The following is a 57,671-nucleotide window of genomic DNA, read 5'->3' as shown; positions in this document are numbered from 1 at the left end:
TTCTTTTAATAAATTGTCATTTATCCTCACACAGATTGTAGTTTTTGACATATTTGTATAAATAACCCTTAGGTGGTAAATGGAGGGGGTTCTTGTTTTAGATCAATAAATTCCACCACATTTGATCAGATATTGTCTGCGTCAACATACAAATCTATAAATAGTGATGTCGCACTGTTGACTTTGAGTGTAGGAGAGTGAGTGTTTAAAAGTGTGAAGAAATCAGTAACGAGTACGATTGCAAAAGCGATGGTGCTCATTCTGTCGTTGTCGATAGCAACAACAAGCTTCGCTATCATCACTCTAGCATCGAGCCTAAATGATGCAGAGGCCGTGAATGTTGCGGGTTCGATGCGCATGCAGAGTTATCGTCTGGCACACGACATTCAGATCATGTCAGTGGATTATGCCGCGCACATTGACATGTTTGAGCGCTCGATTTATTCCCCCTCTATGAAAGCACTCCAAAGCTGGACAGTGCCGGAAGATATTACTCACGATTACTACAGGTTAATCATACGCTGGCATGAGTTAAAAGAAGTACTGAGTAGTCACGATAGAGAACGTTATCTCATTTTGGTTGCTGGATTCGTAAATCAAATTGATGAGTTTGTTTTTAAGTTGCAGAACTTCTCTGAGCAAAAGTTGATTAAACTGGCTTGGGCTGGGGGAATGGGCTTAGGCGGGATCCTGATCGTCAGTATTTTTGTTGTCCATTACATTCGTAAGCAGATCGTGAAGCCACTTAACGCTTTAGTGACTGCGAGTGAACAAATTCAGTCCCGTTCATTTGATGTCTCTCTGAATGTTTCGAGTGATAATGAAATGGGTATCCTCACCCGAACCTTTAATAACATGGCGGCCGATCTGGGTAAGTTATATCGGGGCTTGGAGCATGCTGTTAATGAAAAGACTCAAAAGCTTCAGCATGCTAATGACTCACTTGAAGTACTTTATAGCTCATCACAGGAGCTGACAGCTTCACGAATTACTCAAGAGAACTTTGAAGCTATATTGAAGCACCTAACAAGCCTTGAAGGTATTCGAGCTGTGCGCTTAGAAATCCGAGAAGCGGGTGAGAAAGCGTTGATTTTGAATGAAGGTGAAGAGTGTTCTGGGTGTGACTCGGAATGCCAGCAAAAGACGCTGTCTCTTGATGGGCAAGAACTAGGGACCCTGTATTGGAAAGTGGCACTACCTTGCCCAGACCCAGCTTTGATTGATAACTTTGTCCAGATCATTTCCCGAGCGATTTACTATAACCAAGCTCAGCGCCAGGCCGAGCAACTTCTATTAATGGAAGAACGGGCAACAATCGCACGTGAGCTTCATGATTCACTGGCTCAAGCGCTTTCGTATCTGAAGATTCAGGTCTCATTGCTCAAGCGAAGTATGGGTAAATTGCCAGAGTCACCACAGCTGGAAAAAACACAGCCAATTTTACTGGAACTCGATACAGGGCTTTCTTCGGCTTATACTCAGTTGAGAGAACTCTTAACAACTTTCAGGCTGACGATTAAAGAGGGTAGCTTTGGTGTAGCTTTGCAAGAAATGACCGAGCAACTTGGTGAACAGACAGAATCGGCTATTGTGTTGAGTAACGAGCTGTCTTCGATTGAGATGGATGCCAACCAACAAGTGCATTTATTACAGTTGATACGTGAAGCAACAATTAATGCTATTAAACATGCTAAAGCTTCCGAAATTGTAATCCGATGCTGTGAAAGTGCGACTACGGTGATTGTGTCGATCAAAGATGATGGCGTTGGGTTTGATAAATCGGTAGAGAAGGTCAACCATTATGGTTTGAGCATTATGCAAGAGCGTGCTTCACGCTTGAATGGCCAGCTTGAAATTATTACAGAAAATAACGCTGGCTGTGAAATTTTATTAGAATATCCAAAGACTAAGGAACAAAACATTGACAGAGTGTAGAGTATTGCTGGTGGATGACCACCCACTAATGAGACGAGGTATTCATCAGCTATTAAGCTTTGAAGATGAGTTCACTGTTGTTGCTGAAGCAAGTAACGGTACTGACGCAGTTGCGCAAAACCATGAGCACAAGCCGGACCTGATCCTATTGGATCTCAACATGAAAGGTATGTCTGGACTTGATACTCTTAATGCTCTGCGTGCGGATGACTGTGATGCCACAGTCGTGATTCTTACGGTCTCGGATAGTCCTGCAGATATTGAAGCGATTGTAAAGGCAGGGGCTGATGGCTATTTATTGAAAGATACAGAGCCGGATGAATTGGTGGAGTTACTTAAATATTCATTACAGGGTAACAAGGCCTACAGCAAAGAAGTAGCGAAGTACCTTGTTGATAGAGAAAACATGACGAATGTTTTTGATGAATTGACCGACCGAGAAATGCAAATCTTAAGAGAAGTAGCCAAGGGATATAGGAATAAACAAATCGCTGATAACCTATTTATCTCTGAGTCGACTGTAAAGGTACATATGAAGAGTTTACTCAAAAAGTTAAAAGTACCGTCCCGTACAGCGGCAACAGTATTGTATCTAGAACGTTATGGCGAGATTAAATAGTTAGTTCGAATTCAAATAAAAAGGGCGCTCATCGAGCGCCCTTACTTTTGGGTATATATTATGCGTTCATCGGAACCAATACAAGGGTACCGAGGATCACCGTAATAAGCCCACACAGAACGGGTACGGATGTACGCTTCACTACTTCAAACGGGCTTATTTTACCCATACCAGACGTCGCAACAACTACACCGGATACAGGTGAAACCGTGCGACCTAAGTTAGATGCTTGTAACATCGGGATAATTAAGAATGCTGGGTTTAATCCCATTTTTGCCGCTAATGCAGGCGCTAATTCAACAAAAGCATAGAAAGGAGCATTTCCTGAACCCGTTGCAATTGCGGCTGCAACTGTAAGACCAGTAAGAATCAACATCAATGCGATACCACCTGCACCTGCTGTTTCTGCAAGATGCAGTAGATTATCAATCGCGCCAATTGACATCAGACCTTGAGCAAAAACACCGGCCGCGACCAATAGCATTACTACGCCTTTAAACGCATCGGCCATGCCCTCATAACAGGATTCTAAGTCTTCCAGTGTTTCTTTACCTTTGAACCTTTTAGTCACAAAGTCGATAAGAGCACCAATGAAAATTGATAAAACCACAATGGTGTAGATATCCAGTTTTAAACCCGGAAGCGTTCGTCCATTGAAAAGAAACACACCAATGATAGGTAGAAATGGAAGCACTGCATAATATGCTGGAGCTTTCACCTCTATTTCAGATACGTCGACGCGTTCCATTGGTGAGTTATCTTTCTTATCTAAATACTTGTTCCAGAAAAACGCAGCCGCAGCCATAACAATAATGGCGCAAATAGAGACAGGTAAAACTGTTTGGACGGCGAAAACATCCAAATCTAACCCAGATTTTTCAGCCGCGATAACAACGTCACCTGATGTTGGAGAGAGAATGATTGCTGCTGGTGAGGCACACACGGCTACCGCTGCGGGTCTGGAGATCCCCATTGCAGTCATCATAGGGAAAAGCGTTGCCATTAGTAGTACGCCTAAACCGGTTGCAGAGCTAACGGCAAGTGACATCAAACATGCCACGATGTAGGCGGCCACGAGTAACACATAAGGTGACTTTATAACGGAAAGGGGTTTGGAAAACTGCTTAACGACGACATTGTTAGCACCGATATGGGTCATGTAGGAAGCAAAGCCACAAAGCAGCATGATTTGCATGCCTAAGCCACCACCACGGTATTGGAGCATGTATTTTACGTACTCAAGAGAGTCTGTAAACATATTACCCGTAGAGGCAATTTTTGATGGTAGTACCGTGTGGCCAATGAGGCCAGTTAGAATGAGTAACAAAATACCTGCAGTTAAAAGAACGCCTGCAGGCTTATATCCTTTAACAATGAAGTAGCCGACAGCAACAGTGACGACTAACCCTATTAAGAGTTCCAGCATAGATATCACCTTAAGATATGAAAATTATATAAAAACTGTTTCAAACTATGACAAAGAATGTACATAAAATGAGGTTGTAGCACGAGTGCTAGTTAAGCATCTGATGATCTAGAACAATAAATTGATTAACTTATTAAAAGTGGCAAATGATGTTGTAATGTCAGAGTGTTGTAGATGTTATTAATAGTTTGGAAGACAGATGAAGATGTTTGTAAATGATAAAAATGTTACATATGGCGTTTGACTTAGTCGGCACATCGGTTTAAGGAACACTTCAGGCTTGAGCCTTTATAAGCGGTGACTTTAAACATGTTTACCATGATGTTTGGCAGTTATTTAGAAACTTAAGTTCTGTCTTGAAAGTTTATCGGTGTGATTTCAAGATCTACTCGGTCTAACGTTCATCAAAGAAGTCTTTGTTACGAATATATTTGGTCATTAGATGATAGGAAAAAGGCCGAATTAGCCAAGATCCTATGGAGCGACCTAAGCGCATTAAAGTTGGGGTATTTTCGTATATTCTCCCATTATACAACCACAGCATTTTACCCACATGCCAGTAAAAAAGTGGTAAAGGGGGGAGGAAAGTCACTATGTCGAGATCGCAGCAAATACGATAGGTTTTATGTCCGAGTGTATAACGATTCTTGAACCCATACCCTCCGATTGAAGGTTGCCCAAATGTGACAACACGTTTGATTGATTTAGGAAATTGCTTTTCGAGTGCATCCGCGAGTACACAGCCAATAGCACCTCCTGAAGAGTGTCCTGTGAAAGTGATCTTTTTTCCTTGTTCTATTAAGGGGACGATGATTGAAGTTAGCTGTTCATAGACAGAGGCGCCGAGTCTGTCATTTTTATGCAAAGGGAGGCTTTCTTGAAAAATCAGGTAGTAGTAGCCCGCGTGAATAGCGTAGTTAAGGCCAAGCGCTTTACAATGTCGTTTCCACAGAGCCAGATTGAGTAGCCAGTCCCAAGGGTTATGGGATCCCTTGATAACGACAATCACTTCTTCATTGTCATTGGCCCAGAGCACACGAATCATGGGCTTTCCAAACCGATTCGCTATCACTCTTTGGCCATTAGGCGCGAATCCATATCGAGTTTGTTTGAGGACTCTGGAATACGCTAAGTTACATAGGACAGCATAACGCTCATATTGGTAACGTTTTAGTTTTTTCACGCTGAACTCATCAAAGGGTTAACTTTGTGAGTATGGCTGAATAACGTGAAAGTGCGATGACAAGGATAAAGTGAGTGTCTCACTAACTAAGTTGAACGACGGAGTAAAGCTGAATGTATTTGCGAACTAATTGCTTATCCGTCGAGCGTCTGAGTGGATGAGTGCATTTAACAAAGTAGGGGCTCAGGCCGAAGTGTTGCTCCAGCGAATTGGCTAATTGAGAGTCACTTTCAAACAGACTAATACCTTGTAGCTTGTATTGGTCGATTTCATCTGGCAGTTGACCTGTCCACCAATGGAGTAACTCCCTGCTTTGTTTATTTCGAGAAATCCAGTGATCGCTGAGTAGAAGTAATAAATCGTTGGGTTGAATCGCAAAGGCGTATTCTTCTTGCCATTGAGTAATCGCTTTAAACAACTTTTGCCGACAGTTGCTTCCTGCGCTGAATAAATGCGATGAGAGAATCCAAACAGTCCCCACATCCGAAGTGACTCGATAGTGATGAGGTTGTTCATTATTTGCATACGCTTCTAAAGCGACATATTCACAGTGATGGCCGAACTCAATTAATGTCCTTGATAAACGGCGAGAAAAGGCCAAGCTCAAGTGGTGCTCACTCATTCCCTTATTATGGATCGTCGGATAATGTTTTTCACACAGCTTCATACAATCTGCCTGAAATTCATTGACACTTTGAATTAGCACATCAAGTAACAAGACTTCTCTCCATGAGTCGATATTTACCCAAACAAGATTAGCATGTGATGGTTTTATTTAGTTACACTTACCAAGAAAAATATTGAGCAGAGTTAAGGGTTTATGTCTAAGATTGAATTCACGTCACAACAAAAACAAGCAATGTCATCTGCTTTATTGCGATATCTGGAAGATGAGCTAGATATAGAGATTGGTCAGTTTGATGCTGACTTTTTTATCGACTTTATAACAGAGACGTTTGGGCCCGCTTTTTATAATAAAGGTTTAGCCGATGCACAGGCGGTCATGCAGAAGAAAATGCTAGACATTGCTGATGCACTTTATGAGATAGAGCAGGTTAGCGATTTTTGATTAACCTATGAAGTAAAAAGTTCCTTCAAATTTTTTGAAAGACTTAATCAAATTCACTCCGTTTCCCGAATGTAAATAATAGTAAATAATCTGTTATAGAAACAAAGGAGGCGATAGTCTCAATGAAAAAGAGAACTATTCAATATTTGGATTGAGTGCAATGAAGTCACAAGTTAAAAACTATAACCCTATCGCTCGGGGTATTCACTGGGTATCAGCGATAGTCATCATTGGTATGTTTGCTGTAGGCCTATGGATGGTTGACCTAACGTATTACAGCGAATGGTATAAAACGGCACCTCACTGGCATAAATCGATAGGTATTTTGCTTGCCGGTCTAACACTATTTCGTTTTGTTTGGAAACACGCAACACCTTCTCCTGAAGTGGAAGGTAAAGCCTATGAAAGATTGGGCGCTAAATTGATTCATGCTGCAATGTACTTTGTGCTGCTTGTGCTTTTTGCTTCCGGATACCTTATTTCAACAGAAGATGGCAGAGGTATTGACGTCTTCAACTGGTTTACAGTCCCTGGGCTAGGCGCACTGTTTGAAAATCAAGCCGATCTTTCAGGCGAAATACATTTCTATGCAGCCTGGGCACTCATTCTAATGGCAGCGGCTCATGCACTCGCTGCTATAAAACACCACGTGATTAACAAAGACAACACGCTACGCAAGATGATAGGAGCTTCGAAATGAAAAAGATGTTATTTGCAACTGGATTGGCTATGACCATGGCATTGCCATTTGGTGCAAGCGCAGCGGACTACGTAATTGACAATAAAGGTGCTCACGCATCGGTTAACTTTAAAGTTAGCCACTTAGGCTACAGCTTTATCAAGGGGCGTTTTAACACATTTGAAGGTGACTTTTCTTACGACCCTGCAAATATTGATGCCTCAAAAGTATCGGTCATCGTTGATACAACAAGTTTAGACTCGAACCATGCAGAACGTGACAAGCACATTCGCAGCTCAGACTTCATTGATGCCTCTAAGTACTCCACCGCAACATTTGAAAGTACGAGTGTAAAGGACAAAGGTAACGGCAAACTTGAAGTGACGGGCAACCTTAACCTTCATGGCGTCACCAAAGAGATTACCATCGATGCTGAATTTGTTGGTGCGGGTAAAGATCCGTGGGGTGGTGAACGTGCGGGCTTTTATGGCACTACACGTCTCGAACTGGAGGATTTCGACATTCCTGTGATGGGAGCTTCAAGCTACGTCGACATGGAGTTGCATGTCGAAGGTATCAAGAAGTAAATACAGTCAAAGTAAAGCGTCCCCAACTAATGTTGGGGACTTTTTTGATCAAGCGACTTATTTCCTGACCAAAATTGGTTATGCAGTCTCTCGTTGATTTGCTTCTGTGACTAATGTGACGGTATCACTATAAATTGAACGCATAGCCCGCAGTACATCTTCTCTGGTTACCACGCCCACAAACTCACCTTTTTCCAGAACAGGCAATACGTGTGGTTTATGTACCTTGATACTCTTCGCTCGTTCTTCAAGAGAAAGAGAACTAAGCTGTGTTGCTATCCCCATACTGGTTGTCGGATAAAGCTGTTCTTTATCGATGCAGAGAAACTCAGCGACATCAACTAACGTATCTTGAGAGCTGATGGCAATGATATCCCTAGACATCAAATCCACCACTTTCTGTCCTTCAACTGGGATGTAATCCTGACACCATAAATCCACCATCACATCATGCACAGAGTAGAAACCAATTAATCGACCTTGAGAGTCAACAACAGGAGAGCTGACCAAATGGTGCTTTAGTAACGTATCTATTGCGCTAGCAGTAGGCATCTCAGGGCTCAGAGTAATGGGATTTGGGTTCATAAAGTCTTTTACGATGAGTGTGTTGTTCATGGTGTTTTCCTTGACTGACGTAATGTTAGTGGTTGTTGTAATACTTGAAATAGATGCGGCTTTAAGTTGAGGTCTGCGATATATACTCCAATTGGCAAGACCCACTAACACCGCTCCGCCAAGAATATTCCCTAAAGTGACAGGGATGAGGTTAGCGGTAATAAATTGATAAATATTAAGGTCGCTGTATTGAGCAGGGTTTGCGCTCACTTGGGTCCAAAAGGTTTCTGGTGCAAAACTTTGGATTACGATACCAAGCGGCACCATAAACATATTGGCAACGCAGTGCTCGAAGCCACTTGAAACAAACATGGCTACAGGCATGATGGTCATTGCTGCTTTTGTCATGGCATTTGCACTGCTAAATGTTAGCCAAATAGCAAGACACACCAATAGGTTACACAGTACCCCTAATGCGAATGCTTCTATTGTAGAGTGATGGAGTTTATGCTGTGCAATATTGAGTGCATTGAGGCCCCATTGACCGTTATCCATTTGATAGAGGCCAGCAGCAGTAACAATAATTAGCAGCAACATGGCTCCTAAAAAGTTACCCACATAAACTTTTCCCCATATAGACAACATTTTTCCAAGGCTAATTTGTTTATTGGCCCACGAAATGCTGGATAGAACGGAGCTGGTAAATAGCTCTCCGCCGCAAATAACAATCAGAATCAGCCCCATACTGAACGCTAGACCTCCAGCGAGTCGGCTGATCCCCCAACCTGATTCTGTGTTGCCAGTAGTGACGGTTATGTAGAACAGAAAAGCGAGCCCAATAAAAGCTCCTGCCATTACAGCGAGCCCTAACGTCATACTGCTGGTTTTTTTGGCCTTACTAAGGGCAAATTTTTCCGCCTCAGCCATCATCTCACTAGGAGAAAAGTAGAGATTATTCGCTTGAGCTTGTGTCATATCGGCTCCCGAATTGATTAGTCATGATTACCTCCTGTTAATGCAGTAAAAGCATCTCACTGCCAATTCAGGTTATGGTGTTCGGCAATACACGTAAAATTGATAATATTTAAAAACCTCATCAAAAATGTTGATATAGAAAGTGAGAAGGATAGAATGAAACAACTTGCTTATTTATAAGCAGTTGTGTACTCACACTCTCTAAGCAAAGGATCAAAGCTTAATGAGATACTCTCTTAAACAACTCGCCGTATTTGACGCAGTCGCAGATATGGGGAGTGTCAGCATGGCGGCTGATAAGCTAGCGTTAACTCAGTCTGCAACCAGCATGTCGCTCGCTCAACTCGAAAAAATGCTTGGCCGACCATTGTTTGAACGACAAGGTAAACAAATGGCACTGACCCATTGGGGGATGTGGCTCAGACCGAAAGCGAAGCGCTTATTACAAGATGCGCAGCAGATTGAAATGGGCTTTTACGAGCAACATTTGCTCAGTGGTCACATCAAATTAGGTGCGAGTCAAACACCTGCGGAACACTTGGTTCCGGACCTTATCAGTATTATTGATAACTCATTCCCAGAGATGCGAATCTCACTGAAAGTAAAAAGTACGGATAGCGTCATGCAGGGCGTTTTAGACTATAAGTACGATCTGGGTATCATTGAAGGGCGTTGTGATGATAACCGTCTCCACCAAGAGGTATGGTGTCGTGATCATTTGACCGTGGTCGCAGCTGCTCATCACCCATTTGCGAAACATAACACGGTTAGCTTGGCGCAGTTAGAGCAAGCTAGGTGGGTATTGAGGGAGCATGGTAGTGGTACTCGCAAAATATTTGATAGCTCCATTCATCATTTAATTGAAGATTTAGACGTTTGGCGTGAGTATGAGCATGTACCTGTCCTACGTAGCATGGTTGAAAATGGACAATACCTCACTTGCTTACCTTATTTGGATGTTGAGCGCTTTATTGAAAATGGTCAACTGGTGGCGTTGAATGTGCCGGAACTGAATATGGAGAGGACATTGTCTTTTATATGGCGTGCAGATATGTTGGAAAACCCACTTGTCGAGTGTATTAAGCGAGAAGGCTTACGGATGATGAAAGGTAAACCGTCAGTCCTTTGATATTTTCACTATCTGTTGAAATAGCGTTTGCGTCACAAAATATTTTTAATATTTCATTTTATTGCCTTTTTATTGTGATTTGGATCGTTTTGTTTCGCTTATTTAACCCTTAACATGCCGTCTTGTACTTTTGATGTGTGGAAAGCACACTTAGCGAGGCGGTATGAGCACACTTGTCGCGATTTCATTAACTACAGGTATTCTTTCTGGGCTTTGGGGGTGGATTGCTATCTCACTTGGCCTATTGTCATGGGCTGGTTTCTTAGGTTGTACCAGTTACTTTGCTTCTCCAACCAGTGGGCTTAAGGGCCTGGCTGAGAGCTTGGTGACCAACATGACAGGTGTATTTTGGGCAATGGTGATTATCCATGCTTCCCAGTATGCTTCGCTAGAAATTCTTGGTTATGTGATCACTGCTATCGTGGCATTCATGATGTGTATTCAAGCAAAGCAAAATTGGCTTGGGTATATACCAGGTACTTTTATCGGTTCTTGCGCAACTTTCGCAGCAGATGGTAACTGGCAGCTTGTTATTCCTTCGTTGATCTTAGGTGGAGTGTTTGGTTACTTAATGAAAGCAAGTGGCTTATGGCTGCATCAGAAGTCTTCTCAAACACAATCTGCCAGCGAGTTGCCAACTCGCTCATGATTGTGAACCCCCGATTGATTCGTATCGCTGATATTTGATACGCGGCCTTGGTTGCTGAAAGCAATCAGGGCCGCTTTTTTATGTGTTGCCGTTTGCCATGGTAACAACGCGTTTTAACGTCCACCTAAGCAGCAGTGGGATGCATTCCATGCCTTGACTCTCACAGTGAGAAACAATCGCAAGAGCAAGGTCAGGCTTCGCAAATTTCTTGAGTACTCTAGTGACTACTTTCTTGGCCGGAATTGGATGATCAAGGGGAATTCGGACCATACCTTTAAAGAAGGGTTCGAAGCCATTGTTATAGAGATAGTGCTCAATATCTCTATCTGGTAACTCTGTCAGACGATGACGTTCTTGATCGTTGCCTAATTGAGCCCGCACTGCGGCAGCATACTTTTTACCAGCTGCATCGCCGTCGGTGACAACATGCCAATCAATACCGAAAGCTTTGGCGATCTTGACTAAGGATTTTAGACCTGATTGAGCGAATTCTATGATTTGCACACCTTCAGCCGCCAAATTATAACCGCATTGGTTGGCTAATTCATTGAACAACCAGACTTCAGTTTCCCCTTCAACCAAAAGCCAACACCTCGCAAACAATGCGCCTGAGCGATGAAAACGAATATGGAAGCCGATGCGTCTGAGCTCATCTTTGCTAAAGCCTTGAGATGGTAGATAGGTGGTAATAGTGCGGTCTGACTGTCGAACCAAACGCCGGATACTGTAAAGTGGAACTTGCCCTAACAGATCCCCACTGTTTGTAGTGAGAATTTTTTGCATGGGAAGAAGTTGTAACAGACTCCAGGCTCTGGCTAAGTGGGTAGGGTGCAACCGACCTTCAGGATCTTCAAGAATTAACAATGGCCTTGCACAGCGCCGAAGCTTGTTCGGCCCTTTGGCTTGTAGGTAGGCATTGAGTAAGCCCATAAATAGAAGTCTGGTCTGTTTACTTTTTGTTTCTTCAACAACTTGTGAAATACTTTTATTGTTGGATGAACCACTAAAGAAAATACCGTCTCTTTGCTTACGTAGGTTCTTACGTGTACTGGATTTAAAGGAAAAGTAATGATCAACGAGAAGGCTCATTGAGCTTAGGCTGCTTTTCATTTCTCCTTTATTTACATGCCCGGGTATTGCCATAAGACGGCGGCATGTGTTGTTAATGCGTTTTTCTATTCGATCATTGGTATCACCCAAGTTACCTATTGGGCGTTCAAAGCGTCGGGAGTCTTTTAAACGAATGACGGGATGTAGTGTCATTAACTCCTGAGCTAGCTTTTCAGAGTGGTGAAGTGGGAGAGGGTTCCCCTCACGATCAAGAAAGGCATAGCGAGTAGTAACATCATACCCATCACGGCTAGCGCTTAACCGATAGATGATTTTATTCGCGCCTTGTGCATCTTGAATCCAAACGGGCTTGATTTTTCGATAACGGCCTGAGTTGATTTCATTTTTATCGTTGGATATTAGGCTAATAACAATTTGTAGATGTTGAGTTTGTGGGTGAGCAATCGAATAGTCGACGTGAAAATCCGTCATTTCGAATTGGTATGGCACGCCTTCAGGTGGCAACGCGACAGACAGGGCATCAAGTAATGAAGACTTACCCCAAGTATTTTCGCCAATAAGGGTCGTGAGTTCATCAAACGCAATAGATAGTCGTTTGATCCCACGAAAGCCAGAAATTTCAATCCGCTCTAGCAGCATGTACTGACTCCGTTTGAGCTACTGTTACTTAAAGCATAATAGAAAAACCTCGTATAAGCAGAAGCTTAACTCACAAAGTTTGTGCTTTCTTGGTGTAAAAGATGAATAGAGTTAGGCGATTAAACTCACTTTTATTTATGTATAGAGAATCAGGCATACAAGAAAAATGTGAAAGTTAATGAATTTGTCATAGAGGATGGGATACGATGTAGTGGATTATGAGAGAAGAAAATATGAAATATAAAAACAATAAAGCAACCAAGATAAGGCTTGCGCACATCAATGATACCCACTCGTACTTCGAACCAACGTCGTTGCAGTTAACGATCAATGTTGAAGGGGAAACCCTGACACCTTACGTTAGCGCAGGGGGCTTTGCTCGTATTGCAACACGTAAAAAGCAACTTGAAGAGTCTTTGTCAGATCAGCGTGAAATGCTATTCCTACACGCAGGAGACTGCTTTCAAGGGACATTATATTTCTCGCTATTTAAAGGGGAAGCGAATGCGACCATGCTCAATGCTCTAAATATTGATGCAATGGCGTTAGGTAATCATGAGCTGGATATGGGGAATTTACCGGTTGCCAAATTTGCTGAGCAAATTGAGTTTCCCCTACTTGCTGGCAATTGGGATCTGTCGAATGAACACTCACATAAAGAGTCGACGCTGAGAGACAAAGCATGGGTATATTCGTTCTTACCGGAAAGCCAATCAGCTCAATGGATTGTGAAAGAGGTAAATGGAGAGCCTATTGCTATTTTCTCCCTAGCTCTCGAAAAAATGGCAGACATTTCTAACCCTGATCCAGATACCCCATTTGTGAGCTCGATTGAAACCGCAAAGCGCACTGTTGAGGACATTCGAAATCATGGCATTAATAAGATCATCCTCTTAAGCCATATGGGTTATGAAGCTGATCAAGATATGGCAGAGCAGGTGGAAGGAATTAGCATTATTGTGGGGGGGCATAGTCATCGCTTACAAGGTGATTTCAGTTCACTCGGCCTGCAAAAAGATGATGAATACGGTATTAAAATTAACGGTACTCATGTTGTTCAAGCTGGCTACCACGCCCTCAGCATGGGGCACTGTGATATTGATTTTAATGAACACGGCGAGATCATCAGGTTTAAAGGGCAAAATGAGCTGTTACTAGGGCGTCGATTATTCCTTGATGCCAGTATGAATGAGTGCACCGAAGAATTGCCTTATAACCTTGCACGACGATTTATTGATGAGCACCCCAATGTATTGGTGTGCAAAAAAGATCAACAATTGCAGGGGTTGTTGAATGAAAAGTATGTGACTCGGGTTAGAGCGCTACAGCGCAATGTTATTGCTCATGCAGATAAACCACTACGTCATATCAGAATTCCTGATGAAGTAGGTGCGAGCGAGTTGGCACCTTTGGTCGCTGAGTCTTTTGTTCATTCTATGAACAAACTTGGACATAATGCAGAATTTGCTATTCACAATGCAGGTGGTGTTCGTAATTCGTTGAATGTTGGTAATGTGTCAGTCGCCGATATTGCTGGCAAGTTACTACCGTTTGCCGTACCAATTGGTGTCTATCGACTTAAAGGGAAGGACATTGCCGCAGCACTTGAAGGGGCAATCAATAATGCCACAAATAATGGTGTAGAAGGTACTGGCGACGGATCCTATCCATATACCTACAACCTGAACTTTCAATACCTTCCGGAAGCGGAAAAAGGAAACCGGATCGTTGGTCTAGAAATCTATAGTGATCAGCTAGGCTGGCAAAAGATTGAAGAAGAGCGGTACTACACCGGAACCTCTTCAGCCTATACGATGAAAGGTAAAGAAGGTTATGAAGCTTTGTTAAATATGCTTGATGACGGTGTGGTGACGACAAGCTCGATGGCGGACTGTTTTATTGAGTTGTTAACAGACTTTCCTGAAACACTGAATAGACCGCAAGAGAAAGTGCAAATATGGTGGCATAAAGGTTGCTAATTAATCCTTTGAGTTAATTGAGTAAGTAAATGTTACTCGGAGGAATCTATGTGGAGTAGAGACTGGATCGACGTAGCTGTCGTGGTTAGCTGGATAGGCGTTTGGTCTGCATTGGTATACTTTCTCCCTATTGGGGGAGTATAACTTAGCAAGAGTTACTGCGTAATGTAAAAAAGGAGTCAAATCGGCTCCTTTTTCGTTTCTAGCTATAGACGGAGCCTAAACGTCAGAATACAATCCGCACTGTTTGGGGAGTAGTCGCCTCTGGTTTACTTATCGTCATCTCGTTAGACGTCGTTCTATCCGGTAAGTATAAATGCCGCTCTATTCATTTAGTGCGCTTTTCGACGAGACCAACGCAATCAAGTATCCAATGTAGCCATACATTGGATTGGTTTTGTTTGCGGTGGGAGAGTCATGCACAATTCTGAACCCTCCGCTCTGGAGGTATAATGACCCTATCAATTTATCTTGGTTTTGGTTTGCTGACACTGTCGATGGTGGCATTGGATATTTGGCAGACTCGTGGCGGTAATATCAGTATTAAAAAAGCGGCTGTATGGAGCGTATTTTGGTTTCTGCTTGCGTTTGCCTTTGCCGTTAGTATTTATTTCTTCTGGGATATATACGCCCCGGGAAGCCAATATAGCGCAGAGAAAGCCACCATATCATTTATCACTGGTTATTTATTAGAGAAGTCTTTGAGTGTTGATAACCTGTTCGTTTTTGCCATTATTTTTCATCAGTACATGGTTCCGGAACATTTACGTCCAAGAGCACTGCTATGGGGGGTGATCGGGGCGCTTGTATTACGTGCCATTATGATTGCAGTTGGTGCACAATTGCTCGCACAGTACCATTGGGTCTTGTACATATTTGCGTTATTTCTGATTTGGACTGGTATTCAGCTTGCTAGGGATAAAGCTGAAGAGGGCATTAATCCCCTGCCTGAGAAGCTAATTAGAAAGTGGGCAAGTGTGACGCCGGATTTTCGTGGTAATGCATTGAGTGTTGTGGAGCAGGGTAAACGTGTATTGACGCCAATGGCGATTGTTATCGGCGTGATTGCGTTTATGGATGTGATGTTTGCACTTGATTCGATACCAGCCATTTTTGCAGTTACTCAGGAGCCTTTCTTAGTGCTAGCGGCCAATGTGTTTGCTTTGTTGGGGTTGCGTTCGCTGTATTTTGTACTGCAAGGGATGATGGATAAGTTTATCTACCTAAAACCTGCTCTGTCATTCATCATGATCTTCATCGGGGTCAAGATGATGTTGGTGGGTTCTCCGTGGGAAATTCCGACACCATTATCCTTAGCTGTATTATTGATCACCATGCTGGTGGCGATAGTTGCTTCTGTACATAAACAAAGAAAAACGGCTACCCCCCTCGAAATAAGTATTGATAAATAAACTAATTCAACGGAGACGAATTGCTCCTTTTTATACGTATTTCTTGTAAATTATTTGTGACTTAAAGCATGTTTATGATTGCTTTAAAAATAAAAAATGCAGATTTTTCGGATATAAATGCACTATTTAGATGTTGTTTTGCATTTTATTTGAATTTTTATGTTAAGAGGTTGTTTTATTAGAAAAACTAATCTCAAATAATAAAATTTGTCATTTTTTGAACAATAAATAATTGCTTAATATTCCCCCATCGAAACGAATTACACGATTTATAGAGAGGCAATCATGGCACAGGCAATGCACATCGGAACTATCGAAGCTCCAATCTCTATGGACAAAAAAACCTACTCGGTTACTTTCAAAGGATTGATTGCACACCTATTAGATATTCTTTTCACAGACGATACGCCACGCGCTTACTACGCGAGCGATATGTCTGGCCACATGCAAAAGGATATTGGTCTAACTCGTTAATTGACCAAGTCGTAAAACAAAAAAAGCGCTAGCAGAAATGCTAGCGCTTTTTTTGTTTTCCCTCATGAAATAGAGTGTCCGAAACATCGGTCATAGTCAGTAGAACAATAGAGGATCTGTCTATGAACCCATTACTAGCAATATCTTTTGTATCGAGTCTATCTAGTGGACAAATCTGGTCACACGAAGGTCAACCTGCGCAAGTAATAGAGTTATTTACATCTGAGGGCTGCTCCAGCTGCCCACCTGCGGACAAATACTTGTCGGAATTTGAAGAAGACGACCGTCTTTGGAAAGACATTATTCCCGTTGCTTATCACGTTGATTATTGGGATTACTTAGGTTGGCAAGATGATTTTGCTAAGCCTGAATATTCGCAATTGCAAAGGTTGTATCGAGCGTACGATGTGGTTGGCAGTGTTTACACGCCAGGCTTCATCGTTGATGGTAAAGAATGGCGTGGTTTTTTCAACTGGTTGAATCGAGAATTACCAGCACTAGAGCCAAGAAATGCTGAAAGGCTAACACTTAGCCGAAAGGGCAGTCAGTTTACTCTAAGCTTCGATAAGTCCGGTTACCTTGATGCGACCATCATCTTTTTAGCGAATAACAGAACAACGCTTGTGAAAGCCGGTGAGAATAAGGGTAAATCACTCGAGCATGACTTCATCGCTAAAGAGCGTCAGCAGAGTCGTTCAAATACAGGAATATGGCGCTTTGAGTTGACTAATGAATTACGTGATATTGATGCTGTTGTTGCATGGGTCACAAAACCAGGCAGCTTCGAGAGAATCCAGACTGTTGGGGGAGAAATAAAGTAGCGCGTATTTATATGTTACAGTGTCATGATTGAGGTATTGCTACTTTTGTACTAGAAGTATAAAGGTTGAGCTTATTAGTAGGACATTAATATGGGCGATTTTAGCCGTTTAGCAAAACTGCCACTTTTATTGTTACTGCTGGTCTCTTCTCTCCAAGAAGTTTACGCAAAAACAGTTACATTTGTTACTGATATTTGGCCCCCTTATGTACTTGACGCATCAAAGAACCAGGGAAAAGGCTTTTTTGTCGATCTAGTGATCGAGATGTGTGAAAGTGAAGGAACGAAAATAAACATAACTTATGTCCCTTGGCTAAGGGCAGAGACTATGGTCAAACATGGGTCAGCCTTTGCGGCATTCCCTTATGCAGTCACTCAAGCGAGAAAACAATTTGCAGATTTTTCGATTGCTTTAACTCAATCTGCAAACCCACCACGAATATTTTATTACCGGCCTTCTGTACCTCAGACTGAACCTATTAGCCTTGAGAAGTTAATGACCTATCGCATAGGTACTTATCTTGGTTATTACATAAAAGAACAGTTTGATGAACAGGGGCAGAAATACGTTTTAGCTCAAACGGAAGAGAGGGCGTTTAGATTGCTTCAAAAAGGTCGCATAGACTATTTGCCTGCTGATCCTGAATCTGGATGGAAGTGGATCGCGAAACTTTTCCCTGATTCGCAGCACCTCTTCGATGTCCTACCGGAACCTTTCCCTGGAACTTCACTCCATTTGATGGTTTCCCGCTCTTTTCCTAATGCCAAAGAAATCCTTGCACAATGTGAATCAGGGTTCCAGAAAATGATAGATTCCGGAAAGTATCACGAGATGTTAAAGCGTGAAGGCAAGTTAAACTATGCGATACCAAACTAAGCGGTGTCCTTAGTGATGCAGAGAGAGCATCTCAAACTGAGATGGACTAAAAAGGGCGCTGAATAGCGCCCCCGAGTAATCATGAAGTAACAATTACTTTTTACGGCAGTATTCAGCGATAACGTACATGGATTGGCCGCCGTTTGCCTTACCAGAAACTAGCTTAGGATCGTCGCCGATGCTGATACCTCGAATAACGGTACCTTGCTTGATGACTTGATTAGTGCCTTTAACAGGTAGGTCTTTGATAACCGTTACGTCGTCACCTTTTTTAAGCTCAACGCCGTTACAGTCAAGAGGCTTGTCATCGGCAGACATACCAATCATGGCCCAGTTCATTTGCTCTTCTTCCATGTACATCATATCTAGCGCATCTTGTGCCCAGCTTTCACTGTTCAAGCGCGTCAACTGACGCCATGCAGTGACTTGTACACCTAGAACTTGACTCCACATACTGTCATTCAAACAGCGCCAGTGGTTGATGTCTTTCGGGTCATCGATTTCGCCAAGACATTTCTCGCAAACCATAATGGCGTGATCCACAGTAACATGGCTATGTGGTGGTACAGCGTAGGCTGTCAGTGGAGAATCACCGCTGCACAATTCACATTTGGATTGACAACGCTCTAGCATGGTCGCTTCAGAAGACATATTGAACTCACATATTAATAAGGACTTAATTAAGGTCGCTATTATCCACTTTATCCATCGAAAATAAAGGGATATTGAACAGAGGAGTATAGAGAAGGTGTCATTGAGTTACTTTTTAATCTTAACTGAATGGCAGGTGTGACGGTGTCACTATTATCTGTGAGTTTTCTTTGCCATTTGTCTAACAATTGGCATAATTGGCGCCGCTTATATAACAAATTACTAGGACAAACATTGGAACTGCTTTCTATTGATTTTTTGGGAAAGCCTTTGCGCTTAGAAGGTTCCCTCGCTGGCTGGCAACAACTTTTTTGGGACAATCAATTGGTCTCTCAACTGGACGCAGATTCAGAGCGTGGTAAAAAGTCTGCACACGAGTTTAAATTGCTTAATGGTGAAGAAGAACTGATTTGTCGACTTGAAACCTCTTTGGAATGGCAACCGTTCCTGATCGAATATAAAGCGATATTGAATGACCAGCTTGTCGTTCAAGGAAGCCGAGATACGAAGGATATTGAAAAGCAGACACCATTCACTCCGCTACAACCAGAGAAAAAATGGAGCCTGTTGGGTCTATTGTCACTTGGTGTAAAAGCTTTTAAGAGCGCAAAACTCATTAAGGTAGCGCTTGCATCAGCCAGTCTCGCGGCATACTCATGGCTGTTTTCTTTCCAGTTTGCACTGGCGTTAATTGCTTGCTTGATTTTCCATGAATATGGGCACGTTAAAGCGATGAAATACTTTGGAATGAGGACTAAAGGTATCTATTTAGTTCCTTTTCTAGGAGGTTTGGCGCTCAGTGATGAGAAGATCAACACACGTTGGCAAGATGTAGTCATTTCAATAATGGGGCCTATGTTTGGCTTTGTTCTCTCGTTGATTCTGGTAGTACTATATTGGGTGACGGGAGAGATGTTCTTTGCCGGTTTAGCTGTATTTAACGCATTTCTAAACCTGTTTAACCTATTGCCAATATTACCTCTTGATGGTGGGCATATTTTAAAAAGCATTAGCTTTTCTATGAATAGCTTAATGGGGATTCTCCTCTGTACCGCTGCAGCACTGGGTGGGGTTGCACTGAGTTATTCACTAGGGCTGACATTGTTCGGCTTATTGCTTGCCTTAGGGACTTTTGAAATCGTGATTGAGTGGCGTAGTCGACATCACAGTCACTTGCTGCCGCTCGATCGTTATGGTCAAGTCGTCGCTGCGGTATGGTACTTGGCGTTAGTGACTGGATTGATTGGGATCATTTGGTATTTCGCGAGTACTGGTGACCAATTACTGCGCTTACCACTGATGATTCTTGGAACATAAGAATGGGGAGTACGAGCTCCCCATTACTTTAAGAACAATTCGGTTTTTTCACGTTGTAGTTTGGTAGTGTTTTTATTTTTTCTGACAAGTCGTGGATCCGAGTTCCATGTGAAGGGTGAGTAGACAATAACTCAGGTGGCTGACTTCCACCGGAAGCTTTCGCCATGTTCTGCCACAAACTGATGCTTTGGTTAGGGTCAAAACCTGCTTTAGCCATGATTTCCAACCCTACCAAGTCTGCTTCTGATTCTTGCGTTCGACCGTAAGGGAGTAACACTCCGTATTGCAGACCGAGCCCTAACGCTGCCATTGTTGCACTTTGGTATTGGGCATATTCGGATGAGCCCAAAGCTATACTGGTGATTTGTAATCCTGCATTTGCTAACTGAGATTGGGACAAACGCTCATTACTATGATCCGCGAGAACATGAGCGATTTCGTGACCAATCACAGTGGCAAGTTGGTCTTCATTTTTTGCCACTTTGAGTAAGCCAGTGTAGACGCCAATTTTGCCACCAGGAAGAGCGAAAGCATTGACTTGGTCACTGTCAAATACGACCACTTCCCACTCCTTAAACTCAGGTTGTTGCGGTACTTGCTTCGTGACGGCTTTAGCCACACATTGCACGTAGGCATTTATTTTTGAGTCTTGACTTATCTTCTGTTGCTGCTTCATTTGCTCGAAAGACTGGGTGCCCAACGTACTCATGTCATTATCAGAGAAGAGCAGTAACTGATTGCGCCCTGTGGGTGAAGAGGTACAAGCGGCCAATCCTATGATGGCGGCTAGGGTTGTGTGTTTCAACCATGTTTGCATGGATTACTCCGTTTCACTCTTATTATTTTGCTAATCATACCATTAGGTTACAATGCGTTGTAACGAATCATTACGAGAATCTATATGACTATCTGGAAACGACCCATTGATCTTGAGCGTCTCAATGCGACGTCTGAAAACACTTTGATAGATCACCTCAAGATTATTTATAGCAACGTTGGAAAAGATTTCATTGAAGCGACAATGCCTGTCTGTCACTTCACTCACCAGCCTTTAGGTATGCTTCACGGTGGGGCTTCAGTGGTTTTGGCGGAAACTCTGGGTTCTGTTGCTGCCAATTTCTGTGTTGATGAGGATGCGTATTGTGTTGGTTTGGATATTAATGCCAACCATATTCGATCGATGCGTGAAGGCTATGTGATTGGCCGGGCAGAGCCGATTCACCTCGGTGTATCGACGCAAGTTTGGCAAATTAACATTACTGATGACCGCCAAAGGCTTGTATGTACTAGCCGATTGACTATTGCGGTTAAGAAAAAACGCAACGCTAAGCAATCTCTTAAGGTAAACCAGTAATGGTCATTAAGTTTAAAAGCGGAAAAATCATCGTGACGGTGCATGAAATTGTTGTGAAGGTCGCTTCGGAACATATGATCACTCTTTCTGCCCAAATCGACGCGATTCAACTCATAGGCCGAGGTGTCAATGTTATTGCTGCAAATGGCTCGGAGACAAAGTGGTCTATTAAATTGGATAACGCACAACAACTGTCCGAAATCGCGAGTGAAATCGGGATCGACATTCAATAACACTAAAACTCACTTGCTTCTTTAAATTAAATAAGGAAACTTAACCCAGTTATAAATCTATGAGATTTCCTCTTTATGAGTAGCCCTAGACTGCGTGTTCAGTTCGAGACCTTGTTTGAGCATTACAATGGCAAAGATTGTGGTGTTCAACTTGAAGAAATTACCGAGATCCTTTTTTGTACCCGCCGTAATGCACGTATCGTGCTAAATAAAATGGAAGAAGAGGGCTGGATAGAATGGCACCCCTCACCAGGCCGCGGAAAACTTTCTCAGCTCAACTTCAAGCGAAGCCGAACCGATGTCAGTGAAAATCTTGCTCGTCGATATTTAGAGGAAGGTAAGATCGGTCAGGCGCTGAAAGTGCTTGACCAAGACTCAGCTAAACTTGCGCAGGTGGTTGAGAGCTATTTAGGTGTCCAGCAACTTGAAGGGCAGCAAGTTCTTCGTTTACCGTATTATCGTCCACTGTCAATGCTCAATCCTACCAAACCTGTCCGTCGTTCAGAACAGCACATTGCACGTCAGATATTTAGTGGCCTGACACGCTTAGATGAAAGCGAAAAACTTTGTCCAGACCTTGCCCACACATGGGAAATGCTGTCACCAAGGCATTGGCGCTTTTATCTGAGGCCGAATGTCCGTTTTCACAATGGCGATTTGCTTACCACCAATATTGTGGTGGACTCATTGTTGGAGCTTAAAGAGAAAAATCTGTATTCACATATCCATGACGTGGTAAGCCCAGGCCGTTTTGTGATTGACGTGTTATTAAGTAAAGATAACTATCATTTACCGCTATTATTGTCCGAATCGGATGCAAAAGTCTTGTTACCTAAAAAGTCTAGGGCTGAAGATTATGATTTAAACCCAATTGGGACAGGCCCTTATAAGGTAATTCAAAATGATGATAAACGCCTTGTTTTACAGGCTTTTGATGGTTATTTTGGCTTCAGACCTTTAATGGATCGTGTAGAAGTTTGGGTTATTGATGATATTCACTCGTCAATGGTGTTCCCAAGTATGACTAATCCGATTAAGCCAGAAACAGGGACCTACAGTGATGAGGTTGAATTGGACCCGGGGTGCACCTATTTGCTGTTGAATAGGCGCAGTGGCCTTGCGAAATCTGACGATTGGGCCAATTACTTTAGTCATAGGCTTGGTTCGCTAAATCTCTATCAGGAGCTTCCTCAAGAAAAGATTGTGGAGCTTGGTGTATTGCCTGCACATGGCCTAAAGCCGGGCTGGTATCACCACACTAGGCAAGGGCATTACACGTCACCACCTTCTTATCGAAAGGTGACCATTGCTTACCATGGTCAGCACCCTATGTTTCCAACCTTAGTGAAATGCATCGAATCATTGTTGAAGCAAGACAACCTTGAAGTTGAGCTAATTAAGTATGACATTTCTTTACCGGATGCTGATGATGTTGATATCTGGGTTAAGCCTATGGGGATCGCCAACAACCGAGAAGATGGACTAGCGGGATGGTTGCTTAACTACAGCGATATTGAACAATTAAGCAAACCCGAAGATTTCAAATATTGGTCTGGCTTGGTTGAGGTGTGGCAGGCAGAAGAAAATAGTGCATTCCCAGCAAAAGACTTAGGTAAATCTCTAGTTGAACGAATGCAGATTATCCCTATGTTTCATTGTTGGTTGGGTATCAGCAAAGACCAATGTGGCTCATTACAGAATGCTAAATGTAACGCGTTGGGTTGGTTTGATTTCAGTCAGGTCTGGTTAAAACCAGAGAAGCTTATTCAAAGTTCAGAGATGTTAAATGGCCAAACCGAATAAGAAGCAACCGAACAAAACGGTCGATATTTATTGCTCTAAGTGTCAATCCAAACTGTTCAAGTATCGTAAAGGTGGTAAAGGGGCTTTAGTGAAGTGCTTTAAAGAGCGGATCGTTGAGGACTATACAAAAAAGACATGCTATTGCCCTGAGTGCGATAGAGAGTTTGCGAGAGAAACTTTAATAAGAGGAACGCCAGCTTATAAAATTATTGGCGGAAAAGTTACCATGAAGTAGGATGTATTTAGCATAATCTTTTAACAAAAATAACAGTAATTTTGATGAACAAATTTGTTGAAAATGAGGCTAGGCGCACCGATTTTGATCTGAGTCGACAAAAATCGTAAAAATCTCGTTAATAACTATCATTGATCTTTAAAAGTGTTAGAATGGCGCTGTTTAAAAATCAGTCCAGTCTATCAACTTTGCAAACAATAGGGGTTATCAATGGAGCTAGGTCTCATCATCGCTTTCATCGTCACGTCAGCTGTAATGGTTAAGAAAGAGATGACAAGCTCAAAATAATTGCTGTTTCATTCATAACATTTTTGTTTTCCTTTTTGAATGAACGATGGAAGCTCCCAGATTCGGGGGCTTTTTTGTTTTTTAACCCCATTCATCGTTTGTAAAGTTTGTTGGTAGAACCACCTTCTTATAAGGTGGTTTCTGCACCGGCTCTATATTATTTTTAAATCCACACTTGATTGAGTTTTGTCGTCCGTTCGTAATGATGAGCGATTTGTGCCTGCAGTAATTCGGCAGTAGCGACTGCATCAGTTAAAGCGTGGTGTGGTGTGTAAGGTGGAAGGCCGTAACGTTCACGGCTTGCGCCTAATCTGACCGAGGCAGGTTTCTTGCCCAGAACTTTATTGAGAATCCCACCACGTAGGCGCTGTTGATGGAGTGTTTCAAGGTGCATCGTATCGACAACAGGAAACTCGATACCTTCATTGATGCGGTCTTTCAGTGCTTGATCAAGAAACTCTCGCTCTATTCTTTGATAATGCACCACCATGATTCTACCTGACATCTGCTGCAACACCTGATCGTAAATATTTGATAAATCAGGGGCGTCAAGAATATCACTGTGTGTGATGCCGTGAATAATGACAGATTCCTCAGCCAATTGCTGGCGCGGTCGTACTGTCCAGTGATGGGCTTGGTTAATGAAGATTCTATTGAGATTAAACGGCACCGTACCAATCGTGATAATGTCGTCTTTGTCGGAATCCAAACCTGTTGTTTCAAAATCCATCGCCAAAAAGGTTACATCTTCGAGGTTGGTTTCAGCACTAGGGATACCAGCATTGTAATAGTCCTTGAGTGAAGCATCTCGACTTGTTTGTTGCTTTGCTGCAAACTTGTTTTCCCAGTCAATGGCAGGTGTGTGCATCATTTTTCTGATCATCATTTACCTACTTAAAGTTATTGCTGGCTTGGTAGCGGAACTTAAGAAAATTTTGTGCATTACTGAGAATTTGGAACGCATCTTTTAAGTTGCGACGCTCAAAGTCGGACAAGTTCTCTGGTTCAATGTTGTTATCTGGCTCGATTTGATTTTCGACATCAAAAGCTTGGTGGCGAATACGCACCATGGAGATGAACTCTAAGGCATCTCGTAAATCTCGTGCTTTCCCTTTGGGGAGAATGCCGGCTTCGTGAATGTCATCAAGACGCTCAAATGAGTTGGTTGAACGCGAGCCAACCGCCAAAGCATGTACACGGATCAGATCTGCAAGAGGGGCAGTGCCACGACGTTTGAGGTTGATGGAATTCTTATGCTGGCCGTCTTTCTCCATGACAAAATCTTTAAAGAATCCGAGTGGTGGGGTGCGATTCATCGCGTTTCGAGCTAAACAGGCTAAGAAACGGTTGTTTCTACGTGCGCGCCTGACGATGAAACCATTGAGCTGCTCAGCCCACTTCAGACGACCGTAAACACCGACCAAGTCAAAGAAGATAGAGGCATTTAAAAGTGCTTTTGGATTTGGATCATCAATCCAGTCAGCAAAACATTCTTCCCATTCTGTCCGTGTCATGCGCCAGTCAGGGTTGGTTGCCATAATATCGCCAGTGCAGTAGGTGTAGCCGCATTCGTTTAATCCATCACAGATTTTCTTTGCCAGCGCATCGAAGTATTCATTGTGCTTTTCTTCAACGTATGAATTATCTAGAATAATGGCGTTATCTTGGTCGGTTACCAAGATCTGTTCATCTCTCCCCATTGAACCTAAAGCGAGAAAACAATAGGGAATAGGAGGCTCGCCCAGCTCTTCTTCTGCGAGTTCAATAATGCGTTGTTTAAAGCTTCTGCCTATCACTGACATCGCACTCCCGACCATGTGTGAATTGGCATCTTCGTTCACCAAACGCACGAAACTATCCTTGACTTGCTCGGATAGGGAAGCGAGTTCTTCAATGGATTGCTGTTGGAAGATGCTACTCACTAGCAGTAGAGAGTTTTGGGATTCATAACGAACAATGTCAGTGGCTTCAATAATACCAATGGGCTTTTTGTCTTTCAAAACTGGAAGGTGGTGTACATTGTAGCGTAGCATCGTGAGCATAGCTTCATAGACGTAGGCATTGTGGTCTAACGAAATAACCTCAGTGGTCATCACACTGGATACTTCATCACTGGCATCGAGTCCCTCGGCGAGTACTCGGGTACATAGGTCTCGGTCTGTAATGATTCCGACAAGCGGTGAGTTATCTTCTTCGTTATCTTCGAGGATATCTGGATCAATGATTAACAGTGATGAAACGTTTTCTTCAGCCATTTTTATCGCGGCATTCTGAATAGTTTCTGTTTTCTCTAGGAAGGGGGCTTCGCCTGTCAGCAAAGTGCGCACTTTGGACGTCGTTAGATCGTTTTGTTCATTGGTGCTTGAAACGGCTTGGCGTAAGCGGGCGGTATCTTCGACCTCTACAAAGTCAGCGAAAGCTTCGTGGTTGTCGTAGAGCTCCTGAAATACGGGCTCAGGGATGCAGTATACCAAGGTGTCTTTTATAGCTTTGACCGGAAAGCGAACTTTATTGTTGGTCAACAGGCCCATTTGACCAAATAGGGCTCCTTCATCGAGGCGATTATAGAGCTCACCTTTACGTCGATAGACTTCAACGACGCCACTCCGAACCATGTATAAATCGTGGATTTCATCACCAAAATGGATGACGGGCGTATCCTCGCGAAAATAAGAAATTTCGACATGTTTGGTGATGAAGTTAAGGACTTCCTCTTCTAGTTCATCAAAGGGAGGGTGCTGAGAGAGGAAATTTTTTATTTCCAGTAATTCTGCTTCCATGAAGACATCCGATCTATCAGTGTGGTCTTTCAATGTTACATGATCTGCGGATGTACTTCATGGTGAAGGGTTGAAAAGATTAGGAAAATAACCAAGTCTACTTGGTCAGTTCTTCAATAATAGGACATTCACTGCTTTCATTACCAGGACAGGCATTCACCCAGCCTTTCAATTGCTTTTCAATTTCTTTCAATTCCCGAATTTTGATTTCCACCTCTTTTAGCTTTTCCTGAGCTTTCGCTTTTACTTCACTGCTTTTCCGTTTTGGGTTGTGGGCGAGTTCGACAAATTCTTTACACTCCGCCAGTGAAAAGCCGGCATTTTTGGCTCTTGAAACCAGGTTAAGCTCTTGAACATGCTGTTCATTATATTCTCGATAACCTGCTTCACTGCGGCTAGGGGAAGAAATGACGCCTTTTTCCTCGTACAGGCGAATGGACTTACTGGATAATCCGGTAAGTTTCGCTACTGAGCCTATATTCATGGGGAACCTCTGCCAATGGGTAAGTTGTTCGCATCGAAATTTCATGATCAGTTTTACTACTTTCAGGCTTTTAGGCCAATCGTTTTATGGCAGTCAAAAGGAAAAGCTTACCGTGGAAAATGAAAGGTGGGTAGAAATGGTGGGTAAAATTTCTGGGTTCTCCCTTACGTTTCCTCCGCTAATTCAATGATATGAGGGGGGTTATGATTGTGAGTCCAACGGATTACCTCATCGATTTTTAACGCTGGGCTATACAGAAAGCCCTGAATATAGTCGCAGCCGTAATGCCTTAATAGTTCGAGAACGCTGTTATCTTCAACCCCTTCAGCGACGACGGTATAGCCGAGGCCATGGGCCAATGCGATGGCATTTGAGACAATCGAGCTGTTACGCTGATTGGTTTCTAGTTGATACAAAAAAGATCGATCAATTTTGATCTGGTCAACGGGTAAGTCTCTGAGTAGCGAGAGGGAAGAATAGCCCGTTCCGAAATCGTCTAAGCTGATCTTGAAGCCGAGAATTTTGAGGCTTTCTAGTAATTCTTCAGGGCTTCTTAAACGATTAATCGCTGTGCTTTCTGTTATTTCCAGAATGAGGTTTTCTGTGATATCGGGGTATATCTGAATCAACTTTTCAAGATGCCTTTTGAGGTTATTTCCCATGAGATCTTTCGCAGATAAGTTGATATGTACAGGACATCGAATGTTCTCAGATTTTAGCTTTTCGATATCGGTAGACACCTGATTAAGGACCCAACTAGTAATGGAGGTGATTTTGTTACTTTGTTCTGCAATAGGAATGAATTCGACCGGACTCATCACGGTACCATCTTCTTTTTGCCAGCGGATTAGTGCTTCATAGCCAGAGACAATCGCGCTTTTCCCGCACAGGATCGGCTGGTAATAGATACAAAACTCGTCATTAAGAAGTGCAGCATCAATTTCGCGAGTGATGCGCAGTTTTTTCTTGGCTCCTTGGCTCATTTTATCGTCATAGCACGCAAACAAGCGACCAGACTTTTTGGCCCAATACATAGCAACATCAGCGGTATTAATGATTTGTTCTGCGTCTTCTCCGTGTCTTGGAAATTCGCTTAAGCCAATAATTGCACCGGTGCTCAACTCAAAACCGTCGATACAAAAGGGTTTGCGCAGTTCTGTATCAATACGCTTAGCCAATACTTTTGATGCGGATTCACTGCTATTTGGACAAATAAGAACAAATTCATCACCACCAATTCTGGCAATGAAATCTTCTTTACGCAGCAGAGATGAAATTCGTTGGCCGATTTGAATCAATAACTGATCACCACAGAAGTGACCCATTCCATCATTAACTTGCTTGAAATTCACGATATCAAGCAGCATCAAATCAAAGGGGGTATCGGACTCAATTAAGAACTCAATTGTTTCTATACAGTGTTTTCGGTTGGGGAGTGTGGTGAGTGAGTCGTGAAGCGCATTGTGCTTTTCTTCGTCGGCTAGAACATGGAGTTGGTTGATGCTTTGTAAACTGTAGGTGGTCACCATATACACGAAAATACTACCGCAAAAAAGAATGATGCAGAGGCCAAATAATACAGGAGTAACAATAGGATCATAAAAAATAGCTACTAAAACAAAGGTATAGCCGGCGACGAAACCAAGAATTAAGTAGCTTAAAACCTGCCACCCTAAGTGCTTTGTCTTCCGACAAACTTTATTAGCGGGAACGTACCCCGCTAATAGAATGATGATGCCTGAAATGACCAGAACAATAGATAAAGTCGTCACTAGTTAGACCATAAGGAACAGGTTTGGGTAAACTCGCAAAAGTGTCACTCTGTTAATAGAGTTTAGGCTTGGATTTCATATTTATAAAACTAACATTAAATTTATGGCTAGAAATAAAGTGTAAGTTGCGTTAGATCAACAAAAAATCGTTTCCTACAGGTCCTTTTTTAAAATAAAGTTGAATCATTAAAAAAATATTGAATAATGTAAGGCACACAAAAAGAAGCACTTTGCTTCCAAAATTCAGTCTGAAACAGGATACATACTCCATGTCTAACTCGTTTGTGCTGGTTATTAACTCTGGTAGCTCTTCTCTTAAATTTGCGGTGATCGACTCCATTACAGGTGACGCTGTTATCACAGGCTTAGGAGAGTGTTTTGGGCTCTCTGAAGCAGTCATTGGCTGGAAGTATAAAGGTGAGAAGACAGAAGAGGCCATCACTGCTCCAGACAATCATCATCAACACGCAATTAACCGAATTGTTAGCCTAATGGAGTCATTAGGTTTGACAAACGATCTAGTTGGTGTGGGACACCGTATTGTGCATGGTGGCGAGAAATTCACCTCCACAGTTCGTATTAATGACGAAGTTCTAGCAGAAATTGAAAGCTTGTCTGATCTGGCACCGCTCCACAACCCAGCAGGCGCAAAAGGGATTCAAGCAGCCATGCAAGCATTCCCAAGCCTTCCTCAATTTGCTGTTTTTGACACGGCATTCCACCAAACTATGCCTCAGAAGGCATTTACTGGTGCGATTTCTAACGAACTGTATAAAGAATATGGCATCCGCCGATACGGTTTCCACGGCACTAGTCACTATTATGTAAGCCGTGAAGCAGCCAAAATGCTCAATAAACGTGTGGAAGAGTCGAGTTTTATCTCTGTTCACTTGGGTAACGGAGCCTCGGTCTGTGCGATCAGCAACGGTCAGTCTGTTGATACATCAATGGGCTTTACACCATTAGCCGGTTTGATGATGGGAACTCGCTCTGGGGATCTTGACCCAGGGATAATTGAGTTTCTAATGAAAAAAGGCTGGAGCCAAGAGAAGGTGTTTGAGACTCTGAATAAGAAGTCTGGTTTCTTGGGGGTTTCTGGTTTGACGTCTGATGCGCGCGGTATTTTAGAAGCTATGGAAAAGGGACACGAGGGGGCTAAACTTGCTTTTGAAGTCTTCACTTATCGTGTTGCCAAGTACATCGGCTCATATTTGATTCCGCTGAATGCGTTAGATGCGATTATTTTCACCGGCGGTATTGGTGAAAACTCGCTACCTATTCGCCGTGAAATACTGAACAACCTAAAGTTACTTGGCTTTGTTGAAGACGAGCAGGGCAACGAAGATGCCCGATTTGGACGCGCAGGTATCATTGCAAAATCAGACATGCTTAATGCGGTTGCTATGGTTATTCCAACCAATGAAGAATTTGTGATTGCCCAACAATCGGTAGAATTGCTGTAATATATAACAAAACAGATAGTTAAAAAGCGAGCCTCGTGCTCGCTTTTTTGATCTTATATGGTTAGATATAAGCTAAGCAGCGCTTGACGCCACACTAGTTACTGCTCTATTGATTTCTGAAATTCACTTTGTGCCCTTAGGTCAGCAAGGTTCATATTGACTTGTTTTTGCCCCTAAATGAGTTGCAATAAGCATCAGAGCGAATGGAGGACAAAAGACCAAACCTGACTCTTGCCATTTTTTTGCTTAAAGCTATTTAGCAATTTTTAAATCATTAATATATCGAGTTTATAAAAATTAACTAATTCTACTGTACATATAACAGGTACCCTTAACGTTTGTAGCTTCAATTTTGAAGCAATCTTTCATATAGATTGGTCAGGTGAAGTATTTGGACAAAATTGATAAAGAATGGGGATGTGCTTATTCTCGTTACCACGACAGCAGCAACGTCAAAGCATGTATTGTGGCAGTTTCCGGTTTAGAAAAGATCTCTGAAAAACTAACTTCGGCAGTGCTTGATTTGTCAAAGTGACTTTTTTGTTAGTGAAATCGTCAGATTGTCTTACTGGGAATTATAAGCTACTGAAAATATGGTTATCATCCTTGTTATTTATCATTAAAGCCTACTCCTATGAGATATAAATCCAAACGTTTAGAACCAGAAGTAAGACAAAAAACCGCAAGAGAACGTGCTGCACACCAACGCCTAGAACGCAGGGCTGAATTAACGTCTGATGAAACTGATGAGAAACGATGGGCTGATAATAGAAGGCGGGTTATCGCTAAGCGTGAGAAAGCAGCACAGCAAAAAGAAAGTCGTAAATCTTGCCTTGATCAAATACTTAATCTGCTGGGGAAAACACGCAACGATTTCAAGTCCTCTATCCCTAAGGGGCCTAATAGTAAATATTATCGAGGTGATGTGTTTGCCTTGAGTTTACCAGACTCTTACCCAAATCTTGATGAGCGTATGAGTTCGATCATTAAGCACACTTCAAGAACTAGCGGGAGTGCTGGAGAAGTTCAATCCTTTACTTCTAATGTGTATGTCGCTCATAGGTTTGCACAAAGTAGAGGGGGAACTGTTCATACGGTTGACGCTTCAGATGGTATTTTTATGTCAGCTGCGGATATTATTTATGCTCATGGTGACCGGTTAGTTGAATTAGGCCATATTCAAGCGGGGACTTTGAGGGCGGCTGTTGAACATTTCTATCAGGATGGTGAGTCTGAGTATTTTTGGATGGGACGTCGTTAAAGTAAACACTCCATGAAGTCACTAGGCTACAATGCACTTGACCGTGTAGTCATAGGGAATTTCACTGACTGTAAAGCATTGCGCTCTCATTAGCGGTTTAATGGCGCGTTCAGCTCGATTGTTGTCGAGAGATAAGTGACCATTGTCTAGTGGGCTAAGTTGGAACACCGAAAATTACAAACCCTATTGAATTCCTAAGCTTAAGAATTGCACACAAGCAATCGTGCACGAATAAGGCTCCTTTGGGGCCTTTCTTTTGAGTGGCGAACAAGGGTCTTATGAAGATCTATGTGATAATCTGCTCCAAATCAAGTGTGGGTAGGAGATATGTAGTGGCCCAAAAATACAGTATGACCTCTAATAGATAATCAAAAAGGGAAATAAACATGAAATTAGCAATATCATCATTGGCACTTCTTTTCACAGCCATCAATGTTCATGCCCAGCAAGTCCCATTTTTTGATGATGACCCTAATACGGCTTTCGCTCCTGAATATACATTTAAAAACAAATCCATTGATAAAGACGTACTTAGAATATGTGGAGAATGGGGAAGTGGTGTATCTGAACAGGACCTACAATCTTTATTTGAAAATTATCCAGATATCACAAAGAAACTGCTATCTATTGATGAATCTTTAAACATAGAAAAGCTCGTAACATTGTGGACCAAGAATGATGGGTTTGACCATATATTCTGTGGAGAGAGAGAAAGTGACGGTAGTCTAGGCGGGTTACATTATGCCCCAAGATATAAAGAACTATACGAAATGGGCGTCATTTCTATGTGTCCACCAAACAATGATAAATGTTTTGGTTCGGGCAATGAGGTTGTGCCGGAAAAGGGGATTTACTCAATTCCTACGAGCTATCTCAACAATGAAAGCAAATGGAAGTTGAAGCCTGTCAACGGTTACAACATGGAAATGAATGCAGATGAAATTCTTTATCAAGCCACCAAAGGTTACTTTGACCTAGCGGATAGAAGGAGTTGTTTCCATAAAATCCCACAAACCAATGACCATCCTGAACACTACGCAGTGATTGTGAGTGTAAAAGGCGATGAGATCACTACTTTTTACTCAGTAGGCCCAAATGGTCGAAAGGCAAATTCTCAACGTTACGGTACTGGTTACTGTGAAAAATAAGACCGTATAGAATCACTCTTATTGTGGGCTAGTAAGGATTCAATCTGTCAGTCCAAAATGACGATGTAATCAAATCTGACAGATTGTTCTAATCCCTCTTATATACCATGCTAGGGGAACAGATCCTCACTTAACCGCAGCTTTCAACTTTCCGAATGGTTGTTAGTCAAGTCGGGTAATAAAGGTTTGTTCGTCATCCACAAAAGCGACAAAGCCGCCGTGATAGATAAACACTCGTCCACGCCCTTCAACTAGGCAGGCAAGTTGTGGGTTCAAATCTTCTTCGTTATCTTGGCTTTGAAACGTACCGGTATCTGTGACTACGCCGCTGAGTTTGGGCAAATATCCATAAGTACGCTTGGCTTGGTCAATCAGGTTCAATTCACTCGCAGTAGAGAAGCAAGAGGGGATTTCCCCGGCTTCTTCGATGAATATGGTTTTCAGTTCTTCAAAAGCGGTAATCACCAGCCAGTCAATGTCGTTAACGCGATGGATAAACATAGAATTTCTCGATAGTACTAATATGGAGATTTTATCATTATCAGGGGAGGGCATAGTAGAGATTTAACTGATAAAGGCGGAAATCCTATGGCTATTTTCGGACATTGATAGGCTAATTGGAAATAGTTCCATCAAGTTGTTTAGAAATGTATGTTAGGGAAGCAAAAACTGAAAGAACCTTGAGTGTTTTTTTGACCAGAACACACTAGTTCTTTTTCTCAGGCGTAAGTGGTCAATTGCTGATGGCCAATGTAATTTGTCGTCATGTATCAAATTTAATCTAAAATTCAGAACCTTAACTTGAATAACCCCCTACTGTATACCAACCTTGTCTCATATGAATACAGGGGAGCTAGGTATGCAGCTGACGCAGACGATCAATAAAGATGTCATTGGGAGGGTGATGGTACCCTCTATTCTAATTAATCTTCTATCACTTGCCGTTCCATTGACGGTGTTGCAAATTTACGATCGCATCCTGCCGAACCAGAGCTACGGTACGGCAACATTACTAATCGTTGGAGCATGTACTGCCGTTTTATTGGAATCATTCATTCGTTATGTGCGAAGTTGGTTACTATCCGCTGCAGCAAGCAATACGGAAAAAGAGACCTTTGATCAACTTGTTTCAGCCGTGACTAATGCCAAGCCTAATGAACTACGCATGCTAGGAGCGTCAAGTGTTGATAATGGCTTATCGTCTATATCGAGAGTGAAAGAGTGGTATTCAGGGGGTATGGTTTCCGGTTTTATCGATTTTCCCTTTGCTCTCCTATTTCTCGGCTTAGTTTATTACATTGGTAGCAGCTTAGTTCTTGTTCCTATTGCTGTGTGGGTCTTAGCCAGTGCAGTCGTTTGGCTGGCCTCGATAAAATCTAAGCGTTTAGGTGAAGACGCGTTAGAGAAAGAGCAAGACCGAAAGGGATTTATGCTGCTACTCGGACAAACTCTGCAAGGCATCAAACGACAAGCTGTGGAGTCGAGGCTTTATCGTCAGTTTAAACGCACTAACGATGAAAGGTTCTTATCCAAATCTAGTGAAGAGCAACAAAACGCCTTTGCACTAGAATTTATTCAATTAGCGTCCTTAATGACATCGGTAGTGATAGTGATCACCGGTAGCATATGGGTTCTTGATGGAGATCTTACAACAGGCGGTTTAGCTGCATGCTCGATTTTGTCGGGGCGTGCGATTGCCCCTTTAAGTGCCCTCATTGGCATGCGTGTGAAACTGAATTCCATTCATTCCGCTAATCAGGCTATTGGTCGAATTCGTAACTTGCCTCAACATTCATTTGAAGTAGGCGATATTAAATCAGTGAATGCAATTGCCGTATGTAACCTAACCGCCCAACGTTATAGCCACACATACAGTGTCTCTTTTGAAATGGCTAGAGGGGAGATCATTCATTTGAGTAGTGATGAAAGGCACATCGACAGTTTCTTTGCTGGAGTGATTCCTGGAGTTGACGGGGCTCAAAGCGGAGATTTTCTCATAAATCATGACAGTGCTTCAATAGAATCTCTGTCATCTATTAGTTCATACGCTGGCGTTAAAGGGCAGTTAGTCAGCGGATCTTTACTCGACAATTTGTGTGGTTTTGATCCAGAGCGTACCGAAAGGGCACAACAATATGCCCAAAAGCTTGGGGTAAGTAGCAAACTAGCTCAATTAAGTGACGGGCTAGAAACGAAAGTTGGCCACGCTTTTTCGAGCCCACTAAGTATGGGCGATATCAAGCTCCTAAACCTAGCTGCTCAGCTCGCTGCAACCTCACCATTAGTGGTTCTTGATAGGCCTGATGCCTCTCTCGACCTTGATGGGTTAGAAGCCCTTAATCGAGTGTTACGAGAGGAAAAAACTCAAGGGCGGATGATTGTGTTGGTTTCTCATCATCCGGCAATCATTGAACTTACGGATAGAACTATGATTGTGGAAGAGAAGCAAGGGGCGGCAGCATGATGAACAGTTACGAACAAGCCGGAATCGCTTTGCTAAAAGGCTTGGAAGTCAGTACCAATATACAATTATTTTCTAAACAGTGGATTGATGAAAATGGGCTTGAGAATATCGATGAATTGTTATCGTTGTTTGACCGGATTTATCTTCCCTATGAAATTGTTCCTAAGCTTAACCGGGATCAGAGCTCGAAGTATTATCTTGCTGTTTACAAAGATGGGCGTATCGAAGTGTGTGATGGCGTAAATTTGGAAGTGGAAAGCCAGCCTGCCGACTTTTACGTGGTTGTGTTGGGGTTGCCATTAGAAAAGCACCCTTCGGATTGGACTGGTGAAAGGCTCGATGCATTTAAGCCAATGCTACCGAAATTACTTATTGTAAGCTTCTTCACGAATGTTTTTGCCTTAGGTCTTCCATTTATCACTATGGCAATTTATGACCATGTGATTGGAGGAGATGCAGCGCATGAGTTATTGGGAATTACCATTGGTGCAGCGCTTCTTTTTGTCATGATGGGGCTGCTTAGAACCTTACGCGGAAAAGTATTGGTCAGCTTAGCTAATCGTTTAAGCCGAGAGGTTTCTCAAGCATTAGTCAAAAAAACTCTTAAAAATTCGTACACTCAGAATCAGCAATCGATCGCGTTCAACCAACAGAATCAGATTCTCTTATCGGAAAGGGTATCGAGCCTTTTGTCGGGGCCGTTGGGAGGAGCGCTGTTTGATATCCCGTTCGTTGTTATTTTTATTCTTGCTATCGGGATTTTGGGCGGTTGGCTTGTCTTAGTACCCATTGTTTCGCTTATATTGTATGCCATATTTTCCAAGCACGCGTTGGCTAATTCTAGTAAGAGCTCAATGCAGTCGACTATAGCAGGTACCAATCGACAGAATCTTATTAATGAGCTCTCCTTAAAACTGGTTTATTTACGCACCTCTGGTTTTGCGCCGTATTGGTTGAAACGTTTTGATAAGGCAAACTTCCTTGCTTCAAAAGTTGGGTTTAATCAAGCGATTAGACAGCACAGGTACACCTCTATTTATTACGCTATCTCCTTATGCTCAACAATCGCTGTTATGGGGCTTGGAATTGGTTTGATTTTCGAAGAGGTATTGAGTCCAGGTGGGTTAATCGCCGCGATGATGTTGATTTCTCGTATTACTGGGCCAGCTCAAATGCTAGCCAACAGTGCGTCAAGGTTTGCCAGCTTTAATCAGTCTAAATTGCAAATTAATCGCTTACTTGCCCAACCTTCAGAGCGTGATTTCAGCTATCAGCATCACGCATTACCTGATCATGCCCCTTCCATTAAAATAGACCAACTGACGCTTCGATATCCAAAACAGATACGTCCTGCTCTCTCCGCGGTGAGCTTTGAGATAGGCAGAGGAGAAGTTGTTGCTATTACAGGACCATCCAGTAGTGGTAAATCTACGTTGCTAGAATCTCTAGCGGGGCTTCAAGTTGCACAGAATGGTGCGATTGAGCTTGAAGGGGTGAATTTGTCTCAATATGACCCACAACTATTCCGTCATTGGTGTTTCATCCGCGCAGCCTATCCAGACTTACTCTCTCTGTCGGTAAGGGAATGGCTAGCTGATGGGAAGCAGGTGACCGATCAGAAGATGGTTGATGCACTCGCTCTTGTGGGGGGGAGCGCATGGTATGACTCGCTGCCTAAAGGTTTAGATACGGTGATTAGCTCACTCATACCGGACAGCTTGTTCGATATTCTATCTGGTACGATTGCTCAAGTCCTTATTGATGCTAAGGCACTAGTTTATGATTACAAACTCATGTTAATGGATAACCCTGTTCCAGATTATCACCCTAAGGCGAAACAGGTATTCACAGATTTTGTTCACCGTAAAAGAGGACAATCAACCATCATCTTCACTTCTCATGATCCTGATTTAATTAAACTAGCGGATAAGGTGGTCGTATTAAATGATGGCTCCGTAGCGTATGCAGGTCCAATAAAACAAGAAGAAACAGAGCAACAACAATTTATCAATGAGGTATCCAATGGCTGAACATAAATACGGTGAACTAGTGGAGTCGAGTGTAACGTCAAAATCATTATTGATTGCGACGTGGGCGGTAGCCATTTGCGTGGTCACTTTCGTTGTTTGGTCACTGGTAACTCAAGTGGATGAAATTGCCAAAGCGAAAGGGACAGTCATTCCTGAGGGGGAGCGGCAGGTGTTACAAAGCGAAATTGGAGGAAAACTCAAACGTGTGCTGGTGAAGAAAGGAGATTTAGTAGAAGCGGGACAACCGCTAGTGGAGTTTGATGCAACGTTTCAACAGACAACTTTGGATGAGCTTAAATCCCAACAAGTTACACTGTCGCTTAGTGTAGAAAGAATGAACGCTTTGCTTGATCAAAGAGAGCCTGATTTTTCTTTGTATTCCGCAGAATATCCGGCTTTAGTGAGTGAGCAGCTGGCTCAGTTGAGTGCACAAAAAGCCTTGTTTTATCAACAGCGGGTGGTATTAGAAAAGGATAGTGAACAAATTGCAGAGCAGCTTCGTTCGGTGAAAAAAGCCTTACCCTCTTACGAGAAGCAATTACAGGCGACCAAGCAAGAACTCGATATACTCGAAAAGGGCTTCAAGGCAGGGAACATCTCTCGATTAAGAGTGCTAGAGATGAGACAAAAAATGGCAAGTATTGAGCAGCAAATAGCAGAGGCAATAGGTAAGCGCTCCGTCCTTGAGAAGCAAGCTTCGACCAACGAGCAAAAAATAGAACAGCTGCTGGCAGAGTCTCGTTCAAAACTGAGTGATGAACGCTCAAAAGCTGTTTCAGATTTGTCTGCTTTAAATGCGAGAGTGCGTTCGAGTGAGGCGAAAGTGACAAACACAGTTGTGACCTCACCATTGAAAGGGCTGGTACAAAGCGTTCCCAGTACTCAAGTTGGTGGTGTAATTCAACCTGGTGGCGTAGTGGTAGAAATCGTCCCTTTAACGGGGAAAGCGGACTTTAAAGCTAAGCTATCACCTAGGGATATTGGCTTTGTTCATGAAGGACAACCAGCCCGAGTTAAAGTTGATGCGTTCGATTACAGTCGCTTCGGAGCTTTAATTGGAGAAGTAGAAAAAATTTCACCGACAACCAGTCAGAATGAGCGAGGTGAAATCTTCTATGAAGTCTTTATCTCAGTTGACGAACCCTATTTTCACAATGATCCTGAAAGGTTTTCAATTCTACCGGGTATGACAGGAGAAGCAGATATTACGACAGGCGAAAAGTCCGTATTTCAGTATCTTTGGAAACCGATCTATACCAATGTTAGTGTCGCCTTTGGTGAGCGTTAACTCTATCCTTTAGGTTAAATGAATAGTGAGAGGCAGCATAATCGCTGCCTCTCTCTTTTGAATGTTATTATTTTTAATAAGGATCAATTAAGTGGCTAGGGTCAGTATGATCATGGTGTTCGTCAGGGTTTATTAGATCCTGATGCTTGTTATCGCTGTCATCAGTTTGGTCATGTTTTGGTTCTAACATGTCTGTATCCACGGCTTGCTCTTGGAGCTCAGTATGTTCTCCTTCAGTCAATACAATATCAATATCATTTGGCAACTCAGATGGTGTTGGTGTTGATGTTTCTGTAGAAGCTTGTTCGGAGTTTAAGCCGAGAGCAGAGAGATATGCAGCTGCGCCGTGGTGTGAATTGCCTTCACCTGTTGGCGGAGCGGTTTGTTCATCGGTAACTTCATCAGGAGAAAGTATGACATCAACGGTTGGTACTTGTTGATCTACCGTCTCATCAGATTGGCTAACTGGCGTGGGAGCTAGTGATGTTAGCGTCATACTTGCACTGGCGTGTGTTGCACCAGAGTGTGCATCTTGGACATTGTAGGTAAAGTGTACTTGACCGTTGTAACCTTTATTGGGGGTGAACGTATAAGTCCCGTCTTGGTTATCTCGAATGGAGCCATGGTCAGCAACTAAGTTGTCAACCGATAATTGTCCCTTGTCGTTACTATCAATATCACTAGCGTTTGCTAACAAATCAGACGCGGTGATGGTTTGAACGGTGCCTTCTTTGCCAGAGTTTAACTGAACCTCACTTGATACAGCAGGGGCGTCATTAGTGCCATGAATTGTGATCACAATGTCATGGGTAGTACCATCCTTTGAGTGTACGGTCACGGTATCGGTCAAGGTTTCATTCTCACCTAGTTGTTGTATTTCAGGCTTACGATTATCAATGTAATAACCCCAATCGCCTTTTGGACCTATTTCGAGTTTACCGCCTAACGATGATGTGTAAGGTGCCCATTCAGGGTGCATAGGTACAGATATTAATGTGTTAAATTCAAATCCTGATTCGCCAAGATCTGAATCTGTCGCTGTGAGCATACCATGAGCTTGGATTGTGTATGAATAGTTTCCGACAACAGAAGCATTGGGTTTGTAATCTTCCGTTACATCGCCTGTATCTTGACCACTAAATACTGCAGCATCGTTAGTTGGTAAGAGGGTAGTACTAGCCCCTGTGCGGACTTCACCCCCGTTTGTATCCTTCACATCGTAGGTAAAGTGAACTTGACCGTTGTAGTCTTTATCGGGGGTAAATGTATAAGTACCGTCGTGGTTATCTTTGACTGAGCCATGGTCGGCAACGAGATTGGCGATACTCAGTTGACCTTGGTCGTTGTGATCAACATCGACTGCATTTGCTAATAACTCCCTAACTGTAATGGTTTGAGCGATGTCCTCTTTGCCCGAGTTGAGTTGCACTTCACTCGAAACATAAGGCGCATCGTTGTCGCCATGGATGGTGATGACAATGTCGTGAGTGGTGCCATCTTTGGAGTGAACGGTAACGGTATCAGTGAGCGTTTCCCCTTGCCCAAGTTGTTGGATAGCTGGTTTGCTGTTGTCAATTGAGTACCCCCAATCGCCTCTGTCATTGATGTACAAACGTCCACCAAGCTGGGTATGATACGAGTTAGCTAGCAGCTTGGCATCAAACTCCGATTGGCCCGCATCTGGGTCCGTGACTGTTAGAGTGCCATATGTGTCCAACTGTCCGGCTAATCCTGACACGCTCGAAGCCAAATTACGGTCTTCGGTGACATCGCCCGTATCTTTTCCTCCGATCGTTGCAGCATCATTCACCGCCGCTAAGTTCATGGAGGCGGTTTGCTGTACAGACGCACCATGCTCATCTTGTACTTGGTAACTAAACTGGACTGGACCAGTGTAATCCTTATCAGGTGTAAAACGGAAAGTACCATCATGGTTGTCTGTAACTTGTCCGTGGTCGGCAGAGAGGCTGTGTATGCTCAGTTGTGCGTCATGGTCAATATCACTGGCATGAGCAAGTAAGTCAGAGGCTTGCAAGGTCACCGCTGTGTCTTCTTTTCCCGCAGCCAATGTGACTGATGACGACACCGTCGGGGCATCATTGGTGCCTGTAACAGTAATCGTAATACGGTGCGGAGTACCATCCGCAGAGTGAACCTCGTAGATAACATCTTTGGTTTCACCTTGCTTAAGGGCTTGGACCGCCGGGTTACCATTTGCCAAAACGTAATCCCAATTGCCATGACGGTCGATGTGCATTTCTCCTTGGAAGGGGTCACTGATGGCCCTTTCATGTCCAAAAGCTCCCGATGTTCTAAAGTGGTCTTCGCCAGCATCAGGGTCGGATACGGAAAGACTGCCAACCACTTGAATACGATGCATTGAATCGGGGAGAACGTGCTTATCTTCGGTTATTGAACCGGTATCGGTACCCGTAATTGTTGCAGCGTCACCTACTGGAGCCAAGGTCATGGTCGCCCCCGTATGCGTCACACCTGAATGCGCGTCTTTGACATCGTAGGTGAAATGTACTTGCCCGTTGTAGTCTTTATCGGGGGTAAAGGTATAAGTACCGTCGTGGTTATCTTTGATTGAACCATGGTCGGCAACGAGATTGGCGATACTCAGTTGACCTTGGTCGTTGTGATCAACATCGATTGCATTTGCTAATAACTCCGTAGCGGTAATGGTTTGAGCGATGTCCTCTTTGCCCGAATTAAGTTGTACCTCACTCGATATAGTTGGTGCATCGTTGGTTCCATGAATGGTGATGACGATATCGTGGGTGGTACCATCTTTAGAATGAACGGTAACGGTGTCCGTTAAGGTTTCATCTTTTCCCAACTGTTGAACTTCAGGTTTCCGATTATCGATATAGTAAGACCAACTGCCATCAGGAGTTATTTCAAGTTTGCCACCTAATGATGAGGTATACGGCGCCCACTCAGGGTGTAATGACGAAGTAACTAACGTTTTAAACTCAAAACCTGATTCGTTTAGGTCAGGATCAGTCGCTGTTAACGAACCTTGAGCTTGAATTGTGAATGCATAATTACCGTTGACCGCTGAGTATGGTTTATAGTCCTCGGTCACGTTCCCTGTATCTTGCCCACTAAACACCGCAGCATCATCTTGCGGCGCTAAGTTCATCGAGGCGGTTTGCTGTACAGATGCACCATGTTCATCTTGTATTTGGTAGCTAAACTGGACTGGACCAGTGTAATCCTTATCAGGTGTAAAACGGAAAGTGCCATCATGGTTGTCTATAACTTGTCCGTGGTCGACAGAGAGATTGTGTATGCTGAGTTGTGCGTCATGGTCAATATCACTGGCATGAGCAAGTAAGTCAGAGGCTTGCAAGGTCACGACTGTGTCTTCTTTTCCCGCAGTCAATGTGACTGATGACGACACCGTTGGAGCATCATCGGTGCCTGTAACGGTAATCGTAATACGGTGCGGTGTGCCATCCGCAGAGTGAACCTCGTAGATGACATCTTTGGTTTCACCTTGCTTAAGGGCTTGGACCGCCGGGTTACCATTTGCCAAAACGTAATCCCAATTGCCATGACGGTCGATATGCATTTCTCCTTGGAAGGGGTCACTGATGGCCCTTTCATGTCCAAAAGCTCCCGATGCTTTAAAGTGGTCTTCGCCAGCATCAGGGTCGGATACGGAAAGACTGCCAACCACTTGAATACGATGCATTGAATCGGGGAGAACGTGCTTATCTTCGGTTATTGAACCGGTATCGGTACCCGTAATTGTTGCAGCGTCACCTACTGGAGCTAAGGTCATGTTTGCCCCAGTATGCGTCACACCAGAATGTGCGTCTTTCACATCGTAGGTGAAGTGTACTTGTCCGTTATAGTCTTTATCGGGAGTGAAAGTATAAGTACCGTCTTGGTTATCTTTAATTGAGCCATGGTCGGCGATGAGATTGGCGATACTCAGTTGGCCTTGGTCGTTATGGTCAACATCGATGGTATTAGCCAACAAATCTGCTGCTGTAATAGTTTGAGCGATATCCTCTTTGCCCGAGTTGAGTTGCACTTCACTCGAAACATAAGGCGCATCGTTGTCGCCATGGATGGTAATGACAATGTCGTGAGTCGTTCCATCTTTGGTTTGAATGGTGATGGTATCGGTTAGTGTTTCACCTGCGCCTAACTTATCTATGGTTGTTCCCACAGTGGTAGTCGCACCTTGCCTTAGCCAATCAGTCTGGCCTGCTGCAACCTTGTAGTCCCAATGGCCATCCTCTCGAAGTAGGAGGTGGCCATACTGGCCGTGATAGGAATAGATGCCGCCTTTAGTATCGAACTTGGCTTCACCTGCATCTAGGTCGGCAATGGACAGTTGGCCACTTGCATATAGAGCATCATGACTAATTTTCGACATGCCAGGTTGGGCATAGTCCGGTGACATATCCTGACCCGCCTGATTTTCATGAACGTTACCTGTATCAACACCCGTCACTTTGGCAGCATCGTTAGCACCAGTAATCACTATCTCAAGGTTTTGCGTGGCACTCGCGCCGTGTTCATCAGTGACTGTAACAGGAATAGTGAGCGTATCTTTTTGCCCACTTGTAAGGTGTTGATAAGCCGCATTGGTTGGGTCAAAGCTATAACTACCATCTGGATTGAAGGTTAAGCCATCAATCGGTTGAGCTATTGAATAGGTTAATGTTGCACCATGGTCGATATCATGACCTTGCATTTGTCCCGTTAACCGCTTTCCATCTTCGGTTACGGCATGAGATTGAGCGGAGAGGGTGGGAACGTCATTGCTTCCTTCAACTTTGATGGTGATTGAATGTCTTGTTCCGGCCGCAGACTGAATGGTAAATACTTCTTGGTGGTGTTCAGATTGATTGAGATATTGAACTGCCGCTTTATTATTATCGAGAATGTAGCGCCATGAACCGTCTTTGTTGAACTCTAAAGCACCATATACCCCCGCTTGTTGACCAGCAATAAAGTAATCTTGATTGGCATCTGGGTCTTGTATTGATAGCTGACCACTCACAAAGGTTTGTTTATCTTCAGTAATGGAGCCAAATCCACCGCTAATCGATGCGTGATCGTCGGTGCCACCAATCGACATGTTGACGACTTGAGATGTGCCATCTTTAGTGTGGATGGTAAACGATTCATGCAATTCAGTTTGACTGGTTAGTGCTTGAATGTTGCTTTGCGAATTGTTGACCTGATACTGCCAGTGACCTTGGGCGTCGATTGTTAATGTACCAAATTTCCCTTTGAGAGTTTCAGCTTGAACGGCGCTCTCATCATGGTCAGGGTCAATCACATCGATTTTGCCCGAGGTAGTGATCAAGCCATGTGAGTCGACATTACGATCTTCAATAACACTACCTCTAAGATCACCTGATATGCTTGGTGAATCTTGGTGCCCCTGAACCGGAACTTGAATGACAACATCTGTTCCATTCGACAAGTGAACAGTGAATGTATCAGTTCCTGGCTCCTGTTTCTGTAGAGCAATGTAAGCTGGAGATTTTGGATCCAGTGTGAATGTGTAACTACCGTCGCTATTGATATGTAAAGACCCGTATTTACCTTTCATTGTCTCATCTATATAGGTTATTTGAGATTGCGAAGTTAGCGCTGGCGTTTGCAGTGGTGTTGACGGTTTTGTAGTAACGGTGTTTGGTGTGTCAGTGTGGGGGACATGGTTGGTAATCTGATGCACAAGCGGATGTTGTTTAGTTGATAGATGATGAGATGGCGTTACAGACAAAGAGTCTTGGAGATGCCCCTTTTCTTCCATTTCAGCAACGGCTTCTTCGCTCTTTAGACTCGCTTTTGGCGCCGGAGTATTTGGAGTGTCATGGCTTGTTTGAACTGTTTCATTTTTTACCACAGAGCTTGAATCGTATGGCTGTTCACCAGTATGAGATTCATTCGAAACATTATCTGTTTCTTTACTTAGCATGAGAGAAGGCAGAATCATGGCGATCTCACGAGGAAGTGGAACCTTAATGTTTAGGCGTGAGAACAATCGAACTTTACTAGCCGCTGTTTTGTTCTTTGAGGGGGCTTCCTCCTTGTTAACGTTAGCATTCGATTTTCTGTCTTTTTTGTCATTAGTCGCCATTGATGTTCCCTGCCGTTATGAAATTAGTCTCTCTTCAGTAAAGTACAAATTCTGATTCTTTTCTATCTTCAGCAACTATTTAAAATGATTGGATTTTGTTATTACCCAGCTATCAGTTTTAGTGGTTGTCTTATTCGCAATAATGCGCTCAAAGCGTACTGTGTTATCAGCGATCTTGTTCTTGGTGAATCTTTAATGTGATCGTTTCATTAGGTGTGCCTACAACTTTGACTGGGTAGCTACCCCATTCATGAGTGTTTATGTGAGTGATGGTCATATCTGGTTGATCGCATTGCTGGTTAGTAATGTTTTGCCCTGTTGTATCCGCGTCTTTCATTTCTATATTTATTCCCGTGCTGTGGAAGACAATGAGCTTTTCATCCCAATTCTCAACAGATAGATTTAGGTAAGCTTGTCCACCATTATTGAGTTTAAGTGTGATCGCTAAGGGAGTGGAAACACTCAAGCTTTGTTGAGCAGCTTCATCGGGTGACTGTGCGGTTTCAAATGTGTTGGTTGGTAGCTCACATAGGGCACGATATTCTTTAGCAAAATATTGGTTGCGTGCTGAATCCATATCGGCAAGGGCTTGAGGGCTAATAAGCGCGATAGCGGTTGTCAGGCTGATGAATATTGGGCGTGTTAGTATCATCTTAATATTGTTTCCGATTGTTGTTGATGTAGGCATGATGGTGTTGAATTGTGCTCATTCTTGGTCCTAACAGAGGAACCGAATGGTGAATTAAATGGATAGCGTGTCCAGTCTTGGTCGATAGATAACGAGCGAAGAAAAGCAATGAGCGCTTTTTTCTCATTGGTCGTTATATTAAATCCATTAATTAGAGTACTTTTGGCCGGGTGATGGTAACCATCGCCCTTATTCGGCCCATAGCTAAGTTTTCTTCCGCCTCTGGCATAACTCTCTATGACGGACTCCAATGATTGGAAGCTACCGTCATGTCCCCAAGGCCCAGTGTTTGATACATTGATTAAAGAAGGAATGCGAAACTTCCCATCGTCCTCCCATCGTTTTGTATATTGCCTTACCCCAGGCTCACCAATAGGGTAGGAGAGCATCCCATTTTTGTTAGGTACCCCGTAGAGACCCGTATTTTGATAATGGCTTAGGGTATTTACAGGTTGATTCAGCAAGGGGCCGCCATGACAGGCTGAGCAGTTGAGTTTGTCACTATAGAAGAGCTGCAGGCCATGTTGCTCCTGTTTTGTTAGGGCTGTGATATCTCCATCCCTATACCGTAGGTAGCGTGACTCTTGGCTAGTGATCAGCGTTAAGTACTGCTTTAGAGCCCGTACTATGCGCTCTACGCTGATGTTTTTATCACCAAATGAACGTTCAAACATCGATGGATAACAACTGTCTTGAGCTATCCGTGAGATCAACTTTTTCGGTGTTATACCCATTTCGATGGGGTGAGTCGAAAACATTGGGTTGGTGATCGCAGTGTCGATCATCTTGCGAGTGGGATCGGCCTGAGAAAAGTGAGTAAAGAGAGATACATTGAGCAGTGAAGGAGTATTTAGCGTGCTGTGGTTGCCATTAATGTCGATGGTTTTCGTAAATGTGTTACTCCAGCCATGTGTGGGTGAGTGACAAAGTGCGCAGCTTCTGTTCTCTTTGACGGATAACCGAGTATCAAAAAACAGATGACGGCCTAGCTCTTGTATTGCACTAATCGGCTCCTCTGCGAAGGTGACACTAGGTAAAAGCAAAAGTAGAGCCAATAAGACGTTGAAGTAATACGACATAGAAAACTTACAGAACTAGGCCACCTAAATATAGGTGGCCTTTGATTGACTTTAATCTAGCTTACGCCACTGTTGATCGACCCAGTTAGGGTCACTGGCAACACCAGGTAAGAACGCTTCGTCGTTACAGTGTGCAGCCCAGTCGCCGAAACATTCGTAGATACCTTCGCCTTCAAACTTCACCACGTCACCGGCCACGTAGCTGCCAAAGCCTTCTGGGTATAGGTAGTCATACTCAATCTCGCCTTGTTCTTCAACAACGGAGAATTCGTATGCGGCTTGTTCAATGGAACCATCAACCTGACTAAGAATTCGAACGCTATAGTTTCCTAATGCATTGACTTCAAAAGATGCAGGCTGCTCTGTTGTTCCTTTGATGATTTGTTCTGGTTTCTCACCGCCAACGGTTCTCAATGTCGCTGTATATGAGTAAACATCTTGTTTGCCATTGATAACAGTGACCTCAACAGGAATAGAAAGAGTTTCGCCTGGTGCTAACTCATACTCTGCTTCTTTGTTTGACCACTCTATAGAGGTGTCATTGGCATCCTGATCGACTTTTTCAATCAAGTGTGACCAATTCTCGTTGGTGTAGTAGATATTATTCTCTGATGGGTCGTCACTGATGATCACTTCATCTTCATCGTTTAATACACCCACTTGCACATATTGTGAAATAGTCTGATTACTGTTGATGGACTCTGCTAAGTCAATCTTCCAAAGATCGTTTTTTTCGTTCTCAGGCGTAATATCCTGTAAGACTTCGAAATCTTCATAACCTTCATACATCAAACGAGCCTTGACTTGGTCTCCAGAAGCGACGTCGATTGTTTCCGTTGCAAACTCTTCACTTTTCACCCATGGTGACTCGTCTGGCCCCGGTTCGTGGTCACCGACTATAACGTTGGCACAGCTATAAAAGGCTTCTGGGCTGTCCCATACATCTTGAGGCGGCACTCCTAAAACTTCATGAGCTTTATGATCTGGGTTAGGGCGTTGCCAAACTTGGTAGATAATGTGTTTGCCCGTTTTGCCTTCTGGCCATTTTACTTTGTACTTAATAACCTGATCAGGTAAACCTCCTTTACCGTCAATAACGGTAAGCCTTTCCAAGTCTGCCCAAGTCAACCTATCCGTATCTGGATTAAAGCCGTCACGAGTGACGAAAAGATCCCAATACCATGTTTTGTGTACTGCTGTGTGCATATAGGTGATTTCAAATTCGCCATTTTCGTCCAGCTCAATTTCAGTGGCATATCGGTTAGCACTTGGGATATCAAGTACTGAGTAATCGCCACCTTTAGAAGCTGAACATAGCTCTTCGTCTTTGATGACTGCTTGGTGATCGCCAGCAGCACTGCCGCTATTAATCTCATTTTTTTGATTTTTGACAGTGCTATTACACAAGCTCGGATCTGTGGTTGTGTTTTCGTAACAGCTATTCGCATAATCTTGTGGTGAGACCATATAGCCATGAGCTGACACAGGGGTGACATAAACACTGCTCAGTGCCGCAGTGAGTAAACTCAGCTGCAATACTGTATTTTTCTTATTGATTTTCATTAGGTGTATCCTCTTGTTGTCATAACCTAGAACTGAAAATAGTACGGGTTTAATAAGTTACTTATCTAATTGCTCGATAGTTAAATTTATAAAATTAAACGATGTGAATTACTTTTATTACCGGTATAAATATATCGATGATATTTTAAAATGTAATTGTGATTTATTTAAATTTTCAATAATTAATATTTCAAGTGTTCATTTTTGACTTGGTATTTTCGTGATTAATGCATTACAAGTATTATATTCAGCTTATTTGTATGCCCATGCTCTTGGTGAACATTGTTTTTATGGCATAGGTCTCAGTCTATGGAGTTAAGCTCAACTAAACGGACTTGTTCTTGTTATATATTTTGACGTTATTAACGTAGGTTGTTTTTGTATCCAAAAATTAAACTCTCGAATACTTTGGGCAGTTATTTTATATAAATTTACATATTCCTATTCAAGTTTTATTTCTGATTTTCCATCTCAGGGAAGAAAGTGGTTTTTTATAAAAAAAGAATTTGAATGGATATCACGTAAATAATTTAATCTTGCATTCGTTTAATGTGTATTGGAGTAAAACTGAGCGCAGTTTTTCACCCGTTCATTGCCATCTCGCTAGACTATAGTGTGGAATTTAAGCTGATACTCAACAAGTCCAATATTGGTTTAACTTTGCATGGTGTGTCAGTATGTAACCTATATAAATAACAAAAAGACATTTGCTATCTATACTTATATTAATTATTAAGAGATAACTGTTTGATATGATGACAAAACCCTTACTGATCACAGCATTAGTGTTCATTTTTATGAGTATGAAGACGCATGCTGCATACGATATGCATTTTTTCCTGCCAGATTTTCCGCCTTACACTATGGTTAATGATCAAGGACAGCCAGATGGAATTGGTCTTGAAAAGGTCTTACCGATCTTGTCGTCTATCGGAGTAAATTATACGGTAACAGTGTCATCAAACCACGGTAGAGCATTGTCTGAATTAAGAAAAGAGCGCTCTGATGGCTTCTTCATGGCCTCGAAAAACGAAGAACGGGATAAGTATGCGGTTTTTTCAGAACCCGTGATGATCAATCGTTGGGTTTGGGTGGTTAGAACCGAAGATATGAACGGATTTGATCCCCATAGTGATACCTTCAAAGCAAACGCCAAGGTAGCGAGTTTACTCAATACGAACACTTCTTATTGGCTCAAAAACCAAGGGTATCAAATTAGTCCGCCAGCGACCAATCCCTCAGGATTAGTTGAAAAGCTGGATAATAAGGAGATTGATGCCTTTCTTGTTGCTGAGGTGGTATTTCTCCATGATGTGATCGACTTAGAAGGGTATGGTGTGGTTTTAGAAGAAGAAAAGGCTTTTGGCCTCTATATCTCAAAACGTTTTCTAGAACAACACCCTGAGTTCATGGAAAAGCTTAACACAGCCATCCGGCGTTTTCGTTGATTGTGAAAACTTTGTGATGAGTCAGTATTAGGGCTGTCGATATATCATCACTTTTATAAGTAAAAAGGAGCCATGTAAGGCTCCTTTTTACTTAGTACGCAACACCAATACGTTGGTTTAGGTGCTTGGCTGACTCAAGTTCGTCGATCATAGCAACAGCATAATCAGCGACTGAGATTCGACTGTTGCCATCACTGTCTGTCAGCAGTGTGTCACCACCAATTCGGTAGGGGGACTGCTTCTCCCCAGGGAAAATTTCTGCTGCAGGGCTGATGAAGGTCCAGTTGACAGAAGTTTCAGCCGAGCGAAACACCTCTAAAGCTTCTCCCATAGCGACAGCTTCTGGCTTATACTCGTCAGGAAATTCTGGAATAGAAATAAGCTGAACGCCAGGTGCAACTTCCAGAGAACCGGCGCCACCGACCCAAATTAGTCGAGATGCGCTAGATTTAGGCAGCTGAGTCAGCAGAGTTTCTGCTGTTCTAGCGACGATGTCGTGATTGCCGGCGGCGCGTCCGCCAATGGCTGAGATCACGACTTCTGCATCATCAACTGCGGCTATGATATCAGCACTACTATCCAGTAAATCAAACTGTCTTGTCTCAACACCTTTTATTTCAAAGTTAGCAGGGTTTCTTACTAAAGCGATAACCTCATGCCCGCGCGCTTTTGCTTCGTTTACGATGTGGCTACCGATCCAGCCTGATGCACCTAATACTGCAATTTTCATCTTTGTTTCTCCTATGAGTTATTTTGTATTTATTGACAACAATTGCAGTCTAATAGGTGTTAAATGAGTTATAAATTAGCCATAATGATACACATTGTATCCTTTTATGTGACTAATGGTGATATATGGATCGCCTAACCGCAATCAGAAGTTTTATAGAAGTAGCGAACACTAAGAGTTTTACCAAAGCGTCGGATGCACTCGATATCAGCCGTCTACAGGTGTCGCGTCACGTTCAGGAGATTGAAAGTTGGCTTCAACAGCGCTTGCTTCATCGTACAACAAGAAAAGTCAGCCTGACGGATGCTGGTGAGCAAGCGTATGTACGATGCCAACGCATTTTGGACGAGGCTGCTGCATTAGAGCTGGAAGCGAATAATCGTAAGGACGCGTTAATTGGGACAATTAGAGTTGCCTCCCCTATAGGGCTTGCACAAAACTTATTGATAGATATCGTCGAGAAATTTGTCTCGCGATATCCGCAGGTCGTTATTGACATATTGGCTTCGGATCAATATTCAGAGTTAGTGGATGAAAGGGTCGATGTTGCACTCAGATTTACCGATACACCCGCAGACAATCTTATTGCTCGTCGATTGATGGCTATTGATATGGCGGTATGTGCTTCGCAAACTTATTTGGATAGCGTCGGAGAGCCGAAAGTAGCTGAAGAGTTAAGCGAGCATAATTGCTTAACACATTTAAACACGAAAAACTGGTCGTTTGTTAAAGATAATCAAACGATCGATGTTTCAGTATCAGGTAACATTAGAGCGAACGACTTAGGAACCTTGGTTAAGGTCGCTCTCAATGGCAAAGGCATTATTCGCTTGCCGTGTGACTTGGCGAATCCATTGATAGAAAAGGGGGAATTAGTCTCGATTCTCCGTGACTGTCACTGTCCAAGTTATGCCCTTTGGGCTGTGTATTTATCTCGTAGTTATCAGCAGCCAGTGGTTAGGCAATTTATAGACTTTTTAGTGGAATGTTGGAAAGACGACATCAAGAGGAAATAATAAACCCGGCGAAAATGCCGGGTTTATTATTAGAGAGGGAGGTGTTTATTGCTCTACGGCTTCAGTCTGCGTTTGTTTCTGTTGCTGTACTTTGTAGACCTTACCAGCATTGAAACGTTCAAGGTAATCAGCAAGATCGCGCTTCACTTCAGGAACTAGGATATAAAGACCGATGATGTTCACCAATGCCATTGCAAAGATCATCGCATCAGAGAAGTCGATAACAGGGCCTAAGTTCATTGCTGCCCCAATCACAACGAAGATACAGAATTTAACTTTGAAGATAAGCTCCGCTGTTTTGCTCTCTCCGAATAGGTAAGTCCACGCTTTCAGACCGTAGTAAGACCAAGAGATCATGGTAGAGAAAGCAAACAGAACAACGGCAATAGCAAGAATGTAAGGGAACCAGCTGATCGCACTACCGAATGCCGCTGAAGTCAGTTCAACACCTGCTAGACCAGTATCAGTATCTAGGTAACCCGTGATGATGATAACTAGAGCCGTCATAGTACAAATTACAACGGTATCGATGAACGGTTCTAGCAGAGACACGAAACCTTCTGACATTGGTTCTTTTGTTTTAACTGCTGAGTGAGCAATAGCCGCAGAACCCACACCCGCTTCGTTCGAGAATGCTGCACGTTTGAAACCTTGGATAAGCACACCGATTACGCCACCAGCAATACCTTCACCAGTGAATGCTCCGTTAAAGATAGCGCCAAATGCGTCATCAATGCGGTCGAAGTTCATTAGGATGATGATAAGTGCCGCACCGACATAAATGGTCGCCATGAAAGGAACTACTTTCTCTGTCACTTTAGCGATAGACTTAATACCACCAATGATAACAATACCAACGATGACAGCTAGGATAAGACCAAACAACCAGCCTTTATCAGCAAAGAACGAAGCGTCGCCACCTGTTACACCGACTACCTGCTTGAACGCTTGGTTAGCTTGGAACATGTTACCACCACCAAGAGAACCACCAATCGCAAACACAGAGAACAGGACTGCTAGGGTACGGCCAAATGCAGCGTTACCGCGTTTAGCTAGACCTTTGCTTAGGTAGTACATAGGACCACCAGAAACAGAACCGTCTGGGTTGGTGTTACGATATTTCACACCAAGAGCACATTCTACAAACTTACTCGACATACCAAGTAGGCCAGCAAGGATCATCCAGAATGTTGCACCTGCGCCACCGATAGAAACTGCGACCGCAACACCAGCGATGTTACCAAGACCAACAGTACCAGATAGCGCTGTAGTCAGTGCTTGGAAGTGAGATACCTCGCCATCTTCTTTGGCTTTTGGATCTGAAAACTTACCGGAGACTAATTGAACTGCGTGTTTGAAACCACGGAAGTTGATGAAGCCAAGGTAAAAGGTAAAGAAGCTTGCCGCAACAACCAACCAAAGAACGATCCAAGGCACCTGTACGTCTGTAAAAGGGAAAGGAATGGTTGAGAAGATCATTCCTACAAATGGGTTGACGATAGGTGCAACGACTTCGTTGATTTTGTCATCCAAGTTGGATGCCGCAGCGCTACCTGCAAAAAGACTTGCCAAAACGGCAAGCGATATACGCTTTGTCATGCTTTTCCTGCCTATGCATTATGGTTTATATGAATATTATTTATATAGATGTTGTGTTTGTTACATGTGTGTAACAAATGGGTATTATTCATTTTATAAATAGGTCCGCAACATCTTTGGCGGAAAACTTGATCCAACAAACAATTCTGATATTCGCTAACTCTAGATGGATAAATTGAACTTCTTCACTGCTTTTTGCATGAAAAGTGGAATTATTGATGATAATTCGGTTTTTAATATAGTTGTTAATACTGTATTCGTAGCTGAAATATAAAACTGTGTGATTAAAGTTTGAACAGCAGACAAATTTGCGTTAGGGCTCATAATAAGTGATTTGTGATGATTTATGTTTTATTGGTGAATATCAATTCGCGTTGTCAATGAGAGAGTACAGCACTGAATACGAGCATTGGAGCAATGGCGGAAAATTGTCACTTTCTTGTCATAGACAGAAGGTACTTTCCCGTCCGGATATTACTTTTAGTTCGTTTTTTAGAATGATGTACGAAATTTACGGTTAGAAGCAGAAGAAAATGACAAGAAAGTTGAACACGCTAGACGATATTATCATCAAAAAGCTACAAGATAATGGATTAATAAAAAGTGAAGCTGAGGCGTATCTGAAGCGTAATGTGTACAAGCTGGATAGGCACGAAGTGGACACAATCAAGAACTACTCTGAACATTTTGGTTTAAGTGGCAAAGAGAGAATTATAGATGACATTCTCGAACTTAGAAGAGAAGCTCTCATAACAAAATTGGCTAGCCGAACAGCTGAAGTTTTGGAAAATTAGCGTTGAAACCTCAGGGAGGTACGCTTTTTCCCTGAGGTAATCTAGAGGAATTTACGGCAGGTCAAATACCAGTGCAGTCACCATTTCTTCTCCTGTGTTTGCAAAAGAAAGAGAAGTGGTATCTTCCACTTTTGCACCGTCACCTTGATGAAGAATGGTGCTATCGACTGTCAGTTGCCCTTTAATTTGATGGATATAAACATTTCTTCCTTGTACAACTTCATAGTCAATGTGTTGGCCTGGCGACAAAATCAATTGATTTAGAAAGGCATCCTGTTTTATATGTAAGGTGCCATCGCGACCATCAGGTGTGGCGATAGGTGTTAAGCCTTCTGTGTGACCAAAATCTTTTTGCTGATAGCTGGGCTCTTTACCAAACGTATTTGGTTGAATCCAAATCTGTAGAAATCGCAGAGTTTCGGAGTCAGACGCATTGTATTCACTATGATAGATACCACGCCCAGCGGACATAAGCTGGAACTCTCCGGCAGGTAAGGTTTGAATATTGCCTTGACTGTCTTTGTGTTCGATGGAACCTTGTAGAACATAACTAACGATCTCCATATCTCGATGGCCATGTGTGGCAAACCCGGCACTTGGCTGAACAACATCGTCATTAATGACTCGTAGCGCTGAGAAACCCATGTGCTGTGAGTCATAGTAATTGCCAAAGGAGAACGTATGTTTACTGTCCAGCCAGCCAAAACTTGCTCTACCACGGTCATTTGAATGTCTTACGGTAATCATAATAATGCCCTCCTAGTTTGGGATTAAGCGAGTGTCTTTGCGATATATTGATCGAGACCGGCTTTACCTGATCCCGATAATGCCAATGAAATGCTTGCTGCCATGAGTGCTAACCCAAACTCATAGCCATTGTTTGCCATGAACAGACCGTTTTCAAAGTGAACTGAGAAAATGGCAACAAGCATAGTAAAGGCAAGAGCGACAGAAGCTGGGCGAGTAAGCATGCCAAGTAAGATGAGCAAACCACCAAAGAACTCAGCACTACCGGCTAAAAATGCCATCAGAACACCGGGTCCAAGGCCGATAGATGCCATCCATTGACCTGTGCCTTCTAAGCCATAGCCACCAAACCAGCCAAACAATTTTTGTGCACCATGCGCCATAAATATAATGCCGACCGGAATACGTAAGGCCAACGCACTGTAGCCTGCGTTTGATTCTGTCAGTGTTTTTAATAGAGCTTTCATACTATCTTCCTCAAATTTTTCAAATTTAGTAGTAGAGGGTTTATACCTTTCCCTCAGTGGTTAAAACTAAGTTTAAGTGCCGATGAGGTGAGAAGAAATCGGATAAAACTAACGCACTTGTTCGAATTATTCGAACAAGAAAATTTAGGTAGAGGGGAGATTATAAATGTTAGGAACTTTGGCAAGATTGGATTGGCTACCGCAAAGGTAAAGGTATTAGATGTTCTGCCTGACTTGTTGCTATTTAGCCTGTTTCCAATGAGTGATGCTCTGCAATATCGTTCAATACTGGCTTTCTCCTAGTCGTTATCTTGGTAAAAAAGAGGAGATAACGAGATGGAAAATTTGATATTGGCGATGGTGGTGTTTGCATTCGTTGGAGCCGTGACACCTGGCCCTGTGAATTTATTAGCGACAACTACTGCGGTAAATGATGGGCTAAGGGCTGCGTCAAAGCACGTTCTGGGCGCATCGATAGCGTATGCTGCTGTCGTGTTTGGTACCGGGCAGATGATGCAAACACTGGCTTCGACGTTACCGAAGCTTGAGTTTTGGATGCAGTTAGTTGGAAGTAGCTTCTTGTTTTACCTTGCTTACCAAATCTTTGCAGCGCCGGTACAAGGTGTCACTGTTCAACAAGGGAAGAGTTCCGGCTGGGTGACCGGAAGTTTGACTCAAATACTCAACCCTAAGGCATGGTTGGTAGCGATGTCCGGCGTAAGTCTTTATGTAATAGGGCAGGAAAATGAACAATATTCCTTGTGGCTCTTTACTCTGGTTTCATTATTAGTCTGTGTGATCGGGGTTGGCATATGGGCGATGATTGGCCGTGTTTTAGCGAATCGACTTGCAAATCCAAGAGCTCACCGCCAATTTAATAGATTCATGGCAATGATGTTATGCGCGTCTGTCGTGATGATTTGGCTCTGAATGCGATGGTGAGAGAATGAAGAAAGATAAAAGTGCGAGCTTCAAACAGAGTACGGTTCTTCCATGGATCGAGCTACGTGTCGCCAATCAGTCGACGGCATGTTATGACGCTCACTCCCATGATGAATTTTCATTTGGCATTATCAATCAGGGCCGTGCAGATTACCGAAATCGGCGCAATACACATCAAATTGGGCAGGGGGATATCGTTACTATTAACCCTGCAGATATTCATTCGTGTAATCCACACCAAGGTACATGGTCCTATAGTATGTTGTTTGTTGATGCGCTGGAAATGGGTGAAATTCAGCGAGAAATGAGTTCGAATCAACGATATGACTACCTAGCTTTTGAAAACGATTTAGAGCGTCATCCGGAATTTCAGCAACGATATTTGACTCTTTTTTCCGCGCTTCAGAGCGAAGAAAATGTGTTGTTAGCTCAATCTTGTTTATATGATTTTATTGAGCTTAGTTCTCGACAGAGAGTTAAACCGATGGCAAAGACCGGCTTGTCGAGTCTTGCGGTGGTGCGCGAGAAGTTAATGGATGAACTGAGTAACTCCCATTCCCTAGAAGCGTTAGCAGAGGAAGTGGGAATGAGCCGGTATCAGCTTCTACGTGCTTTCAAGGACCAGTATGGGTTACCGCCATACGCTTATCTTATGGACGAAAAGATAAAGCGTGCGAAAGTGATGCTCAAGTCTGGAGAAGATATTGTTGATGTTGCCAACAATCTAGGCTTCTCAGATCAAGCGCATTTTCAGCGACATTTTAAAAAGAAACTTGCTGTGACACCTAAGTTTTATCAGTCTCACTTTGTGGAGTGAACCCAGTCCGATGTTGGAAAACAATCTCACCATTCGAGCCTATACCCGTCAACGTAGAGGCCATGCTCATGAACATCATCAACTTGTGCTTCCTATTTTAGGTACCATCATTATTGAGCTGGAAGGCTATCAAGGAAAAGTGTCGGTCGGTGAGTGCGTGGTGATACAGGCCAACACTTTTCACCATTTTCGCGCTAAAGAGGCTGCGCGTTTCATTGTCGCTGATTTAAACACCATGCCAGAGAATTTGTTGAATATGGACACTCTGGTTTTTCCGATTTCTTCACCACTTCAGTCCTACCTAACATTTGTTGAATCTCAGCTTCAGCATCGGGTAACCCCTACCATCGAAGAGCCAATGGTCGACATGTTTATGAAGCTATTGGCGGAACAACAGGCCGGGCAGCAACTTGATCATAGGGTTAGAGCCGTGCTGCATCATATCGAGGAAGACCTAGCCAGAGAGATTACGGTAGATAACTTAGCTAAGGTCGCCTGTTTGAGCCCGACGCAGTTTAAAAAGATCTTTAAACAATCCACTGGATTAAGTGTTCTGCAATACGTGACCAAGCAAAGAATGGAAAAAGCCAAGGCACTCCTCACGCATACGGATATCCCAGTTCAGTTAATAGCTGAGAGAGTCGGGTACGCTGACCTGTCAGCCTTTAGCCGACGTTTTTCATTATCATTTGGGCTGTCTCCCCGAGAGCTACGTGGTTGATGAAATTGAGTCTATAAAATCAAGTAAAGTGTCTTTTCTGCAAAGTCTTATGCTCTTTGCTTGTTTAAGCTGTGCTTATCAAAATGATAAATACAAAGAGACAGCTATGAGTCAGACGCTAAAAACACACAATGGACATCTTGGAGTTCTGGTCATCCTGTTTGCTTCTTTATTGTGGGGGACGACTGGTACCGCAGCCACGTATGCGCCTGATATAAGCCCGTTGGCTATTGGTGCTTTTTCTATGGGTGTGGGTGGACTTCTCCTGGCTCTGTTTGCTTGCAACACGATCAGAA

50 protein-coding genes (1 of these 50 cut by a window edge) are annotated in these 57,671 nt (G+C 43.0%); 30 read left to right on the top strand and 20 right to left on the bottom strand.

Annotated elements, in window-relative coordinates:
• Nucleotides 1–201 precede the first annotated feature (201 nt).
• On the top strand, nt 202–1,935 hold the full coding sequence (gene narQ, locus CTT30_RS19490) for a nitrate/nitrite two-component system sensor histidine kinase NarQ (protein WP_252036715.1): 1,734 nt from the start codon (nt 202–204) through the stop codon (nt 1,933–1,935).
• A complete protein-coding gene (locus CTT30_RS19485; protein WP_239836271.1) occupies nt 1,922–2,554 on the top strand; it encodes a response regulator in 633 nt (210 codons plus the stop codon). The genes narQ and CTT30_RS19485 overlap by 14 nt, the downstream gene beginning before the upstream one ends.
• Nucleotides 2,555–2,612: 58 nt before the next feature.
• On the opposite strand, the gene dcuC is transcribed toward CTT30_RS19485, so the two are convergent.
• The 3 genes from dcuC to CTT30_RS19470 form a co-directional block, all read right to left on the bottom strand.
• Complete coding sequence (gene dcuC / locus CTT30_RS19480) at nt 2,613–3,980, bottom strand: anaerobic C4-dicarboxylate transporter DcuC (RefSeq protein WP_239836272.1); 1,368 nt, start codon at nt 3,978–3,980, stop codon at nt 2,613–2,615.
• Nucleotides 3,981–4,374: 394 nt separating this feature from the next.
• Complete coding sequence (locus CTT30_RS19475) at nt 4,375–5,163, bottom strand: lipase family protein (protein ID WP_239836273.1); 789 nt, start codon at nt 5,161–5,163, stop codon at nt 4,375–4,377.
• Between the two features lie 82 nt (nt 5,164–5,245).
• Entirely contained in the window at nt 5,246–5,881 is a 636-nt protein-coding gene (locus tag CTT30_RS19470) for a hypothetical protein (protein WP_252036714.1), read from the bottom strand.
• Nucleotides 5,882–5,983: 102 nt separating this feature from the next.
• Here CTT30_RS19470 and CTT30_RS19465 point away from each other — a divergent pair, with 102 nt between their 5' ends.
• From CTT30_RS19465 to CTT30_RS19455, 3 genes are all read left to right on the top strand, one after another.
• Entirely contained in the window at nt 5,984–6,232 is a 249-nt protein-coding gene (locus tag CTT30_RS19465; RefSeq protein WP_252036713.1) for a DUF2164 domain-containing protein, read from the top strand.
• Nucleotides 6,233–6,392: 160 nt separating this feature from the next.
• Nucleotides 6,393–6,932, top strand: a complete 540-nt coding sequence (locus tag CTT30_RS19460) for a cytochrome b (protein WP_239874607.1) — start codon at nt 6,393–6,395, stop codon at nt 6,930–6,932.
• Entirely contained in the window at nt 6,929–7,498 is a 570-nt protein-coding gene (locus CTT30_RS19455; protein ID WP_239864007.1) for a YceI family protein, read from the top strand. The genes CTT30_RS19460 and CTT30_RS19455 overlap by 4 nt, the downstream gene beginning before the upstream one ends.
• A gap of 78 nt (nt 7,499–7,576) precedes the next feature.
• Here the strand turns inward: CTT30_RS19455 and focA are convergent, their stop codons facing one another.
• A complete protein-coding gene (gene focA / locus CTT30_RS19450; protein ID WP_252036712.1) occupies nt 7,577–9,028 on the bottom strand; it encodes a formate transporter FocA in 1,452 nt (483 codons plus the stop codon).
• A 223-nt stretch (nt 9,029–9,251) separates the two neighbouring features.
• Between focA and CTT30_RS19445 the strand changes: the two genes are divergently transcribed.
• Both CTT30_RS19445 and CTT30_RS19440 read left to right on the top strand, forming a co-directional pair.
• Nucleotides 9,252–10,157 (top strand): LysR substrate-binding domain-containing protein, encoded by a 906-nt coding sequence (locus tag CTT30_RS19445; protein WP_239836279.1) that lies wholly within the window; start codon nt 9,252–9,254, stop codon nt 10,155–10,157.
• A 163-nt stretch (nt 10,158–10,320) separates the two neighbouring features.
• Nucleotides 10,321–10,806 (top strand): DUF1097 domain-containing protein, encoded by a 486-nt coding sequence (locus CTT30_RS19440; protein ID WP_239864010.1) that lies wholly within the window; start codon nt 10,321–10,323, stop codon nt 10,804–10,806.
• Between the two features lie 78 nt (nt 10,807–10,884).
• Here CTT30_RS19440 and CTT30_RS19435 read toward each other — a convergent pair whose 3' ends face one another.
• Entirely contained in the window at nt 10,885–12,516 is a 1,632-nt protein-coding gene (locus CTT30_RS19435; protein WP_239836281.1) for an ATP-dependent endonuclease, read from the bottom strand.
• A gap of 233 nt (nt 12,517–12,749) precedes the next feature.
• Between CTT30_RS19435 and CTT30_RS19430 the strand changes: the two genes are divergently transcribed.
• The 5 genes from CTT30_RS19430 (at nt 12,750) to CTT30_RS19410 (ending at nt 18,078) form a co-directional block, all read left to right on the top strand.
• Complete coding sequence (locus tag CTT30_RS19430; protein ID WP_252036711.1) at nt 12,750–14,495, top strand: bifunctional metallophosphatase/5'-nucleotidase; 1,746 nt, start codon at nt 12,750–12,752, stop codon at nt 14,493–14,495.
• A 452-nt stretch (nt 14,496–14,947) separates the two neighbouring features.
• The gene (locus tag CTT30_RS19425) at nt 14,948–15,907 is read left to right on the top strand and encodes a TerC/Alx family metal homeostasis membrane protein (RefSeq protein ID WP_252036710.1); all 960 of its coding nucleotides are present in this window, start codon (nt 14,948–14,950) and stop codon (nt 15,905–15,907) included.
• A 285-nt stretch (nt 15,908–16,192) separates the two neighbouring features.
• On the top strand, nt 16,193–16,381 hold the full coding sequence (locus CTT30_RS19420) for a hypothetical protein (protein ID WP_239836284.1): 189 nt from the start codon (nt 16,193–16,195) through the stop codon (nt 16,379–16,381).
• A 122-nt stretch (nt 16,382–16,503) separates the two neighbouring features.
• Nucleotides 16,504–17,202, top strand: coding sequence for a DUF1223 domain-containing protein (locus CTT30_RS19415; RefSeq protein WP_239864013.1), 699 nt, complete (start codon nt 16,504–16,506; stop codon nt 17,200–17,202).
• A 90-nt stretch (nt 17,203–17,292) separates the two neighbouring features.
• Nucleotides 17,293–18,078, top strand: coding sequence for a substrate-binding periplasmic protein (locus CTT30_RS19410; protein ID WP_239874611.1), 786 nt, complete (start codon nt 17,293–17,295; stop codon nt 18,076–18,078).
• Nucleotides 18,079–18,171: 93 nt separating this feature from the next.
• Here CTT30_RS19410 and CTT30_RS19405 read toward each other — a convergent pair whose 3' ends face one another.
• On the bottom strand, nt 18,172–18,729 hold the full coding sequence (locus CTT30_RS19405; protein WP_252036709.1) for a PhnA domain-containing protein: 558 nt from the start codon (nt 18,727–18,729) through the stop codon (nt 18,172–18,174).
• Between the two features lie 234 nt (nt 18,730–18,963).
• Between CTT30_RS19405 and CTT30_RS19400 the strand changes: the two genes are divergently transcribed.
• A complete protein-coding gene (locus CTT30_RS19400) occupies nt 18,964–20,046 on the top strand; it encodes a site-2 protease family protein (RefSeq protein WP_239864015.1) in 1,083 nt (360 codons plus the stop codon).
• A 28-nt stretch (nt 20,047–20,074) separates the two neighbouring features.
• Here CTT30_RS19400 and CTT30_RS19395 read toward each other — a convergent pair whose 3' ends face one another.
• Nucleotides 20,075–20,863 (bottom strand): M48 family metallopeptidase, encoded by a 789-nt coding sequence (locus CTT30_RS19395; protein WP_239864016.1) that lies wholly within the window; start codon nt 20,861–20,863, stop codon nt 20,075–20,077.
• Between the two features lie 84 nt (nt 20,864–20,947).
• Here CTT30_RS19395 and CTT30_RS19390 point away from each other — a divergent pair, with 84 nt between their 5' ends.
• The 4 genes from CTT30_RS19390 to CTT30_RS19375 all read left to right on the top strand — a co-directional run bounded on the left by CTT30_RS19390 (nt 20,948) and on the right by CTT30_RS19375 (nt 23,671).
• Nucleotides 20,948–21,400: a hotdog fold thioesterase gene (locus CTT30_RS19390; protein ID WP_252036708.1), complete on the top strand. Its 453-nt coding sequence runs from the start codon at nt 20,948–20,950 to the stop codon at nt 21,398–21,400.
• On the top strand, nt 21,400–21,633 hold the full coding sequence (locus CTT30_RS19385; RefSeq protein WP_252036707.1) for a DUF3389 family protein: 234 nt from the start codon (nt 21,400–21,402) through the stop codon (nt 21,631–21,633). Before CTT30_RS19390 ends, CTT30_RS19385 begins: the two co-directional genes overlap by 1 nt.
• Before the next feature lie 75 nt (nt 21,634–21,708).
• Nucleotides 21,709–23,436, top strand: a complete 1,728-nt coding sequence (locus tag CTT30_RS19380; protein ID WP_252036706.1) for an SgrR family transcriptional regulator — start codon at nt 21,709–21,711, stop codon at nt 23,434–23,436.
• Nucleotides 23,420–23,671 (top strand): hypothetical protein, encoded by a 252-nt coding sequence (locus CTT30_RS19375; RefSeq protein WP_239836293.1) that lies wholly within the window; start codon nt 23,420–23,422, stop codon nt 23,669–23,671. The genes CTT30_RS19380 and CTT30_RS19375 overlap by 17 nt, the downstream gene beginning before the upstream one ends.
• A 451-nt stretch (nt 23,672–24,122) precedes the next feature.
• On the opposite strand, the gene CTT30_RS19370 is transcribed toward CTT30_RS19375, so the two are convergent.
• The 4 genes from CTT30_RS19370 to CTT30_RS19355 form a co-directional block, all read right to left on the bottom strand.
• Entirely contained in the window at nt 24,123–24,842 is a 720-nt protein-coding gene (locus CTT30_RS19370; protein WP_252037605.1) for a 3'-5' exonuclease, read from the bottom strand.
• 7 nt (nt 24,843–24,849) lie between these two features.
• A complete protein-coding gene (locus tag CTT30_RS19365) occupies nt 24,850–26,739 on the bottom strand; it encodes a DUF294 nucleotidyltransferase-like domain-containing protein (protein WP_252036705.1) in 1,890 nt (629 codons plus the stop codon).
• A 97-nt stretch (nt 26,740–26,836) separates the two neighbouring features.
• Nucleotides 26,837–27,223, bottom strand: coding sequence for a Cu(I)-responsive transcriptional regulator (cueR, locus tag CTT30_RS19360; RefSeq protein ID WP_252036704.1), 387 nt, complete (start codon nt 27,221–27,223; stop codon nt 26,837–26,839).
• Nucleotides 27,224–27,387: 164 nt separating this feature from the next.
• A complete protein-coding gene (locus CTT30_RS19355) occupies nt 27,388–28,995 on the bottom strand; it encodes a putative bifunctional diguanylate cyclase/phosphodiesterase (RefSeq protein WP_239836296.1) in 1,608 nt (535 codons plus the stop codon).
• A 269-nt stretch (nt 28,996–29,264) separates the two neighbouring features.
• On the opposite strand from CTT30_RS19355, the gene CTT30_RS19350 reads away from it, so the two are divergent.
• The 3 genes from CTT30_RS19350 (at nt 29,265) to CTT30_RS19340 (ending at nt 32,867) form a co-directional block, all read left to right on the top strand.
• The gene (locus CTT30_RS19350; RefSeq protein ID WP_252036703.1) at nt 29,265–30,458 is read left to right on the top strand and encodes an acetate/propionate family kinase; all 1,194 of its coding nucleotides are present in this window, start codon (nt 29,265–29,267) and stop codon (nt 30,456–30,458) included.
• Between the two features lie 634 nt (nt 30,459–31,092).
• Nucleotides 31,093–31,719: a hypothetical protein gene (locus tag CTT30_RS19345; protein WP_252036702.1), complete on the top strand. Its 627-nt coding sequence runs from the start codon at nt 31,093–31,095 to the stop codon at nt 31,717–31,719.
• Nucleotides 31,720–32,105: 386 nt separating this feature from the next.
• On the top strand, nt 32,106–32,867 hold the full coding sequence (locus tag CTT30_RS19340; protein WP_252036701.1) for an EndoU domain-containing protein: 762 nt from the start codon (nt 32,106–32,108) through the stop codon (nt 32,865–32,867).
• A 162-nt stretch (nt 32,868–33,029) separates the two neighbouring features.
• On the opposite strand, the gene CTT30_RS19335 is transcribed toward CTT30_RS19340, so the two are convergent.
• Entirely contained in the window at nt 33,030–33,368 is a 339-nt protein-coding gene (locus CTT30_RS19335) for a cytosolic protein (protein ID WP_252036700.1), read from the bottom strand.
• Between the two features lie 358 nt (nt 33,369–33,726).
• On the opposite strand from CTT30_RS19335, the gene CTT30_RS19330 reads away from it, so the two are divergent.
• From CTT30_RS19330 to CTT30_RS19320, 3 genes are read left to right on the top strand one after another with little or no spacing between them, the layout of a single operon-like run.
• Complete coding sequence (locus CTT30_RS19330) at nt 33,727–35,331, top strand: ABC transporter transmembrane domain-containing protein (protein WP_252036699.1); 1,605 nt, start codon at nt 33,727–33,729, stop codon at nt 35,329–35,331.
• Nucleotides 35,328–37,361 (top strand): ATP-binding cassette domain-containing protein, encoded by a 2,034-nt coding sequence (locus CTT30_RS19325; RefSeq protein WP_252036698.1) that lies wholly within the window; start codon nt 35,328–35,330, stop codon nt 37,359–37,361. Before CTT30_RS19330 ends, CTT30_RS19325 begins: the two co-directional genes overlap by 4 nt.
• The gene (locus CTT30_RS19320; RefSeq protein WP_252036697.1) at nt 37,354–38,649 is read left to right on the top strand and encodes an HlyD family type I secretion periplasmic adaptor subunit; all 1,296 of its coding nucleotides are present in this window, start codon (nt 37,354–37,356) and stop codon (nt 38,647–38,649) included. The genes CTT30_RS19325 and CTT30_RS19320 overlap by 8 nt, the downstream gene beginning before the upstream one ends.
• A gap of 73 nt (nt 38,650–38,722) precedes the next feature.
• On the opposite strand, the gene CTT30_RS19315 is transcribed toward CTT30_RS19320, so the two are convergent.
• The 4 genes from CTT30_RS19315 to CTT30_RS19300 form a co-directional block, all read right to left on the bottom strand.
• Nucleotides 38,723–44,764: a VCBS domain-containing protein gene (locus CTT30_RS19315; protein ID WP_252036696.1), complete on the bottom strand. Its 6,042-nt coding sequence runs from the start codon at nt 44,762–44,764 to the stop codon at nt 38,723–38,725.
• 166 nt (nt 44,765–44,930) lie between these two features.
• A complete protein-coding gene (locus tag CTT30_RS19310; RefSeq protein WP_252036695.1) occupies nt 44,931–45,416 on the bottom strand; it encodes a hypothetical protein in 486 nt (161 codons plus the stop codon).
• Entirely contained in the window at nt 45,413–46,531 is a 1,119-nt protein-coding gene (locus CTT30_RS19305; protein ID WP_252036694.1) for a cytochrome-c peroxidase, read from the bottom strand. Before CTT30_RS19305 ends, CTT30_RS19310 begins: the two co-directional genes overlap by 4 nt.
• 51 nt (nt 46,532–46,582) lie before the next feature.
• Nucleotides 46,583–48,094 carry a lytic polysaccharide monooxygenase gene (locus tag CTT30_RS19300; protein WP_252036693.1) on the bottom strand — a complete coding sequence of 504 codons (1,512 nt, stop codon included), beginning with the start codon at nt 48,092–48,094 and terminating at the stop codon, nt 46,583–46,585.
• A 752-nt stretch (nt 48,095–48,846) separates the two neighbouring features.
• Here CTT30_RS19300 and CTT30_RS19295 point away from each other — a divergent pair.
• Nucleotides 48,847–49,542 (top strand): substrate-binding periplasmic protein, encoded by a 696-nt coding sequence (locus tag CTT30_RS19295; protein ID WP_239864039.1) that lies wholly within the window; start codon nt 48,847–48,849, stop codon nt 49,540–49,542.
• A 91-nt stretch (nt 49,543–49,633) separates the two neighbouring features.
• Here CTT30_RS19295 and CTT30_RS19290 read toward each other — a convergent pair whose 3' ends face one another.
• Nucleotides 49,634–50,272 carry an NAD(P)-dependent oxidoreductase gene (locus CTT30_RS19290; protein ID WP_252036692.1) on the bottom strand — a complete coding sequence of 213 codons (639 nt, stop codon included), beginning with the start codon at nt 50,270–50,272 and terminating at the stop codon, nt 49,634–49,636.
• Nucleotides 50,273–50,397: 125 nt separating this feature from the next.
• Here CTT30_RS19290 and CTT30_RS19285 point away from each other — a divergent pair, with 125 nt between their 5' ends.
• Nucleotides 50,398–51,288: a LysR family transcriptional regulator gene (locus CTT30_RS19285; protein ID WP_239874629.1), complete on the top strand. Its 891-nt coding sequence runs from the start codon at nt 50,398–50,400 to the stop codon at nt 51,286–51,288.
• A 45-nt stretch (nt 51,289–51,333) separates the two neighbouring features.
• On the opposite strand, the gene CTT30_RS19280 is transcribed toward CTT30_RS19285, so the two are convergent.
• Nucleotides 51,334–52,887 (bottom strand): alanine/glycine:cation symporter family protein, encoded by a 1,554-nt coding sequence (locus tag CTT30_RS19280; RefSeq protein WP_239864045.1) that lies wholly within the window; start codon nt 52,885–52,887, stop codon nt 51,334–51,336.
• A gap of 533 nt (nt 52,888–53,420) precedes the next feature.
• Between CTT30_RS19280 and CTT30_RS19275 the strand changes: the two genes are divergently transcribed.
• Nucleotides 53,421–53,681, top strand: coding sequence for a hypothetical protein (locus CTT30_RS19275; protein WP_239864046.1), 261 nt, complete (start codon nt 53,421–53,423; stop codon nt 53,679–53,681).
• 51 nt (nt 53,682–53,732) lie between these two features.
• Here CTT30_RS19275 and CTT30_RS19270 read toward each other — a convergent pair whose 3' ends face one another.
• On the bottom strand, nt 53,733–54,428 hold the full coding sequence (locus tag CTT30_RS19270) for a pirin family protein (protein WP_252036691.1): 696 nt from the start codon (nt 54,426–54,428) through the stop codon (nt 53,733–53,735).
• A 23-nt stretch (nt 54,429–54,451) separates the two neighbouring features.
• Nucleotides 54,452–54,895, bottom strand: a complete 444-nt coding sequence (locus CTT30_RS19265) for a DoxX family protein (RefSeq protein WP_239874630.1) — start codon at nt 54,893–54,895, stop codon at nt 54,452–54,454.
• A gap of 336 nt (nt 54,896–55,231) precedes the next feature.
• Between CTT30_RS19265 and CTT30_RS19260 the strand changes: the two genes are divergently transcribed.
• The 4 genes from CTT30_RS19260 to CTT30_RS19245 form a co-directional block, all read left to right on the top strand.
• Nucleotides 55,232–55,825: a LysE family translocator gene (locus CTT30_RS19260; protein WP_252036690.1), complete on the top strand. Its 594-nt coding sequence runs from the start codon at nt 55,232–55,234 to the stop codon at nt 55,823–55,825.
• A gap of 16 nt (nt 55,826–55,841) precedes the next feature.
• On the top strand, nt 55,842–56,654 hold the full coding sequence (locus CTT30_RS19255) for a helix-turn-helix transcriptional regulator (RefSeq protein ID WP_252036688.1): 813 nt from the start codon (nt 55,842–55,844) through the stop codon (nt 56,652–56,654).
• Nucleotides 56,655–56,664: 10 nt separating this feature from the next.
• Nucleotides 56,665–57,375 carry an AraC family transcriptional regulator gene (locus CTT30_RS19250; RefSeq protein WP_252036687.1) on the top strand — a complete coding sequence of 237 codons (711 nt, stop codon included), beginning with the start codon at nt 56,665–56,667 and terminating at the stop codon, nt 57,373–57,375.
• Between the two features lie 106 nt (nt 57,376–57,481).
• A protein-coding gene (locus CTT30_RS19245; RefSeq protein WP_252036686.1) for a DMT family transporter crosses the window boundary here: on the top strand, nt 57,482–57,671 show its 5' end (the start). The gene runs 752 nt beyond the window's last position; 190 of the gene's 942 nt are visible here — the first part of the coding sequence; it begins with the start codon at nt 57,482–57,484; its stop codon lies beyond the right edge, outside the window.

This window comes from Vibrio coralliilyticus, assembly GCF_024449095.1.
GTDB classification, from domain to species: domain Bacteria; phylum Pseudomonadota; class Gammaproteobacteria; order Enterobacterales; family Vibrionaceae; genus Vibrio; species Vibrio coralliilyticus_A.
The sequence above is the reverse complement of the archived record's forward strand: the minus strand, read 5'-3'. Positions and strand labels throughout refer to the sequence as shown.

Bases quoted from the DNA above. Each gene is read 5' to 3' on its own strand.
- focA (WP_252036712.1), bottom strand. From the start codon at position 9,028: ATGACACAAGCTCAAGCGAATAATCTCTACTTTTCTCCTAGTGAGATG.
- CTT30_RS19405 (WP_252036709.1), bottom strand. From the start codon at position 18,729: ATGTCTTCTGAAGCGACCATGCTAGAGCGTTGTCAATCCAAATGTGAA.
- CTT30_RS19390 (WP_252036708.1), top strand. From the start codon at position 20,948: ATGACTATCTGGAAACGACCCATTGATCTTGAGCGTCTCAATGCGACG.
- CTT30_RS19330 (WP_252036699.1), top strand. From the start codon at position 33,727: ATGCAGCTGACGCAGACGATCAATAAAGATGTCATTGGGAGGGTGATG.
- CTT30_RS19345 (WP_252036702.1), top strand. From the start codon at position 31,093: ATGAGATATAAATCCAAACGTTTAGAACCAGAAGTAAGACAAAAAACC.
- CTT30_RS19375 (WP_239836293.1), top strand. From the start codon at position 23,420: ATGGCCAAACCGAATAAGAAGCAACCGAACAAAACGGTCGATATTTAT.
- CTT30_RS19255 (WP_252036688.1), top strand. From the start codon at position 55,842: ATGAAGAAAGATAAAAGTGCGAGCTTCAAACAGAGTACGGTTCTTCCA.
- CTT30_RS19310 (WP_252036695.1), bottom strand. From the start codon at position 45,416: ATGATACTAACACGCCCAATATTCATCAGCCTGACAACCGCTATCGCG.
- CTT30_RS19385 (WP_252036707.1), top strand. From the start codon at position 21,400: ATGGTCATTAAGTTTAAAAGCGGAAAAATCATCGTGACGGTGCATGAA.
- CTT30_RS19275 (WP_239864046.1), top strand. From the start codon at position 53,421: ATGACAAGAAAGTTGAACACGCTAGACGATATTATCATCAAAAAGCTA.
- CTT30_RS19440 (WP_239864010.1), top strand. From the start codon at position 10,321: ATGAGCACACTTGTCGCGATTTCATTAACTACAGGTATTCTTTCTGGG.
- CTT30_RS19370 (WP_252037605.1), bottom strand. From the start codon at position 24,842: ATGATCAGAAAAATGATGCACACACCTGCCATTGACTGGGAAAACAAG.
- CTT30_RS19445 (WP_239836279.1), top strand. From the start codon at position 9,252: ATGAGATACTCTCTTAAACAACTCGCCGTATTTGACGCAGTCGCAGAT.
- cueR (WP_252036704.1), bottom strand. From the start codon at position 27,223: ATGAATATAGGCTCAGTAGCGAAACTTACCGGATTATCCAGTAAGTCC.
- CTT30_RS19380 (WP_252036706.1), top strand. From the start codon at position 21,709: ATGAGTAGCCCTAGACTGCGTGTTCAGTTCGAGACCTTGTTTGAGCAT.
- CTT30_RS19350 (WP_252036703.1), top strand. From the start codon at position 29,265: ATGTCTAACTCGTTTGTGCTGGTTATTAACTCTGGTAGCTCTTCTCTT.
- CTT30_RS19435 (WP_239836281.1), bottom strand. From the start codon at position 12,516: ATGCTGCTAGAGCGGATTGAAATTTCTGGCTTTCGTGGGATCAAACGA.
- CTT30_RS19280 (WP_239864045.1), bottom strand. From the start codon at position 52,887: ATGACAAAGCGTATATCGCTTGCCGTTTTGGCAAGTCTTTTTGCAGGT.
- CTT30_RS19455 (WP_239864007.1), top strand. From the start codon at position 6,929: ATGAAAAAGATGTTATTTGCAACTGGATTGGCTATGACCATGGCATTG.
- CTT30_RS19300 (WP_252036693.1), bottom strand. From the start codon at position 48,094: ATGAAAATCAATAAGAAAAATACAGTATTGCAGCTGAGTTTACTCACT.
- CTT30_RS19295 (WP_239864039.1), top strand. From the start codon at position 48,847: ATGATGACAAAACCCTTACTGATCACAGCATTAGTGTTCATTTTTATG.
- CTT30_RS19365 (WP_252036705.1), bottom strand. From the start codon at position 26,739: ATGGAAGCAGAATTACTGGAAATAAAAAATTTCCTCTCTCAGCACCCT.
- CTT30_RS19305 (WP_252036694.1), bottom strand. From the start codon at position 46,531: ATGTCGTATTACTTCAACGTCTTATTGGCTCTACTTTTGCTTTTACCT.
- CTT30_RS19285 (WP_239874629.1), top strand. From the start codon at position 50,398: ATGGATCGCCTAACCGCAATCAGAAGTTTTATAGAAGTAGCGAACACT.
- dcuC (WP_239836272.1), bottom strand. From the start codon at position 3,980: ATGCTGGAACTCTTAATAGGGTTAGTCGTCACTGTTGCTGTCGGCTAC.
- CTT30_RS19415 (WP_239864013.1), top strand. From the start codon at position 16,504: ATGAACCCATTACTAGCAATATCTTTTGTATCGAGTCTATCTAGTGGA.
- CTT30_RS19320 (WP_252036697.1), top strand. From the start codon at position 37,354: ATGGCTGAACATAAATACGGTGAACTAGTGGAGTCGAGTGTAACGTCA.
- CTT30_RS19335 (WP_252036700.1), bottom strand. From the start codon at position 33,368: ATGTTTATCCATCGCGTTAACGACATTGACTGGCTGGTGATTACCGCT.
- CTT30_RS19410 (WP_239874611.1), top strand. From the start codon at position 17,293: ATGGGCGATTTTAGCCGTTTAGCAAAACTGCCACTTTTATTGTTACTG.
- CTT30_RS19290 (WP_252036692.1), bottom strand. From the start codon at position 50,272: ATGAAAATTGCAGTATTAGGTGCATCAGGCTGGATCGGTAGCCACATC.
- CTT30_RS19430 (WP_252036711.1), top strand. From the start codon at position 12,750: ATGAAATATAAAAACAATAAAGCAACCAAGATAAGGCTTGCGCACATC.
- CTT30_RS19250 (WP_252036687.1), top strand. From the start codon at position 56,665: ATGTTGGAAAACAATCTCACCATTCGAGCCTATACCCGTCAACGTAGA.
- CTT30_RS19420 (WP_239836284.1), top strand. From the start codon at position 16,193: ATGGCACAGGCAATGCACATCGGAACTATCGAAGCTCCAATCTCTATG.
- CTT30_RS19460 (WP_239874607.1), top strand. From the start codon at position 6,393: ATGAAGTCACAAGTTAAAAACTATAACCCTATCGCTCGGGGTATTCAC.
- CTT30_RS19465 (WP_252036713.1), top strand. From the start codon at position 5,984: ATGTCTAAGATTGAATTCACGTCACAACAAAAACAAGCAATGTCATCT.
- CTT30_RS19425 (WP_252036710.1), top strand. From the start codon at position 14,948: ATGACCCTATCAATTTATCTTGGTTTTGGTTTGCTGACACTGTCGATG.
- CTT30_RS19395 (WP_239864016.1), bottom strand. From the start codon at position 20,863: ATGCAAACATGGTTGAAACACACAACCCTAGCCGCCATCATAGGATTG.
- CTT30_RS19315 (WP_252036696.1), bottom strand. From the start codon at position 44,764: ATGGCGACTAATGACAAAAAAGACAGAAAATCGAATGCTAACGTTAAC.
- CTT30_RS19270 (WP_252036691.1), bottom strand. From the start codon at position 54,428: ATGATTACCGTAAGACATTCAAATGACCGTGGTAGAGCAAGTTTTGGC.
- CTT30_RS19260 (WP_252036690.1), top strand. From the start codon at position 55,232: ATGGAAAATTTGATATTGGCGATGGTGGTGTTTGCATTCGTTGGAGCC.
- CTT30_RS19340 (WP_252036701.1), top strand. From the start codon at position 32,106: ATGAAATTAGCAATATCATCATTGGCACTTCTTTTCACAGCCATCAAT.
- CTT30_RS19325 (WP_252036698.1), top strand. From the start codon at position 35,328: ATGATGAACAGTTACGAACAAGCCGGAATCGCTTTGCTAAAAGGCTTG.
- CTT30_RS19265 (WP_239874630.1), bottom strand. From the start codon at position 54,895: ATGAAAGCTCTATTAAAAACACTGACAGAATCAAACGCAGGCTACAGT.